General features: G+C 46.8%; 48 protein-coding genes, 4 tRNA genes and 1 pseudogene (1 of these 53 running past the window's edge). 18 read left to right on the top strand and 35 right to left on the bottom strand.

Features of this window, described 5'->3' with window-relative positions:
- On the bottom strand, nucleotides 1-1227 hold the 5' end (the start) of the coding sequence (gene gyrA / locus MHM93_RS10635; RefSeq protein WP_239449126.1) for a DNA gyrase subunit A. The gene continues 1446 nt to the left of window position 1, outside the view; 1227 of the gene's 2673 nt are visible here — the first part of the coding sequence; its start codon is at nucleotides 1225-1227; its stop codon lies off the left edge, out of view.
- A 188-nt stretch (nucleotides 1228-1415) separates the two neighbouring features.
- Between gyrA and ubiG the strand changes: the two genes are divergently transcribed.
- The 4 genes from ubiG (at nucleotide 1416) to yfaE (ending at nucleotide 6435) form a co-directional block, all read left to right on the top strand.
- Nucleotides 1416-2126: a bifunctional 2-polyprenyl-6-hydroxyphenol methylase/3-demethylubiquinol 3-O-methyltransferase UbiG gene (ubiG, locus tag MHM93_RS10630; protein WP_239449125.1), complete on the top strand. Its 711-nt coding sequence runs from the start codon at nucleotides 1416-1418 to the stop codon at nucleotides 2124-2126.
- 518 nt (nucleotides 2127-2644) lie between these two features.
- Complete coding sequence (nrdA, locus tag MHM93_RS10625; RefSeq protein WP_022943829.1) at nucleotides 2645-4930, top strand: class 1a ribonucleoside-diphosphate reductase subunit alpha; 2286 nt, start codon at nucleotides 2645-2647, stop codon at nucleotides 4928-4930.
- 69 nt (nucleotides 4931-4999) lie between these two features.
- On the top strand, nucleotides 5000-6130 hold the full coding sequence (nrdB, locus tag MHM93_RS10620; RefSeq protein WP_022943828.1) for a class Ia ribonucleoside-diphosphate reductase subunit beta: 1131 nt from the start codon (nucleotides 5000-5002) through the stop codon (nucleotides 6128-6130).
- A gap of 56 nt (nucleotides 6131-6186) precedes the next feature.
- Nucleotides 6187-6435, top strand: coding sequence for a class I ribonucleotide reductase maintenance protein YfaE (gene yfaE / locus MHM93_RS10615; protein WP_053911376.1), 249 nt, complete (start codon nucleotides 6187-6189; stop codon nucleotides 6433-6435).
- Here the strand turns inward: yfaE and MHM93_RS10610 are convergent.
- Nucleotides 6432-6956, bottom strand: coding sequence for a YaeQ family protein (locus MHM93_RS10610; protein ID WP_239449124.1), 525 nt, complete (start codon nucleotides 6954-6956; stop codon nucleotides 6432-6434). The two genes, yfaE and MHM93_RS10610, sit on opposite strands and share 4 nt — an antisense overlap.
- Before the next feature lie 151 nt (nucleotides 6957-7107).
- Here MHM93_RS10610 and MHM93_RS10605 point away from each other — a divergent pair, with 151 nt between their 5' ends.
- Nucleotides 7108-9549: a TonB-dependent receptor gene (locus MHM93_RS10605; RefSeq protein WP_239449123.1), complete on the top strand. Its 2442-nt coding sequence runs from the start codon at nucleotides 7108-7110 to the stop codon at nucleotides 9547-9549.
- Between the two features lie 53 nt (nucleotides 9550-9602).
- On the opposite strand, the gene MHM93_RS10600 is transcribed toward MHM93_RS10605, so the two are convergent.
- From MHM93_RS10600 to MHM93_RS10500, 21 genes are all read right to left on the bottom strand, one after another.
- Nucleotides 9603-11354 carry a DUF3466 family protein gene (locus tag MHM93_RS10600; protein WP_239449122.1) on the bottom strand — a complete coding sequence of 584 codons (1752 nt, stop codon included), beginning with the start codon at nucleotides 11352-11354 and terminating at the stop codon, nucleotides 9603-9605.
- An 11-nt stretch (nucleotides 11355-11365) separates the two neighbouring features.
- A complete protein-coding gene (locus MHM93_RS10595; protein WP_239449121.1) occupies nucleotides 11366-13282 on the bottom strand; it encodes an ABC transporter ATP-binding protein in 1917 nt (638 codons plus the stop codon).
- Nucleotides 13269-13535 (bottom strand): glutaredoxin family protein, encoded by a 267-nt coding sequence (locus MHM93_RS10590; RefSeq protein WP_053911331.1) that lies wholly within the window; start codon nucleotides 13533-13535, stop codon nucleotides 13269-13271. Before MHM93_RS10590 ends, MHM93_RS10595 begins: the two co-directional genes overlap by 14 nt.
- On the bottom strand, nucleotides 13510-15630 hold the full coding sequence (gene rlmKL, locus MHM93_RS10585) for a bifunctional 23S rRNA (guanine(2069)-N(7))-methyltransferase RlmK/23S rRNA (guanine(2445)-N(2))-methyltransferase RlmL (RefSeq protein ID WP_239449120.1): 2121 nt from the start codon (nucleotides 15628-15630) through the stop codon (nucleotides 13510-13512). Before rlmKL ends, MHM93_RS10590 begins: the two co-directional genes overlap by 26 nt.
- Nucleotides 15631-15683: 53 nt before the next feature.
- Nucleotides 15684-16211 (bottom strand): cell division protein ZapC domain-containing protein, encoded by a 528-nt coding sequence (locus tag MHM93_RS10580; RefSeq protein WP_022943964.1) that lies wholly within the window; start codon nucleotides 16209-16211, stop codon nucleotides 15684-15686.
- 130 nt (nucleotides 16212-16341) lie between these two features.
- The gene (pyrD, locus tag MHM93_RS10575; RefSeq protein WP_022943965.1) at nucleotides 16342-17352 is read right to left on the bottom strand and encodes a quinone-dependent dihydroorotate dehydrogenase; all 1011 of its coding nucleotides are present in this window, start codon (nucleotides 17350-17352) and stop codon (nucleotides 16342-16344) included.
- A gap of 74 nt (nucleotides 17353-17426) precedes the next feature.
- Entirely contained in the window at nucleotides 17427-22265 is a 4839-nt protein-coding gene (locus tag MHM93_RS10570; RefSeq protein ID WP_239449119.1) for an NAD-glutamate dehydrogenase, read from the bottom strand.
- Nucleotides 22266-22462: 197 nt separating this feature from the next.
- Complete coding sequence (locus MHM93_RS10565) at nucleotides 22463-24781, bottom strand: MMPL family transporter (protein WP_239449118.1); 2319 nt, start codon at nucleotides 24779-24781, stop codon at nucleotides 22463-22465.
- Between the two features lie 2 nt (nucleotides 24782-24783).
- Entirely contained in the window at nucleotides 24784-25782 is a 999-nt protein-coding gene (locus tag MHM93_RS10560; RefSeq protein WP_045978719.1) for a YCF48-related protein, read from the bottom strand.
- 75 nt (nucleotides 25783-25857) lie between these two features.
- Complete coding sequence (locus tag MHM93_RS10555; protein ID WP_022943969.1) at nucleotides 25858-27225, bottom strand: DUF1329 domain-containing protein; 1368 nt, start codon at nucleotides 27223-27225, stop codon at nucleotides 25858-25860.
- Between the two features lie 12 nt (nucleotides 27226-27237).
- Nucleotides 27238-29325, bottom strand: coding sequence for a DUF1302 domain-containing protein (locus MHM93_RS10550; RefSeq protein WP_022943970.1), 2088 nt, complete (start codon nucleotides 29323-29325; stop codon nucleotides 27238-27240).
- 243 nt (nucleotides 29326-29568) lie between these two features.
- Nucleotides 29569-29790 (bottom strand): DUF2835 domain-containing protein, encoded by a 222-nt coding sequence (locus MHM93_RS10545; protein ID WP_026110974.1) that lies wholly within the window; start codon nucleotides 29788-29790, stop codon nucleotides 29569-29571.
- A gap of 1 nt (nucleotide 29791) precedes the next feature.
- Entirely contained in the window at nucleotides 29792-32401 is a 2610-nt protein-coding gene (gene pepN, locus MHM93_RS10540; protein WP_239449117.1) for an aminopeptidase N, read from the bottom strand.
- Nucleotides 32402-32456: 55 nt separating this feature from the next.
- Nucleotides 32457-33932, bottom strand: a complete 1476-nt coding sequence (gene nhaC, locus MHM93_RS10535) for a Na+/H+ antiporter NhaC (RefSeq protein WP_053911344.1) — start codon at nucleotides 33930-33932, stop codon at nucleotides 32457-32459.
- A 142-nt stretch (nucleotides 33933-34074) separates the two neighbouring features.
- Complete coding sequence (gene prc / locus MHM93_RS10530) at nucleotides 34075-36105, bottom strand: carboxy terminal-processing peptidase (protein ID WP_022943974.1); 2031 nt, start codon at nucleotides 36103-36105, stop codon at nucleotides 34075-34077.
- Nucleotides 36106-36121: 16 nt separating this feature from the next.
- Nucleotides 36122-36766, bottom strand: a complete 645-nt coding sequence (proQ, locus tag MHM93_RS10525) for an RNA chaperone ProQ (RefSeq protein ID WP_022943975.1) — start codon at nucleotides 36764-36766, stop codon at nucleotides 36122-36124.
- Between the two features lie 15 nt (nucleotides 36767-36781).
- Nucleotides 36782-37060, bottom strand: coding sequence for a hypothetical protein (locus MHM93_RS10520; RefSeq protein ID WP_022943976.1), 279 nt, complete (start codon nucleotides 37058-37060; stop codon nucleotides 36782-36784).
- Nucleotides 37060-37518, bottom strand: coding sequence for a GAF domain-containing protein (locus MHM93_RS10515; protein ID WP_022943977.1), 459 nt, complete (start codon nucleotides 37516-37518; stop codon nucleotides 37060-37062). The genes MHM93_RS10520 and MHM93_RS10515 overlap by 1 nt, the downstream gene beginning before the upstream one ends.
- A gap of 143 nt (nucleotides 37519-37661) precedes the next feature.
- On the bottom strand, nucleotides 37662-38048 hold the full coding sequence (locus MHM93_RS10510; RefSeq protein ID WP_022943978.1) for a hypothetical protein: 387 nt from the start codon (nucleotides 38046-38048) through the stop codon (nucleotides 37662-37664).
- A 116-nt stretch (nucleotides 38049-38164) separates the two neighbouring features.
- A tRNA-Ser gene (locus MHM93_RS10505) sits at nucleotides 38165-38255 on the bottom strand.
- Between the two features lie 44 nt (nucleotides 38256-38299).
- Nucleotides 38300-38390 (bottom strand) — tRNA-Ser (locus MHM93_RS10500).
- A 226-nt stretch (nucleotides 38391-38616) separates the two neighbouring features.
- Between MHM93_RS10500 and MHM93_RS10495 the strand changes: the two genes are divergently transcribed.
- The 5 genes from MHM93_RS10495 to MHM93_RS10475 are packed head-to-tail and all read left to right on the top strand — an operon-like array spanning nucleotide 38617 to nucleotide 40654.
- Nucleotides 38617-39282 carry a Bax inhibitor-1/YccA family protein gene (locus tag MHM93_RS10495; protein ID WP_022943979.1) on the top strand — a complete coding sequence of 222 codons (666 nt, stop codon included), beginning with the start codon at nucleotides 38617-38619 and terminating at the stop codon, nucleotides 39280-39282.
- A gap of 56 nt (nucleotides 39283-39338) precedes the next feature.
- On the top strand, nucleotides 39339-39692 hold the full coding sequence (tusD, locus tag MHM93_RS10490; RefSeq protein ID WP_130145235.1) for a sulfurtransferase complex subunit TusD: 354 nt from the start codon (nucleotides 39339-39341) through the stop codon (nucleotides 39690-39692).
- Nucleotides 39689-40045, top strand: coding sequence for a sulfurtransferase complex subunit TusC (gene tusC / locus MHM93_RS10485; RefSeq protein WP_239449116.1), 357 nt, complete (start codon nucleotides 39689-39691; stop codon nucleotides 40043-40045). Before tusD ends, tusC begins: the two co-directional genes overlap by 4 nt.
- Nucleotides 40042-40311 (top strand): DsrH/TusB family sulfur metabolism protein, encoded by a 270-nt coding sequence (locus tag MHM93_RS10480; protein WP_239449115.1) that lies wholly within the window; start codon nucleotides 40042-40044, stop codon nucleotides 40309-40311. The genes tusC and MHM93_RS10480 overlap by 4 nt, the downstream gene beginning before the upstream one ends.
- A gap of 13 nt (nucleotides 40312-40324) precedes the next feature.
- Nucleotides 40325-40654, top strand: coding sequence for a TusE/DsrC/DsvC family sulfur relay protein (locus MHM93_RS10475; RefSeq protein ID WP_138508472.1), 330 nt, complete (start codon nucleotides 40325-40327; stop codon nucleotides 40652-40654).
- A 32-nt stretch (nucleotides 40655-40686) separates the two neighbouring features.
- Here the strand turns inward: MHM93_RS10475 and MHM93_RS10470 are convergent, their stop codons facing one another.
- The 4 genes from MHM93_RS10470 to MHM93_RS10455 form a co-directional block, all read right to left on the bottom strand.
- The gene (locus MHM93_RS10470) at nucleotides 40687-41853 is read right to left on the bottom strand and encodes a lipase family protein (RefSeq protein WP_053911359.1); all 1167 of its coding nucleotides are present in this window, start codon (nucleotides 41851-41853) and stop codon (nucleotides 40687-40689) included.
- A 52-nt stretch (nucleotides 41854-41905) separates the two neighbouring features.
- The gene (locus MHM93_RS10465) at nucleotides 41906-42337 is read right to left on the bottom strand and encodes a DUF6795 domain-containing protein (protein ID WP_053911360.1); all 432 of its coding nucleotides are present in this window, start codon (nucleotides 42335-42337) and stop codon (nucleotides 41906-41908) included.
- A gap of 338 nt (nucleotides 42338-42675) precedes the next feature.
- Nucleotides 42676-43896, bottom strand: coding sequence for an amidohydrolase family protein (locus MHM93_RS10460; protein ID WP_239449114.1), 1221 nt, complete (start codon nucleotides 43894-43896; stop codon nucleotides 42676-42678).
- An 8-nt stretch (nucleotides 43897-43904) separates the two neighbouring features.
- Nucleotides 43905-45290: an amidohydrolase gene (locus MHM93_RS10455; protein ID WP_151172850.1), complete on the bottom strand. Its 1386-nt coding sequence runs from the start codon at nucleotides 45288-45290 to the stop codon at nucleotides 43905-43907.
- Nucleotides 45291-45731: 441 nt separating this feature from the next.
- Here MHM93_RS10455 and MHM93_RS10450 point away from each other — a divergent pair, with 441 nt between their 5' ends.
- Nucleotides 45732-46091, top strand: coding sequence for a DUF3718 domain-containing protein (locus tag MHM93_RS10450; RefSeq protein ID WP_022943988.1), 360 nt, complete (start codon nucleotides 45732-45734; stop codon nucleotides 46089-46091).
- Nucleotides 46092-46144: 53 nt separating this feature from the next.
- On the opposite strand, the gene MHM93_RS10445 is transcribed toward MHM93_RS10450, so the two are convergent.
- On the bottom strand, nucleotides 46145-46825 hold the full coding sequence (locus tag MHM93_RS10445; RefSeq protein WP_239449110.1) for a DUF445 domain-containing protein: 681 nt from the start codon (nucleotides 46823-46825) through the stop codon (nucleotides 46145-46147).
- 126 nt (nucleotides 46826-46951) lie between these two features.
- Here MHM93_RS10445 and MHM93_RS10440 point away from each other — a divergent pair, with 126 nt between their 5' ends.
- Both MHM93_RS10440 and MHM93_RS10435 read left to right on the top strand, forming a co-directional pair.
- Nucleotides 46952-47830: a fructosamine kinase family protein gene (locus MHM93_RS10440; RefSeq protein ID WP_239449109.1), complete on the top strand. Its 879-nt coding sequence runs from the start codon at nucleotides 46952-46954 to the stop codon at nucleotides 47828-47830.
- Between the two features lie 100 nt (nucleotides 47831-47930).
- Nucleotides 47931-48134, top strand: coding sequence for a CPXCG motif-containing cysteine-rich protein (locus MHM93_RS10435; protein WP_022943991.1), 204 nt, complete (start codon nucleotides 47931-47933; stop codon nucleotides 48132-48134).
- Between the two features lie 11 nt (nucleotides 48135-48145).
- Here the strand turns inward: MHM93_RS10435 and MHM93_RS10430 are convergent, their stop codons facing one another.
- Nucleotides 48146-48775, bottom strand: a complete 630-nt coding sequence (locus MHM93_RS10430) for a riboflavin synthase subunit alpha (protein ID WP_239449107.1) — start codon at nucleotides 48773-48775, stop codon at nucleotides 48146-48148.
- 70 nt (nucleotides 48776-48845) lie between these two features.
- On the opposite strand from MHM93_RS10430, the gene MHM93_RS10425 reads away from it, so the two are divergent.
- The 4 genes from MHM93_RS10425 (at nucleotide 48846) to MHM93_RS10410 (ending at nucleotide 51493) form a co-directional block, all read left to right on the top strand.
- Nucleotides 48846-50198 carry an MATE family efflux transporter gene (locus MHM93_RS10425; protein ID WP_239449105.1) on the top strand — a complete coding sequence of 451 codons (1353 nt, stop codon included), beginning with the start codon at nucleotides 48846-48848 and terminating at the stop codon, nucleotides 50196-50198.
- On the top strand, nucleotides 50173-51195 hold the full coding sequence (locus MHM93_RS10420) for a DUF3080 family protein (RefSeq protein WP_239449103.1): 1023 nt from the start codon (nucleotides 50173-50175) through the stop codon (nucleotides 51193-51195). The genes MHM93_RS10425 and MHM93_RS10420 overlap by 26 nt, the downstream gene beginning before the upstream one ends.
- Before the next feature lie 115 nt (nucleotides 51196-51310).
- Nucleotides 51311-51387, top strand: a tRNA-Val gene (locus MHM93_RS10415).
- Between the two features lie 29 nt (nucleotides 51388-51416).
- Nucleotides 51417-51493: transfer RNA gene (locus tag MHM93_RS10410), tRNA-Val, on the top strand.
- Nucleotides 51494-51584: 91 nt separating this feature from the next.
- Here the strand turns inward: MHM93_RS10410 and MHM93_RS10405 are convergent.
- The 5 genes from MHM93_RS10405 to MHM93_RS10385 form a co-directional block, all read right to left on the bottom strand.
- Nucleotides 51585-52076: an arsinothricin resistance N-acetyltransferase ArsN1 family B gene (locus MHM93_RS10405; RefSeq protein ID WP_239449102.1), complete on the bottom strand. Its 492-nt coding sequence runs from the start codon at nucleotides 52074-52076 to the stop codon at nucleotides 51585-51587.
- Between the two features lie 50 nt (nucleotides 52077-52126).
- Nucleotides 52127-54154 (bottom strand): methyl-accepting chemotaxis protein, encoded by a 2028-nt coding sequence (locus MHM93_RS10400; RefSeq protein WP_239449100.1) that lies wholly within the window; start codon nucleotides 54152-54154, stop codon nucleotides 52127-52129.
- A gap of 236 nt (nucleotides 54155-54390) precedes the next feature.
- On the bottom strand, nucleotides 54391-54783 hold the full coding sequence (locus tag MHM93_RS10395; protein WP_239449098.1) for a hypothetical protein: 393 nt from the start codon (nucleotides 54781-54783) through the stop codon (nucleotides 54391-54393).
- Between the two features lie 227 nt (nucleotides 54784-55010).
- Nucleotides 55011-55295: a hypothetical protein gene (locus tag MHM93_RS10390; RefSeq protein WP_239449097.1), complete on the bottom strand. Its 285-nt coding sequence runs from the start codon at nucleotides 55293-55295 to the stop codon at nucleotides 55011-55013.
- 381 nt (nucleotides 55296-55676) lie between these two features.
- The gene (locus MHM93_RS10385; RefSeq protein ID WP_239449096.1) at nucleotides 55677-55883 is read right to left on the bottom strand and encodes a hypothetical protein; all 207 of its coding nucleotides are present in this window, start codon (nucleotides 55881-55883) and stop codon (nucleotides 55677-55679) included.
- Nucleotides 55884-56096: 213 nt separating this feature from the next.
- On the opposite strand from MHM93_RS10385, the pseudogene MHM93_RS10380 reads away from it, so the two are divergent.
- Nucleotides 56097-56351 (top strand): annotated as a pseudogene (locus MHM93_RS10380) (transposase); the annotation flags it as partial.
- 28 nt (nucleotides 56352-56379) lie between these two features.
- Here the strand turns inward: MHM93_RS10380 and MHM93_RS10375 are convergent.
- Nucleotides 56380-57384 (bottom strand): hypothetical protein, encoded by a 1005-nt coding sequence (locus MHM93_RS10375; RefSeq protein ID WP_239449094.1) that lies wholly within the window; start codon nucleotides 57382-57384, stop codon nucleotides 56380-56382.
- Nucleotides 57385-57671: the final 287 nt, after the last annotated feature.

Genomic DNA, 57671 nt, shown 5'->3' with positions numbered 1-57671 from the left:
CGCTTCTTTCGCCTCGGCCGGTGTTGGCGACTTACGGATCAGCTCAATGACCGGGTCGATATTCGCCAAAGCAATAGCAAGACCTTCAAGGGTGTGTGCACGGTCACGGGCTTTACGTAAATCGTATACAGTCCGGCGAGTGACCACCTCGCGACGATGCAGAATAAAGGCTTCGAGCATCTCTTTGAGGTTGAAACAACGCGGCTGATTGCCATCTAGGGCAACCATATTCATGCCAAACACTGTTTGCATTTGCGTTTGTGCGTACAGGTTATTGAGGATTACTTCGCCGACTTCGCCGCGTTTTACCTCGATAACAATGCGCATGCCGTCTTTATCAGACTCATCGCGCAGCGCACTGATCCCCTCAATCTTCTTGTCTTTAACCAGTTCGGCGATTTTTTCAATCAAGCGCGCTTTGTTGACCTGGTATGGGATTTCATGGACAACGATGGTTTCGCGACCGGTTTTTTCATCCACTTCGACATCGGCACGAGCGCGGATATAAATCTTACCACGGCCGGTTTTATAGGCCTGCTCAATGCCCTTCTTGCCATTGATAATGGCTGCGGTAGGAAAATCAGGACCAGGAATGTAGTCCATCAATTCTTCAATCGTGGTTTCCGGCTCTTTAATAAGCGCCAAACAACCATTGATCACTTCGGTGAGGTTATGCGGCGGTATGTTAGTGGCCATACCGACGGCAATACCCGAAGAGCCATTGACCAGTAAGTTAGGCACTTTGGTCGGCAACACATCTGGGATTTGCTCGGTGCCGTCGTAGTTCGGCACAAAGTCTACAGTTTCTTTTTCTAAATCAGCCAGTAGCTCTTGTGATAGCTTCGCCATACGCACTTCGGTATAACGCATCGCTGCCGCTGAGTCACCATCTACCGAGCCAAAGTTACCTTGACCATCAACAAGCATGTAACGCAAGGAGAATGGCTGTGCCATACGAACGATGGTGTCGTACACTGCACTGTCGCCATGGGGGTGGTATTTACCGATTACATCACCGACTACACGAGCCGATTTCTTATAGGGTTTATTCCAGTCATTGCGGAGTTCATTCATGGCAAACAACACACGACGGTGAACAGGCTTAAGCCCATCACGCACATCGGGAAGCGCACGCCCTACAATTACACTCATAGCGTAATCGAGGTAGGAATTTTTTAACTCATCTTCAATATTAACCGGAAGGACTTCGTTGGCGAGATCAGTCATTGATTCCACTTTCCTTCTTCATTGACAGCCTCCGTCCCCAACAAAGTGAAGGAGAATCAGCGACTGTCATTTGTCGTTATTATCTGCGTTCATGCTATCACATTATTTTTGATTTTACAGGCGCTAAATCTTTGCGATTTGCGAAAATCCCCCCGTATAATGGCCTCATAAACACGAGGAAGTTTTATATGACCGAACATCAAAATGTAGACCACAGTGAAATAGCTAAATTTGAAGCCATTGCCGAACGTTGGTGGGATTTCGACGGCGAATTCAAACCACTGCACGATATCAACCCTCTGCGACTGGATTTCATCGCCCAGCACGCACAAGGACTGGCGCAGAAGCAGGCCGTGGATATAGGCTGCGGAGGCGGAATTTTAGCTGAGAGCATGGCCAAGCTTGGCGCTCAAGTCACGGGAATTGATATGGGCCAAGAGCCACTCAATGTAGCGAAGCTGCACGCGCTGGAGTCTGGGGTAAAAGTGGATTATCAGTTAAGCACTGCCGAAGCATTTAGCGAACACCACAGTGAACAGTTTGATGTGGTCACTTGTATGGAAATGCTTGAGCATGTGCCTGAACCCGAGTCGGTTATTGCCGCCGCCGCCCGCCTCGCTAAACCAGGAGCAAATGTGTATTTCTCTACGCTCAATAAAACCACTAAAGCCTATTTGCTGGCAATAGTGGGAGCGGAGAAGGTGCTAAAAATGGTTCCTGAAGGTACGCACGACCATAGTAAATTTATTCGCCCCTCGCAACTTATAACGTGGGCTGAGCAACAGGGACTCAAAGTGCGTCACAGCGCCGGCTTAAGTTATAACCCGCTGACAAAACAATTTACCCTTAATAACGACGTTAGCGTTAACTATTTATTACACTTCGAAAAATTGCTGTGATCGAAAATGATCCGCGCATTGTATTGGCAAATTCGCGGATGACGAATACACTATATCTGGTGGCTTGTTAATTTTTGAACACCAGATATAGTGATTTAAAATGATCGTCACGAATACAATTTAAGCGTATTGATGATAAAAAAATCAGTCGCTATCGGTACAAAAATTTCGTTTAAATTGTTTTTTTTGGCGTTGATTTTCATCTAAATACAGCTTTAAAAATGCTATAAGGTTAACGATCACTAACCCCTTGTAGTTATCCACAGATTGTCAAGGTATGCGCCTCTTGCAAAAGCATCGCTACCCCACTATCTTGTGAGTCGCTGTGATGAAAACACCATATATAGTGTTTAAATCTTGGCCAATTAGGCCGTGCTTTAATCTGCTGTACTCATAAATAGGTGATAGCGAAGCACTATCCTGGCAGTAAAGTAACATCCGCTGATGTAAATACGGGCGGCAACACGTATTTCTCAGCCGTGCGCTAAGACAACTAATTATAAATACGGGCAATAACTATGAACCAACAGCTATCTGTTAGTAAACGCGACGGACGTAAGGAAGCGCTGGATTTAGATAAAATCCATCGCGTTATTACTTGGGCGGCAGAAGGTCTGAATAATGTATCTGTCTCACAAGTTGAACTTAAGTCCCATATTCAGTTCTATGACGGTATCCGCACCGAAGACATTCATGAGACAATCATTAAGTCAGCAGCAGATCTGATCTCAAAAGACACTCCTGACTATCAGTTTTTGGCAGCTCGCCTTGCTATCTTCCATCTAAGAAAGAAAGCTTATGGCCAATTTGAGCCACCGAAGCTGTATGATCACGTAGTTAAGCTCGTTGAAGATAAACGCTACGATCAACATTTACTCACTGATTACACTCAGTCTGAGTTCGAGCAAATGGATGCCTTTATTGATCATAGCCGAGACTTAAACTTCAGCTACGCCGCAGTAAAGCAGTTGGAAGGTAAATACCTAGTCCAAAACCGTGTGACTGGCGACATTTACGAGAGCGCGCAATTTTTATATGTATTAGTGGCTGCCAGCTTATTCTCTGAATACCCAAAAGAAACGCGTCTTGACTATGTTAAGCGCTTTTACGATGCCGTTTCTACATTCAAAATTTCGTTGCCAACACCGATTATGTCGGGTGTGCGCACACCGACTCGTCAATTTAGCTCATGCGTACTGATTGAGTGTGACGATAGCCTAGATTCCATTAACGCGACTTCTTCTGCAATCGTTAAATACGTATCACAGCGTGCCGGTATTGGTATTAACGCCGGACGCATTCGTGCCCTAGGCAGCCCAATCCGCAACGGTGAAGCCTACCATACAGGCTGTATCCCATTTTATAAGCACTTCCAAACGGCAGTAAAAAGCTGCTCTCAAGGTGGAGTACGCGGCGGCGCAGCCACACTCTTCTACCCACTGTGGCACTTGGAAGTGGAAAATCTGCTGGTCTTAAAAAATAACCGAGGTGTCGATGACAACCGGGTACGCCATCTAGATTATGGTGTGCAGTTTAATAAGTTGATGTATACCCGACTCATTAAAGACGGCCACATTACCTTATTCAGTCCATCGGATGTGCCAGGCTTGTACGATGCCTTTTTCGAAGACCAAGAAAAGTTCGAACAGCTTTATGTGCAGTACGAACAAGACGACAGTATTCGCAAAAAACGTATCAAGGCCATTGAGCTGTTTTCGATGTTTTTGCAAGAGCGTGCCAGCACTGGGCGCATCTATCTGCAAAACGTGGATCACTGTAATACTCACAGCCCGTTCGATGCTAAAGTCGCGCCTATTCGCCAATCTAATTTATGTTTAGAAATCGCGCTGCCGACTAAACCGATGAATAATGTTATGGACGAAGAAGGCGAAATTGCCTTGTGTACGCTATCGGCATTTAACCTCGGTGCTATTAATTCACTCGACGAGCTCGAAGAGCTGGCCGAACTAGGTGTCCGCGCCCTTGATAGCCTGTTGGATTACCAAGAGTACCCTGTTCCTGCTGCGTATAACGCCACCATGGGCCGTCGTACTTTGGGTATTGGCGTCATTAACTTTGCCTATTACTTAGCTAAAAATGGCAAACGTTATTCCGATGGCAGTGCCAACGCGCTAACACACAAAACTTTTGAGGCGATTCAATATTACTTAATGAAAGCGTCAAATGAGTTAGCGAAAGAAAAAGGCGCTTGTCCTAAGTTTAACGAAACAACCTATGCTCAAGGCATTATGCCTATCGATACTTATAAGAAGGATCTCGATAGTGTATGTGACGAGCCGTTACACCTTGATTGGGATGGACTACGCGAAAGCATTAAAACCCATGGTATGCGTAACTCGACGCTATCAGCGTTAATGCCTTCAGAGACCTCATCGCAGATTTCTAATGCCACGAACGGCATCGAGCCGCCGCGTGGGCACATCAGCGTTAAAGCATCTAAAGACGGTATTTTGAAGCAGGTAGTGCCTGAATATGAGCGTTTGAAAGAGCAGTACGAGTTACTTTGGGATATCCCTTCTAACGATGGCTACCTGCAACTTGTTGGCATTATGCAGAAGTTCGTTGATCAAACGATTTCAGCCAATACCAACTATGATCCAAACAAGTTCGAAGGCGGTAAAGTACCTATGAAGTTACTGCTTAAAGACTTATTGACCGCGTACAAGCTTGGCGTCAAAACGTTGTACTACCATAACACTCGTGATGGTGCAGCTGACTCGCAAGACGAGCTTAAGCCAGAACAAGCCGATGACGGCTGTGAAGGCGGCGCGTGTAAAATATAATTACAGCATGCGGCTGTGTACAGCCGCATTCCTTTGTTGTTCTACCAAGTAGATTGAGACCCCACGACTATGTCATACACCACTTTTAGCCGTAATCATAACGACCAATTAAAAGAACCGATGTTTTTTGGGCAAACGGTGAATGTGTCACGTTACGACCAGCAGAAGTACCCTATTTTTGAGAAGTTAATTGAAAAGCAACTGTCTTTCTTTTGGCGCCCGGAAGAAGTGGATGTCAGCAAAGACCGTGTTGATTTTCAATCATTGCCCGATCATGAACGTCACATTTTCTTGAGTAACCTGAAATACCAAACCCTGCTAGACAGTGTTCAAGGACGCTCACCCAACGTTGCCTTGCTGCCTATCGTGTCGCTACCCGAGTTGGAGACCTGGATAGAAACATGGGCGTTCAGTGAGACTATTCACAGTCGCTCATACACTCATATCATTCGCAATGTAACGCAATCCCCTGAGCTTATTTTTGATGACATTGTCACCAATGACAAAATCAATGAACGTGCCGACGCGGTGACTCGTTACTATGATGACTTAATCCACTTAACATCAATTTATAACCTGTACGGCGAAGGTCAGCACACCGTTAACGGCGATGTCATTGATGTGAGCCTGTACGAGCTTAAAAAACGTTTGTACTTAGCGATGATGTCGGTGAATATTCTTGAAGCCATTCGCTTCTATGTGTCGTTTGCATGCTCGTTTGCGTTTGCAGAGCGTGAGCTGATGGAAGGCAATGCAAAAATCATTAAGCTTATCGCTCGTGATGAAGCCTTGCACCTCTCTGGTACGCAGCACATGCTCAATATTATGCAAGAAGGTAAGGACGACCCGCAAATGGCAGAGGTAGCAGCCGAGTGCCGCGAACAAGCCATTGCGATGTTTGTCGATGCAGCGCAACAAGAAAAAGAGTGGGCTGAATATCTCTTCAAAGATGGCTCTATGATAGGGCTCAACAAAGACATTCTCTGTCAGTACGTTGAGTACATTACCAATGTGCGTATGAGCGCGGTGGGCTTGCCAACTCAATTTGAAACTCAAAGCAATCCGATCCCATGGATCAATGCTTGGTTGGTATCTGATAACGTGCAAGTCGCTCCGCAAGAAGCGGAAATCAGCTCTTACTTAGTTGGCCAAATCGATTCGCAAGTGGATGCTAACGATTTTGGTGACTTTGACCTTTAATATAAGTGGGGCCTCTTTGGCCCCTACTCTTCCTCATCGTGTCTAACAAACCCGCTATCATCACACTTAATGGCCAGGCCTTGCTTCACCCAGAGCAGAGCCCCAGCTTGTTACATAGCCTAGAAAGTCAAGGTGTCGATGCGCCATATCAATGCCGTGAAGGGTTTTGCGGCGCTTGTCGAGCCAAGCTATGTCAAGGCAGCGTGGTGTATCGCCACGAGCCGCTTGCTTTTATTCGTGATGGTGAAATATTGCTGTGTTGCTCCACCCCTGAAGGCGACATTGCAATAAGTTTTGACGACTAAAACCAACTCACCTGCAGAGCTGAACGAACAAATACATCATTGGCAGTAATGCTAATTTCATCACTGTCAACACTCACATGCCATGCCAAAGAGCGCGCCAACATGGCCTCTAGGCGCGTAATAAAAGCGTTTTCGATAGCAATTAGCTCAACTCGCTGATGTGCTAGTAACCAGTGCTGTAGCTCACTATCAACTGGCATTACGGTGATCACATATAATTGTTGAGCCTCGCGATATAGCTTATTTAAGACCTTAATATCACCTGTAAACACTTCGATAACCAGCTCATAATCATCGAAGTCATTTTTGGCATAAACATCACGCTGTGGTTTTTCACGGGCGTCACATAACCTAAGGTCATGGCGATAAGCAAATAAGCAAAATCCAAGCAGTCGTAGAATAAAGTGATGCAGGGATTCGTTATCTCGCCGCGCGGTTGTAAAATGCTCATTCAATTGGCAGTGATGAACGTTATCATTAATTGTAAAGTGTGCTTTAAACACCCTTCCTTTATCGCTCATAAGTCCCGCTTCCTGATCCTTGATACTTAGTAAGTATAGAGCAAGGCGCAGGGTAACAACGAATAAACTGGAGGTTATAGTATAACATTGTTGAGTTTATTGATTTGCTAATGTTATATTATAGCCAATGTCAGTAACTGGAAGTATTCTTATGTTCAAACCTGCGCCTCTTTCTCTCACTATTGCCGCGCTACTGAGTGCGCCCAATGCGCTCGCGGGCACTGTGACCGGAACCGTTATCGACCCTCAACAACAACCCATCGAAAACGTTATTGTCCACTACCATGGTAAACAGCAAAGCGTTCGTACCAATGCCAATGGTGAGTTTTCAATCACCCTAGATGCAGCGGGCGAGCTACATTTCAGTAAAGACGACTATATTGATAAGCGCGTGGCGGTTAATGAGCAAGACCAAACGGTTCAAGTCAACCTCACCCCCTCCGCAATTGAAACCGTTGTTGTTTACGCTTCGGGACTGGATAAAAATAACCTCGACATGGTATCGCCAGTATCTGTACTGAGCGGCGATGCACTGCGTGATAGCGCGCAACCAACATTGGGTGAGACCCTCAAAGGGATCCCGGGCATTAACGCCAGTTATTTCGGCCCTGTTGCATCGAGCCCTATCATTCGCGGTTTAGATGGTCCGCGTGTAAAGATCACTCAAAATGGTTTAGACAGCAGTGATGCCTCTCGCGTCGGCCCAGATCATGCTGTGACCACCGAGTCTATTGCTGCTGAGCAAATAGAAGTACTTCGTGGCCCTGCTACTTTGTTGTATGGCTCTGGTGCTATCGGTGGTGTAGTGAACGTCGTTGATAACCGTATCCCCACCGATCGTATTGAGGGTTACGAAGGAGCGGCTGAATACAGCCATGATACCGTATCGACTACCAACACCTATGCGGGTAAGTTTGCAGCGGGTCACGATGGCTTTAATGTGCATGTCGATGGCACTGACCGTGTTGGTCATGATTATGAGACTCCACGTTTTTATACCCAAGAGCATGAGGGCGAATTAGAGGCTCACGATAAAGTGGATAATACCTTTATCGATAGTGCCACGGTTAATTTAGGCACCAGTTACGTTGCTGATCATTGGACCCTTGGTTTGTCTTATGGCCGTATTGAGAGCGACTACGGAATTCCAGCCCATTCTCATGACCATCACGATCATGAAGAGCACGGACACGATGAACATGGCCATGAAGAGCATGGACACGAAGATGAGCATGACGGTCACGATGAACATGCCGGCGAAGAGCAAGCCCATAATGTATTTGCGCGCGTTGAGCAAGACCGCTGGCAAGCGTTAGCAAGTTATTCATTCCACGACAGTATCATAGAAACACTGAGCGTTCGCGCAGGTTATACAGACTACCGACACGCTGAAGTGGAAGAGCAGACAATCGGTACCCTATTCGAAAATACCACCCATGAAGCACGCATCAATGCCAAGCATCGCGTTGGTCAATGGCACGGTACATTGGGCTATCACTACACTGACTCTGACTATGCAGCTTCGGGTGCCGAAGCCTTTACACCTGCGACAGAAACGCGAGTACACGCCCTGTACTTGCTGGAAGAGCGTGAATTTGGTGACTGGACATTAGAGCTTGGTGCTCGCGTCGAAGATTACAGTTTGTCTAGCGATATAGCTGGTACATCAGAGCATGAAGATGAACATGACAGTCATGACCATGAACAAGAGCATCATGATGAGCACCTCGAAGACCCAGAGCTAATCGCTTACGAGTATGATGAAACAAACATGAGTTTTTCATTAGGTGGGATTTGGCAGTACCAAGAAGGTTACAGTTTAGCTGTCAGTTTATCTCATTCTGAGCGTGCTCCACTCACCGCTGAGCTGCTATCTAATGGTGAGCATATCGCAACATCAACGTACGAGTTAGGTCTTGCTTATGATATAGAAGACGGTGAAGCGCACTTTAACGGCCAAAATGTGCAACAAGAAGTGGCAAACAACATTGACGTCAGCTGGCGTAAATACATCGGTGATTTTGGCGTTAATCTAAGTGTGTTCTATAACGACGTGGAAAACTTCTATTACCAACAAGATACTGGCTTGGTATATGAGCATGATGAAGGCTTCATTGCTGCACAACTTGGCGATGAAGACGCCATGACAGTGTATCAATATCAGTCTCAAGACGCCGAACTATATGGCTTCGAGTTAGATATGCACTACCAAATTAGCCAGCAATGGCGTATCAAGGGCTTTGCCGACTCGGTCAGCGCAAAACTCGATAACGGTGAGTATATTCCTCGTATTCCTGCCGCCAAGCTTGGCACCCAGCTTGATTACACGCTACAAAATTGGGACTTAGCACTTAAGGCCACGCACTATCTTGAACAAGATGATATTGCTGCCTCTGAAACGGTCACCGACGCTTATACCTTAGTTGATTTCACCGTTGACTATAACTTTGCCGTAGGGTCATTTGATGGCGTGGCTTACATGCAATTAAATAACCTGACTGATGAGCTTGGCTTTGTTCATAGCTCCTTTATAAAAGAGCAAGCTCCGTTACCTGGGCGTAATCTGCGTCTCGGTATTCGCGCTTACTTCTAATTCGGTTAGACATAAAAAAGCCCGCATTTGCGGGCTTTTTTATGTTTGTAACCTTAACCGTGTTTACGGCGCCAGCCTAGCAGCGGTAACGCCAATAAGGCAAGCCAACCTAGGCTTCCGCTTTGACGCTCGTAGGTTTCTGCGGCCTCAGGTGGGCACTCTTCAACCTCACCGCCAGCGATAGGAGTGAGTTTCACTGGTTTGGCTACACTCTCATATAGCGTCTCACCATCACTATCGACCTCCACTTCACCGAAAGAATTCAACTTAGGTTCGGTTTTAGTAGCAACACCATAAATGATGTTGTCATCATCAATGGCCGTTGCTTCGGCGAAGGTATACGGATAATTGCTTTCACCATCAACGTCGTAGCATGGCAATAAATCGTTAATATTGGCGATTTTGTCATCACCTAAGGTGTAGATGAAGCCTTCACGACGACGACTGCCTGAGTTAACAACATCTACTTCACCTTCGCCGACAATGACGCCCTGCTCGTTTATGTCACGGCCCACTGAGCTTGAACTGGTAAAGTAGTCTGTCGGGAACACTGTGGTGCCCGTTTCAATGTTATGGTAGAAGAACTTGGTCGTGCGTCGCCCTTCGATGTTTTTGGTGGCGTAGCCGGTGACGATGCCATTATCAGTGATCGCCGTTGCCTTACCAGAGTACCAATCATCTTCTTGGTCGATGATTTCTAGTACTTCACCATCTTTAAACAGGGCTGGCAGGGTATTAATGCGATTATCGTTGTTATTATCACGGATATGTGAATAACCAACGGCAACTCCTTGTGCATTAACGGCCAACGCCGTAGAGACGAATGCACTGTTTTCGTCTTCTTCAATGCTCAACCCTAAACCAAGGTTCTTCGTATCAACCACATTTAAATCTGCATCCAAGGTCCACAACGTGGCTCGGCGGTCATACAAGCCATTGCGGGTATTGCTGGCGCTGCGATTTTCGATTTCCCAAACACACACCGCAACCGGTTCATCTTCACCGTCGCAGCGATCGTCATAGTTATCTTGGCGATCTTCAGGCACGCCAGTTGAGCTGTCACCAACCACATAGTAACCGCCATCAGGGCGCATAACGATATCATTCGCTGTCCCTTGACCGCCGTATAAATCACTGATCACTGGCAAGGTGACTACCGTGCCGTCGACACCGACAACCACCCCGCGAGAGCGAAAATCGCGCACAAAATAGGTTTGCGCCTCATCATCGCCACTCGGCGTGAATTCTATTTGCTCATAGGGTGCTGATGACCACCCTGCGCGCACTCCATCTTCACTAATAGCGTTATATAAGTTAGCGACGCTGCGCGTCAAACCGTCGTAATGATCGCTTTGCTCGTCTAATAACACCTGCTCTGTTGCTGGGCTCGGTGTAAAGTTTACAGCCACGCTATCAGCAATTTTCTGCCAGTTGGCATCGCTGTTAACACTCGACGTTGATAGGAAGCTGAGCATAAAACGATGCGCATCAGCATTGAGGTTACCTGCTTCGATATCGTCCAAAGTAAAGGTAATCTCTTTATCAATGGCTTCGAACTGACTACGCTCCCAATCATCGTATGCGTTGGTGATCTGGCTATCGTTAAAGTCTATGTAACTAACATCGATTGGAAGATTGTATACGCCACGAGCTTGGCCAATAACCTCGCCATTATTATTAGCATCAGTAACGTAATGGTGTTTCGCAATATCTAAGGTACTCAGCTCCTCCACCTGATAAACGGCACCATGGACATGGGCGCTCAAGCCGGTAAGAATGCTCAATGCGACTAAGGATTTTTTCATGTTCTTCCCTACTACTGATTTTGTAATTCTTCGAGTTCTTCCCAACGGGCGAACGCAGCTTCAAGCTTCGACTCAAGCTCGGCCAATTGGTTCAATTTAGCGCTGGTAGTTTCGTTATCTTGCTTAAAAAAGTCACTACTATTGACCTCTTGTTGCAATGTGTCAATAGCTTGCTCAAACTGTTCCACCTGCTCAGGTAAGGTTTCGAGTTCGCGCTTATGCTTATAAGACAGCTTATTACTGGATTTAGGCTTGCTAGTTTTGTTCTGCGCTTGTTGCTGCTCGGCATCGGCACTGGCTTTACGCTGCGCCTCTAGTGCCGCCAACTGCTGGGCGCGATAAGCTTCATAATCGCTGTAACCGCCCACCACTTCGGTGATTTTACCATTGCCGTCAAATCCCCATACGCTGGAACAGGTGTTATCGATAAACTCTCGGTCGTGACTAACAATCAACACCGTGCCTTGATATTGGTTAACAATATCTTCTAATAGCTCGAGTGTTTCAATATCAAGGTCGTTAGTCGGCTCATCGAGTACCAATACATTCGATGGCTGCAAGAAAATTTTCGCTAGTAACAGGCGGTTCTTCTCCCCCCCAGAGAGCGCCTTCACTGGCGTACGAGCGCGCTTAGGGGGGAATAGAAAGTCTTGCAAGTAACCCAGCACATGGCGTGAGCGCCCGCCTACATTGACTTCCTGCTTACCGTCCGCGACGTTGTCTTGCACGCTTGCCTCTTCATCAAGCTTGGCACGGTATTGGTCAAAATAAGCTATTTCTAAATTAACGCCTTGTTTAAGTTGTCCTTTGGTGCTTTGCAACTGCCCAAATAGTAGCTTCAACAAGGTCGTTTTGCCGACCCCATTAGGGCCGACGAGACCAACACGGTCACCACGCATCAATAACGTTGAAAAGTCATCAACTATCACTTTGTCACCAAAGGCATGGCATAAATGCTTGGCCTCGGCAACTAACTTGCCTGAACGTGCTGCGGTTTCGATATTTAAATCAACTTTGCCGACTTGCTCTACCCGTTGTTTACGCTCTTGTCGCAGCGCTTTCAGTGCGCGTACGCGGCCTTCGTTACGGGTGCGTCGCGCCTTAATGCCTTGGCGGATCCACGCTTCTTCTTCTGCCAGCTTTTTATCAAACTCGGCGTTTTGCTGTTCTTGCACCTTTAAATCGTGGGCTTTGCGCTCTAGGTAAGTTGCATAATCCCCTGGGTAAGAAACCAACTGGCCACGATCAAGATCGAGAATGCGGGTTGCTAAGGCGCGGATAAAGGCACGGTCATGCGAGATAAAGATAATCGCGCCTTTAAACTCTTTCAAAAATTGCTCTAACCATTTAACCGATGCGACATCCAGGTGGTTGGTGGGTTCATCCAATAGCAGTAAATCGGGTTCACCAACCAGGGCCTTCGCCAGTGCCACTTTACGCAACCACCCTCCTGAAAGAGTGGCTAATTGCGCGTCTGCATCTAATTCTAATTGCCCCAGTACGAGCTTAATTTTGGAATCAAATCGCCAGCCATCTTGGGCTTCAATATCGGCAGAAATACTTGCCAGACGCGACAATGCTTTTTCATCATCGGCATGCTCAGCAAGCTGTGCGTTTAAGGCATGAAACTCTTTAAGTAATTTAGCTACGGTGGGCAGGCCATCGGCCACATAGTCGAATACGCTGCCCTCACTATCACGGGGCGGATCTTGCTCTAGGCGCGCGATTTTAAGCTCACCGACCTGATTAATGTCACCATCATCAAGGATTACATCACCGCTAAGGACTTTTAAAAAAGTCGATTTCCCCGCGCCGTTACGGCCAACGACACACACACGCTCGCCCTGCTCAATAACGGCATTGGCACCGTCAAGTAACGGGTGGGTTCCATAGGCCAACTGGCCGTTTGTTATTCTAATAAGGTCCATACTGCTCTATTAATTGATTGATTGCCTGCTGGTCAAAAGGCCACCCCAGCTCGGCCTCGGGTCGATGTGCCAACGCCATAACGGGAATACGCACTTGGTAGGCGCTCAGCCATTCGGGATCATCGATGATGTCACGCAATTCAATAGCACTCACTTGTGGATGCTGCGCCAACATTGCTTGCGCCTGCTCACACAGGTGACACCCCTCGGTGTGATATAACACCACCTTAGCCACGGCGAATAACCCAGGCATTGTGAATATGTTTGTTACGGGCAAAATCTGCAGACTGCGTCTGCTCAGTGATATTTTCAACACGCAAGCCTTGTAAAGCCAGGGCGTCTTCGTCCATCTTAAAACCACGTTTATTGTTCGAAAACACTAAGGTGCCATTTTTTGCCAATAACTTAGCTGTGTCTACCAATAGGCTGACATGGTCACGCTGTACATCAAAACTTTCCTTCATGCGTTTTGAGTTTGAAAAGGTTGGCGGGTCGAGAAAAATCACATCGTACTCACCGCGCGTACGTTTTATCCACTCTAAACAATTGCCATGCTCAAAACGATAGCGCGGGCTCTTTAATTTATTCAATGCGAAGTTACGCTGCGCCCATTGTAGATAGGTTTTCGACATATCCACAGTGGTCACTGATTTAGCTCCACCCAGCGCCGCTTGCACCGAGGCAGTGCCTGTATAGGCAAATAGGTTCAGTACCCGTTGATCTTTGGCGATATCGCGAATGTACTTACGTGCTAAACGATGATCGAGGAAAATACCGGTATCAAGATAGTCATATAAATTCACCTCAAATAGCGCGCCATACTCGCTAATCACTTGGGTGCGACCTTGATTCGCTTGCGCTTGGTATTGACTGTCACCTTTTTGCCGCTGTCGCACTTTCAAGGCAACATTAGCTGGCGCCAGCGACAGCGTCTCACAGGTTAACATCAATACATCCTGTAGACGTTTCTGGGCGACACCCTCATCGATGTTCTTCGGCGCAGCATACTCGTAGATCACCGCGCTGTCTGGATAGACGTCCACGGCAACATTGTATTCAGGAATATCTGCATCATAAATACGATACGCGCTGATTTGCTCTTGCTTGAGCCACTTTTTCAGACTTTGGCGGTTCTTTTTCAGGCGATTGGCAAAGGCCACCGACTGCTCAAAATGTAGCGGTGTTTTATCGCCTTTGTGCCCTTGGGTCTGTTCTTCGGTAATGTCGTACAGTGCCAATACCGTATCGATGGGGCCGTTTTTAAACTTGTATTGCTTGAGCTTGACTAATTTAAACAGCTTTAATAGTTCTGCATCACTCACTAGCAAAGCGCTGCGCCAGTGGCAAAAGCCCTGTTTGAGTTGATGACCCAGCTGGCGATACAGGGCCAAAATTTCGGCCATCGATCCCAAGCGTTCACCGTAAGGTAAGTTCGCAATGACCACACCAGGGCGTTTACACGGCGCCTTCATATTGGCCAAATCACCGGTGTCAAAATCGATATACTCAGCGACTTCGGCGCGCGCAGCATTGTCTTTAGCCTTAGCAATGACCTTGGAATTAATATCATGACCAATCAGCCAAGGTTTAGCGCTGTCGTTAATCTCATCGCGCAGGGACTGCTTTAATTCTTTAAATTTGACCGCTCGGTGACTGGGTAAACGTTCAAAGGCAAACTGCTCACGTTGCAAACCCGGAGCAATGTTTTTTGCCATTAGCGCCGCTTCAATGAGTAAGGTGCCAGAGCCACAGGTGGGATCAAACAGCGGTTGCGTGGTGTCATCTAGCCAGCCACTGCGCATAATCAACGCGGCCGCTAGGTTTTCCTTTAAGGGAGCTTTACCCTGAGCGCTACGGTATCCACGCTGTGAAAGACGAGGACCTGAATAATCAATGTACAAAGTCAGCTTATCATGATTAAGCTTTGCCACCACGCGCACGTCAGGGTGCTCTTTGCTGACATTTGGGCGGCGCTCATATAAATCATGGAAGTAATCACAAATTGCGTCTTTAATAACAAGGCCACCAAACTGGCTGTTTTTCAGCTGGCGGTTAGTGCCATTAAACTCCACGGCAAAAGACTGATCCGGCCCAAAATACTCTTGCCAAGGCTGAAAGCGGGCAAAATTATATAACGCGGTTTTGTCTTCAACACCACTGCCCTGTTGCAATTGCAGCATGACCCGAGTAGCAAGGCGCGTCGTTAAACAAATGCGTTGAGCAGTAAGGCTATCAGCACTGAACTCCACCGCGCCAACACGCTGTTTTTGTACTTCGGCGCCAAGCGCGCTGAGCTCTTGCTCGAGTAACTGTTCAATGCCTATGGAAGTAAGGGCAACAAATTGCAAAGTGACTATCCTATCTCGTAAATTCGCCGAGATTGTATCATAGCCGAGGAAGGTTAAGCGCGCTTTTGTTGGTTCTGAGCGGATAAAATAGGATGAATTCGGTTGTTCAGTACCTTGATAACCTCAAACTGTTTTAGGCTAAGATTTTCATCAAGTGCGAAGTGTGGTTCCAAGCACAGACAAACACTGGCGCCATCGGCACAATCAACAATGAGAAACTGGCCGCTTTGGCACTGTGAAGTCAGGCTAACAATGGCTTCTTGATTGATATCTCGCCCAGTGTATGGCGCAAAAAACCAACTTTTAGCGAGCACAGGCTTGAGGTAGTGTTTTACCGCTGTGGCGTTAAGTGCTATCTGACAAATCTGCGCATCGCTCCACAGATTAAAAGTACTCAAATACTCACCCACTTGCTTATAAAAGTCGGCGTCAAGGAGGTTAAATTGGGGCTCACTCAAGGCTTCATCTGTCAGTTGGCGCAGCTTATAGGGCGTGCAAAACTGCATCTCTCCCATATCGAGCACTAAGCGATTTTGCTCACTCGAAATTTGCCACTGCCAATGTCGTTGTGCCTGTAACATGTTGCCCTCTAAATCCGTAAAAGCCTTTGTACACCTACCTTATAACTTTGGATTATAGCGTTAGTTGATCCCATGTAAAATAGATTCTAAGAATATTTTATGAGGGATCAAACACTAACATAACTGATCCTTATAAGGCGCGAACGATCCTTTTCACTAAAGCCGGGCCTTCATAGATAAAGCCAGTATACACTTGCAGTAGATCAGCACCGCCATCAAGCTTTTCCTTGGCGGCTTCGGCACTGTCAATGCCACCGACACCGATAATAGGTAAACGCCCTTGCGATAACCGTTTGATCTCTTTAATAACCTCTAGAGACTTAGCCCGCACCGGACGTCCTGATAGTCCGCCAGCCTCATCGGCGTATTGCAAACCCGCAACAGCGCTGCGCTCTAAGGTGGTATTGGTCGCAATCACCCCGTCAATGTGGTTGTTCAATAACGATTGGGTGACCTGCTCGACTTGAACACTGTCTAAATCCGGCGCAACTTTGACCAGCATCGGGACTTGTTTATGGTGTTTGGCCGCTAAGTCTAGCTGTTCATTTTTCAAACTCGATAACAAGTCATCGAGCGCTTCGCCGTATTGTAAGTCACGCAGCCCTGGGGTATTTGGCGAAGAAATGTTAACGGTTATGTACGAGGCATGTTCAAAGACTTTACGCATGCAATGGATATAGTCGTCCTTGCCCTGCTCATTAGGCGTGTCTTTGTTTTTACCTATGTTGATCCCTAAGATGCCATCATAATTGGCGGCTTTGACATTCGCCACTAAGTTATCAACGCCTTTGTTGTTGAACCCCATACGGTTGATCACCGCATGTTGCTCTGGCAAACGGAAAATACGCGGCTTGTCATTTCCTTGCTGAGGTCGCGGAGTTACCGTCCCCACCTCAATAAAACCAAATCCCATCTGGGCGAAGGCTTCAATGCATTCGGCATTTTTATCTAATCCAGCCGCCAACCCCACGGGGTTTTTAAATTCAAGGCCAAGGAAATTAACCGGTTTGTCTGGAACTGACTGGGACCACGCCATGGATAAGGGCGTGTTGGCATAGCGGCTTAAATTAGACAATGCGAAGTCATGCGCCCACTCAGCATCTTTAGTGAACATAAACCGACGCGCTAAATCATAAAACATGGAACCCCCAAAAAAATACCCCAGACAAAAGCTGGGGTATTCTACAGAGTTTTACTGCTTTTTAACAGCGGCGCTTACGCCCGTTGATCACAGTTGTGTGCAAGCAACATCAATTCCCGTAGTGCTACTGAGAACTTAGCAAAGTCATGGCTTTGCGACGTTTTAAATTCGCTAAGCATTTGCTGCCAGCGATGCAATACAGCATTATTTGCTTCCATCCACGCGTCAATTTGCGCATCCACATCTTGCTCTTTGTCATCGAAACTACGCAGTACCACATCGGTTAATGTGCGTTGCTGCCAATCGAGCTCTTCGCGATAAGAAGCACGCGCCAAGGCTTGCCAATGGTTTTGCACTGGCTGATGAGTGATTTGCGTTAAGAACCAGTGCAAGCCCATGCGCGCACCCAGTTTGAAGTAGGTGTTTGACACCAAGGCTGTGTTGCGCTCGGTTTGCGCGGCCACTTCGGCCAAGTCCATGGTGGAGAACAAGCTCGATAGTGACACAATACGCATCGCCAATTGAGCGGGAACGCCTTGATCGGCCAGGCTCTTGGCGTTTTCGCGGATTTGCTCGCTCTCATCACTTACCATGTAGCTGTGTAAGTTATCCGTCAAGTCTTTAAAACAAGGCGCAAAATGAGCGATGGTTTGCTCAATAGTCCATGCTTTATTACGGTGACGTAAGAACCAACGTGTTACTCGACGTACAGTACGACGTAGCTGATACAGCATTTCTGTTTGCACTTCAGCATCTATCTTATTGTCGAGCGCTTCGATTTCCGACCAGGTCTGCGGCATATCGAAAATCTCGCGAGCAATGGAGTAACATAAGGCGATTTCAGCGTCTGATGCGCCCGTTTCTTCGTGCATACGCACCATGAAGTTTAAGCCCATGTCGTTGACGATGTTATTGGCCAACTTAGTAGCAATAATTTCGCCACGCAACGGGTGGTTATCCATGGCTGAATTGAACCGCTCACGCAGTGGTACAGGGAACGACTGGACCAGCAGCTGACGGTAGTACGGGTTCTCAGTGATCTCGTCGGTGACTAAGGTTTCTTTGAGCACCATTTTCGCATAAGACACCAACACTGACAGCTCTGGACGAGTCAAATCTTTACCCGCAGCAGCGCGCTCAGCAAGTTCTTCGTCAGTAGGTAAGAACTCAATAGCACGATCGAGCTTACCGTCTTTCTCAAGCGCGTGGATAAAGCGGATCTTCTCTTTTAATGTCGATGCGCCCTTAGATTGCGTTACGGAGATAGTGTGAGTCTGACGATAACAATCTTGTAGTACTAGCTCTGACACCTCATCGGTCATCGCGTACAACAGCTCGTCACGTTGCTTTTTAGTGAGCTCACCTTCACCCACTAAGGAGTTCAGTAAGATCTTAATGTTCACTTCATTATCAGAACACGCCACACCGCCTACGTTATCGATAAAGTCGGTATTAATACGCCCACCTTTGGCCGCGAATTCAATACGACCAAGTTGAGTAGCGCCTAAGTTGCCGCCCTCACCGAAGATTTTCGCGCCCAGTTCACCACCGTTGATACGCAATGCATCATTTGCACGGTCGCCAACATCTGAGTCTGTCTCAGACTTAGCCTTCACATAGGTGCCAATACCGCCATTCCACAACAAGTCGACTGGCATCTTCAGGAGCGCTTTGATTAGCTCATTAGGCGTCATCGCCGCTTTCTTAGTACCCACCATCTTCTTGATTTCAGGCGTTAAGGTAATCGACTTAGCACTGCGGGCAAAGATACCACCGCCTTTGGAGATGAGTTCACTGTTATAGTCTTCCCAGCTCGAGCGCGGTAATTCAAACAAGCGCTTACGCTCGTCCCAAGATGTTGCAGCATCAGGGTTCGGGTCGATGAAAATATGCATGTGGTTAAAAGCCGCCTGCAGACGGGTATGCTTCGAGAGCAACATGCCGTTGCCGAATACGTCACCGGCCATGTCACCGATGGCAACCGCTGTGAAATCGTTGTTCTGGCAATCAATACCAATTTCGCGGAAATGACGTTTAACAGACTCCCACGCGCCTTTTGCGGTAATCCCCATCTTCTTGTGGTCATAACCAATCGAGCCGCCGGAAGCAAAGGCATCACCTAGCCAGAAGTTATATTCGCCAGCGATCCCGTTGGCAATATCAGAGAAAGTGGCAGTGCCTTTATCGGCGGCAACCACTAAGTACGGATCATCTTCGTCATGACGTGTGACATTCTCTGGCGGAACAATGTCGCCATGCACGATGTTATCAGTGATATCAAGCAAACCACGGATAAAGATTTTGTAGCACTCTTGCCCTTCTTTAAAGAAGGCTTCACGCTCACTAGGCAGTTGCTTACAAACAAAACCACCTTTTGAGCCAACAGGCACAATAACGGTGTTCTTAACCTGCTGCGCTTTTACAAGGCCCAAAACCTCGGTACGGAAGTCTTCACGGCGGTCTGACCAACGCAATCCGCCCCGCGCTACTTTACCGCCGCGAAGGTGAACACCTTCAACGCGTGGTGAGTAGACGAAAATTTCAAACGCCGGCAGTGGCAATGGCATCTCTGGAATCAAGCTTGGCTTGACCTTGAAAGAGATATACGACTTGAATACGCCGGTGTCGTCTTTCTGATAATAGTTAGTGCGCAGCGTGGCATTGATCATATCAACGTATAAGCGAATGATGCGGTCATCATCAAGGTTGGCAACATTCTCAAGCGATTCATACACCTGAGCAACGAGCTTCTCCAAGGCTTTTTCGCTGCCTGGTGCTTTCACTGAGAACTTTTTCGCAAACAGCTTCACGATTTGTGTCGCAATATCTGGGTAGTTAGCGAAAGTGCTTTCAATGTAAGTCTGCGAGAACGTCACTCCGATTTGGCGCATGTACTTGGCATAAGCACGCAAAATCGACGCTTCGCGGCCCGTTAAGCCACCATTGAGCACTAAACGGTTAAAGCCGTCGTTCTCTAGGCGGTTATTCCAAACATCGGTAAGCGCTTTTTGGAAACGCGCAGATACTTTATCAAAGTCCGCGATCTCTTTGTTGTCGAGCAACATTGAGAAGTCCATAATCCAATTCACTTGGCCGTCTGAGGTTTTTACTGCATACGGTGTTTCACCGATAACGCGTAAGCCAAAGTTTTCTAACATCGGCATCACGTCAGACAAATGAATCGGCTCGTCTTTGTGGAACAACGACAAACGAACAATATTCGAGCTCACTTCTTCTTGTGGGCGGTAGAACAACATCTCTAGTTTGTTGTCGTCATTGAGCAGCTCAAGCTTTTCAATATCAACCACAGCGGCACTTGGCAACACTTGGTCTTTATACGAGCTGGCGAAGGCATTGGCATATTTACGGTTTAATTCATTACCGCGCGCTTCGCCATTGCTGCCTAATAGCGCTGATTGTAGTTTGTCTTCCCAAGTACGGGCTGCTTCTACTAAATTATTTTCGATTTCTTTCACGTCGTAATCTACGTCACTGTTGTTAACTCGCACAATATAGTGGGTACGAGCAAGGCTGGACTCGGAGAAATAGGTGGTAAAGCTGACTTTCTCATCGGAGCCAAAGGCATCAGCAAGAATTTGCTGCGTTTCACGGCGCAGTGCAGTGTTATAACGCTCACGTGGCACATACACCATGCACGAGAAAAAGCGTCCGTAAGTGTCTTTGCGCACAAACAGGCGACACATGTCGCGCTCTTGAATATGTAAAACCCCCATGGCCACATCCAGTAGCTCTTGTTCACGGGCTTGTACTAGCTCATCACGAGGATAGGTTTCGAGAATATTAAGGACCGCTTTGTAGGCGTGGGTGCCCTCGGCAAAGTCGCTCATCTCTAGAACACGACGAATTTTCGACTTTAACACGGGCACATCGGCCGCACTGTTGTTGTAGAAACTGGATGAGAACAAGCCAATAAAGCGGTCCTCGCCAATAACGTTGCCGTCTTTATCAAAGCGCTTCACACCGATGTAATCAATGTGTGCAGGGCGATGTACTCGCGATACCGAATTGGTTTTCGTTAATACCAATAAATTATTGCTGCGTGCTTCTTTGCGTGCGATTTCTGGCATGTTAGAGAGTAACCGCACTTGCTCTTCGTCAGAGTTCTTCATTAACCCTAAGCTTGTGCCTTTCACACCGCTGAGCTGATGATCACCTTTTACCGGCTTAAGTTCGTATTGACGATAGCCCATCAAGGTAAAGTTATCGCTGGCCAGCCACTCTAGAAATTCAACCGTTTCGTTTAATTCGGTTTTATCGACATTGTGTGGACGCTTAGGGAGATCGTTAATCACATCCAGCAACTGCTGACGAATGGGTTGCCAGTCTTCAACAGCCACCGACACATCATTAAGCACAGAATCAAGCTCTTCTTTAAACGCTTTAATTTCCGCGTCATCGGTCTGGCGATCGATTTCAATAAAGAACACGGTTTTGGTCGAGCTCGACTCTTGTTCCGCTTTTAAGTTTGAGAGATTAGTAATCGTGCCATCTTTATCGCGCTGAATTTTCAATGGCGTATGCAGTAATAAGTGAGAAGCGATGTTCGCGCGGTTAAGTGCCATGCGAACTGAGTCAACGAGAAACGGCATATCTTTAGCAATGATCTCGACAATGGTATGCGAGGACTGCCAGCCGTGCTTAGCAACTTCGGGATTGAATACGCGGATAACAGCATCATCGCCTTTTTTACTCTCTAACGAGTTCCAAAGGCTCAACGCTGCGCCGTAGAGGTCACTGTCGTTTCGGTGTGTCAGATCTTCATTCGACATGTTGCGATAAAGCGCCTTGGCGAATTTGTCGACCAGTGACACTTTGTCTGCGTGAACTTTGCTTTGAATAAGCTTGCTGACGTTATTAAGAATAACGGAAGCGTGACCATCATTTTGTGTCATTGTGTGTTCCTTAATCTATACCGCCTTGTGAACGGGTGACTGAATAGCGTGGAGTCAGTTAAATTCTAACGCTTTTGCAGCTAATAAAAAGCCTTTTCGATGAAATCAGACCAATGATTTCAGCATGTTGGCATTCTATTCACAAAATATAGATAGAAATGGCCGGTTAAGGCCATTTCTGCACACAAGTATTCACATTATTTTTTCTGGTCAGACCAGAGAAAAGCGCCGATTGCTGGCAAAATGAGCACTGCACCGAGCATATTCACCAAGAACATGAAGGTCAGCAAGATGCCCATATCAACTTGGAACTTCAACGCAGAGAAGATCCATGTGCTCACTCCCACTGCCAAGGTGATACCAGTAAAGAGCACGGCACTGCCCCGCTCTGCTAGGGCATTTCGATACGCTTCACTTAAGTGCACGCCTTGTTTGAGCTGAGTCATCATTGACGAGAGTATGTAAATACCATAGTCGACACCGATACCCACTCCCAATGCAATGACGGGTAAGGTCGACACCGTTAGGCCAATTTCCAGCCCCACCATCAGTGCCTGCGCCAACGTTGAAACAATGTATAGCGGCAACACCACGGCGATAGTGGCGCGCAGCGAGCGGAAGCTCAATAAACACAATATGATCACCGCACCGTAGACGTACAGCATCATCGGCGTTTGCGCTTTAGATACCGACTCATTCGTAGCCGCCATCACCCCAATTGGTCCGGATGCCAGTCGGAATGACACTTTGTCTGTGCCAAATTCAGCACCGTATTCTTTCACTGCGGCCACTACGCGCTCTATGCTCTCAGCCTTGTGATCTTCCATAAAGATGATCACTGGCATCACCGAGCAATCGCCATTGAGAAGACCTGAACTGGTTTCCACCCGTGAAGTTGCTTGCACGAGAGAAGCGCTATTGCGTGGTAGCGTTTGCCACTTCAAATTGCCTTCGTTGTAACCGGCATTCACGGCTTTAGCGACACTGGCTAAAGAAACACTGCTTTGCACCCCAGGAATATTATCCATACGCCATTGGAATTGGCTGATACGGTCCATCACTTCGTGCTCGGTACAAGCTGCTGGGTAGGCTTCTACAATCACTTTTAAGATATCGACAGATATACTGTAGCGATCGGAGATGAGGAAGGTGTCTTGGTTGTAACGCGCCTCCTCATGTAGCGCCGGTGCCCCAGCGTGTAAATCGCCTATGCGCATGTTTTGTGACTGCCAGTAGCCAAATGCAAACAACACAGCGGTGCAAATTAAAATAGCCGTCGCATTTTTCTTGTTAGTAGTGGCAACCAACAATTCACGGAGCTTAAATAGCGCGTTCTTATTGGCATTATCGGCTTCTAGTACCGCGAGCTTCGAAAAGGTCAGATAAGACGCTATCACAGGCAACAGAAGCAGGTTAGTGAAGATGATCACCGCCACACCCAAACTGGCTGTAATCGCCAACTCGCGAATAATACCGATGTCTATCGCCAACAAGGTTAAGAAGCCCACCGTATCCGATAGCAAAGCAATGCCACCGGGGATCAGTAAGGCTTTAAAGCTTGATTGTGCAGCGGTTTTGGCATCGCTGCCCAACTGAACTTTCTTGGCAATGCCATTGATCATCTGCACACCGTGGCTCACGCCAATAGCAAATACCAAGAACGGCACTAAAATCGACATTGGATCTAGGCCAAAGCCAAGTGTTGATAATAGCCCCATTTGCCAAACCACAGCAATAATCGAGCAGCCTATTGGCAGCAGAGTGAGCTTAAAGCTTTTACAAAACAGCCATACCATCACCAAGGTAATAGCGATGGCAATAGCGAAGAAAAGCACCACGTCTTTGGCACCTTCAGCAATATCACCGGCCATTTTCGCAAAGCCGATAATATGGATGCTGACGTTGTCAGTGCTTAAAGGTGTGCGAATCTTACTCTCTAATTGCTCTGCAATATCAAGAGTGTCGAGCTTTTCACCAGTTTGTGGGTCAAACTCCATAAGCTGAGCGCTGACCATGGCACAGGAGTAGTCCGAGGCCACCATGCGCCCTACAACTTTGGCCTTTTCAATATTTTCTTTTACTCGTGCAAGGCCTGCTTTGTCGGCACTGAAGTTTGCAGGAATAATAGGGCCACCGCTGAATCCATCTTCAACCACCTCAACAAAGCGCGCGCTTGGAGAGTAAATTGAATTAACCAGTGGGCGGTTAACCCCGGGAATGAAATACAGTTGGTCGTGGACTGCTTTTAATTGGGTAAAAAATTCCGGGTTAAAAATATCACCGCGCGCATCACACACGGAAATGAGGATGCCGTTGGCACCACCAAACTGCTTCTCGTGTTTGGTATACACCTTCATGTATTGGTGATTAAGCGGGATATTCTTATTGAACGACGCATCTAATTGCAGTTTAGTTGCCTGCCACGCCAAGGCCACGGTGGCGATAATAAAGGCCAAGATCACCCACATGCGATGGCGGAATAAACTGCGCTCTAATAATTCCACTAAAGTTTGCATGATTAGTTTAACTCCTTGGTTTGAATGCCCGCTTCCGTTGCTAGAATCAACTTACCAGCAAACTCCGCACCATCCATCACGGCTTTACCATCAGCGCGTTGACGCGCCTTGAGCTGGTTCTGTTGCATGTTTTCTAAGCGGTAAATCACAGCGGAGTTACCAAAAATATACACCCCACCCTTGTTGCTCTCGACGATGCTGTTCATGGTTGCTTGCTCTTGCGTGCGCAGTGCTTGCCACTGGCCGCTATCGCCTTGTTTAAATGCATTACCGCGTAAACCGGCAACCAGTATTTCGCCTTCGACCTCAGCAATATCGAAAAAGGAGCCATGATATATCTCCTGTTCCCGTTGCCAGCTTTGACCCTGGCTGGTGCTGTGCGCTATCAGTCCCATTTCACCTGCAATGTAGAGCCCTTTGGAAGTCTCAGCAATGCGGTTAAAGTGCGGCAAGATGGAGCTAGTTTCTATCTCATAACCTTCTGGATCGTTGACCTTCAAATCATTGAGGTAGTCCCTATCTTCGGGGTAAAGAAGGCTATCTAAAAAGCGTTTAGTCCAGTTTTGGCCACCATCTTTGGTCTCGAAGTACATTCCATAGGCACCCACAGCAACGCCGTTTTGCTTATCGAAAAAGTGAATATCCAAGCAGGGTTTATCAAGATCAGGACGATACTGCAGTAACTGCCAGCTGGCGCCGCCATCGGTGGTGCCTAAGATGCTGGCATCGTGACCACATGCCCAGCCTTGTTGATTATCAATAAAGAACACCGCTGTCAGCAGGGTATCAATAGGACTTGTGGCCTGCTGCCATTGCTCGCCATCATCGCTGTATACAATGGTGCCATGTTGGCCAACGGCGATAACGCGTGATTCTGTGGTGGTGATATCGGTAAATAACGTGCGCGTGGCACTGTCAGCCTGATAAGCCGGTTGTGGTGTCTCTTGTTGCGCGCTGACGCCAAGGGGCAAAAGCAACACCGCCCAAAGCAAGTACTTCATATCTAATTGAGCCTATAGAGGGTTAACGTGAGAGCCTCAGGCCTGCAGCAGCAGACCTGAGGAGTTCCGAGGAGATTAACGGCGCCCTTCGCGACGAAGTGCATTAGATGTAAACTCATTGTCTTGGAACGACTCAGAGAAGTCGTACATTTTCTCTTGGTTATCTAAGCCAATAGCCAAGTAACGACGTGAGTTTAGGTCGTGATAAACATCCAACGTACTCCAGTGCGTTGGTACTTCGTAATAGTTCACACCGTGGGCCATGGCTACACGATACATTTGGTCGCGGTTATCGTATAAATCGGCGACCGAAATCTGCCAGCTATCCTCATCGATGTAAAACACGCGTTTCTTGTAAATGTGGCGAGTGCCTTCTTTAAGCGTCGCTTCAACCACCCAAACGCGGTGTTTTTCATAACGCACATGTTCTGGATTAACGTGGCCAGGCTTAAGAATGTCATCGTACTCTAGCTCATCGCTATGCAATTTATAGCTGTTATACGGAATGTACATTTCTTTTTTACCTTTGAGTTCCCAGTTATAACGGTTCGGTGAGCCGTTAAACATGTCGAAGTCATCGGTAGTACGCAAGTTATCAGACGCTGTTCCCGGTGCATCGTATGCAACATTAGGGGCACGGCGAACACGGCGCTGACCGGTGTTATACGTCCATGCTTGGCGTGGCGTGAGGATTTGGTCCATGGTTTCGTGCACTAACAATGCGGTGCCTGCAAGGCGCGCTGGCTCGGTGACACGCTGTTTAAATTTAAACAGAATATTCGACTCTTGCAGCTGCTCCGGTGTGGCCTCTGGATCCGAGTACTTCACTAACAACTGCTCATCAAAACCAATCAGGTTGTACGAACCCGAGGCTGTTGGCATGGCTTGACCACCATAACGGGCAATCGATAAACCACGGTAGCGCAACAAGTGGTTCCACACGGCCTCTAAGCCGTTTTCCGGAATTGGAAATGGCACACCGATAGCAGTGTTTTTGATGCCATTACCGCCTTCGATCAACTCCGCTTCAGTGGCGTACTTCTTCGTTGCATCGTAATAAAACTGCGGGAAAGAGGCACTACGGCGAGTCGGATAAATATGCATTTTGAAGGTGTCAGGGTACGCCTCAAATAAGGCTATCTGACCCGGGCTCAAGAATTCCTTGTGCTGTTCCAAGTTTGACTTATCAATGGTGACAAGGACCTGATCATCTGCATAAGGGTCAGGGTGATGCATCCCTTGCTCATAATTCTCGGGTGCTTTAGTAATACCACCATCCCAAGCAGGAATAGAGCCATCTTCATTACCTGCTTTAAGTGCACCAATAGGTGTCAAATCCGCGCCCAGGCGTTCAGCCTGCTCGGGTGTTATTTTTGCCTGTACTGCAGAAGTGGCAAAGATGCCACAAAAGGCTGCTGCAATGAGGGTAGGTTTAGTTAACATGCGTGTACCCTTTTAAATTGAATATTTAATATTAAACGACACAAAGTCTCGGTCTGAGAAGTTATTCGTCGCACCACCGCCCCAGAAAGAGCTATAGCCTACGTCGAAAGACCAAGTATTTTGATAATTAAAGTTCAGGTTAATTCCCAACGATTTTCTATCTTCAATAAACAAGTACATTGGGTCAGGTGTAATGCCATTGACGTCGTGGGAGAATACGAACTTAGGTGAAAAGTTTACGCCTGAGAAGAGATTGAAGTAATCCCCCTTGGCAATAAGACGATATCCCCACGCCGAAGCCGTTGGGAATGGATTGGTTTCTGGGCCATTGGAAAGCGCCATTTGCAACGCGGTATAGTCGGCCGCAGGTCCTTGAATGACGCCACTGCGTCCGGTCCCCGCCACATTCAAACGCAGCTCATCGTACTCTGGCATGTTATTAACCCGCACCCCGCCGACTTCACCAACAACGGCCCAGCTGTCAGCACCTAGATAAGGGCCAAACAGGTGCGTGGCGGTGAATTGTAGCTGTGCCGTGTTGCGCAAGATATAACCTTGTGCCGTTTCACCTGGGCCTACAACCGAGGTCGCATCGCCTGGGCTCAACTGTGAAATACCCGCAAATTCTGGACGTAACCCGGCAACAGCGAGCTGCTCAGGCATACCAGCATACAGAAGCTCTACGTCATCCACTTGCAGTGGTTCATCCTGACGAAACGCAAATTCGCCAGAGAACGCGGTCTCGCCTAACGCCGTGTTAAAGCTCAAGCCATACAGTTTAATGTCTTCTGGATAAGCTAATACCGCTTTGGTAAACGCTTGCAGATCGGTGACGTTGTCTTCTGTGATTTCCGTCGTCGCCAGCATCGCTAAATCATCGCCAATGGCGGTAAAGTCCGATACTTGTCCAGAGATAACTGGGCGGCGGCTATGATAATTGATGTAGTAAAGCGCTACTTCAGTATCATTAAAGTCAGGCATAAACATACCTAGGCGCAAACCATACTGGCCGCCATCATCGGGCTCAGTCTTACCTTTGTGACCTTTGCCTTTAAGTGCCACCTTAGTGGGGTATGCCAAGTACATATTAGCCAGTAACTGTTGCCCCGCTGCTGAATTAGGGTCAATACCCTGCGCCGCTGCGGCCATCTGCCAATCACTGCCAAGGTTGTTGAGGCTTTCGGTTAAAAAGGCAAGGTCAATATCTGGGTTGGAGGTAAAGCCTAACTGTACGTTTTGGTTAAAACCGTTTTCCGAGGCAAAATCGTTGGTCGAGAAATAACTTCCCGATGCTGGTAGACGAGTTTCATGCCACTCGTACTGATAGAAACCTTCAAGATAGATGTTATCGGTAATACCTAGTGAGGCCCATAACATGCCGACGGGAATAAAGGCTTCTTTTACTTCAGCACCCGGCGCCTTCAGGCGGTCGATATCTACAGGGTTAACATTGATACCATGTGATATCAGGGTACTTTCACCCCAGTTTACAACTTGTTGACCTAAACGCACAGAGAGCGGGTTGCGACCTTCATTGAAATCGAAATCGGCCCAAATAAAGGCATCAAGCAAACGAAAATCAGCACAGACTTGCTCTTTGGTTTCGTCATAGTCACAGGGATCAACCTGCTCCCCTGAGGTAGGATTGGTGTAAGCAAAGTCACCATCCATCAAAGCGAAATCATAAAAATACATGAAGCGCGAGAAGAAACCGTACATGTCGCCATTGATGGCTAACTCATGTGTGCCTTTTAGCTGCTGTGAAAAGGTATCGCCACTATCAAAGTTTAAGTTACCCGCATCACCATTATTAGAGTAAGCGCCAGGTTGGGCCCACACATCTGCAGATGAATAGATTGGATTCAAAGCGGCGTTATAACCGGTCCAGTCAAAGCGTGGATGGTTACTTTTACCTATGTTGGCGTCGAAGTTTCTATCTTCCGTACGAATGCTTTGTCCGTATGAAAATGTCGAGTCGAAGTTAACATCGAAGTCCCCGACTGTAAAACTGGCACTGTGTGCGGCGCTACTCATGCCGAGCATCGCTCCCCCTACACAGAGCGCTAAACGATGCTTAGCAAATAGTGGCTGTCTTATCATTGTTGCTTCCCCCCTTTGCGCGGGTAATTAAGATCAAGTTATTGTTTTTAGTGTAGTCTTATACATTAGAAAGGATACGCGAAATTTACAAACAATCTAGATTAATGGCCTGTAATAAGCGTTAATTTTCCTTTATCTGCGCTAATGGTATGACATCCTACCACTATTTTTATACATGACAATAACGTTAACGACAAATGCAATTTACAACTGTTTAAAAATAGCGCACATAAGCAGGTTGAATTAGTGAACGCGCTCTAAGCGAATAAACTTATTATTCGCATCCAATAACAAGCGAAAACGCCCACGGATGCCTATTTGTGACATATAGGGAAGCAGTTTGTTAGCCGGGAAACGAATTTTTCGCCCGGCGTCGTCAATGACTTGCACAGCAGAAATCCGGCCTTTGTAATAGGCCAGACACTGGCTGTAACTCATAGAAAGCGTGAAATAAAATTCTTTAATCTCATTCACTGAGGGCTTTATCTACCTTTTCAAATAAATCTTTGCTGAGTTTTGGTAATACCTTTAAACGCTCTAGTTGCTCTTTCATCAACTGCTGACGCGTACTATCAAAACGTCGCCATGCCAACAACGGCGTGATCAGGCGCGAGGCGTTCTGTGGATTGATATCATTGAGTTTCACTAAGGCATCACCCAATAGCGCATAGCCCTGCCCGTCTTTGGCATGAAATTGCGTTGGGTTACTCATCGCAAAGGCACCAATAAGAGCACGCACTCGATTGGGGTTACGCCAACTAAAGTGAGGATGTTGGTATAAACGAGTCAGATTGGCGAAGCTGTCCGAGCCTTTGCGCAGGGCCTGAAGATTAAACCATTTATCCATCACAAGAGTATCATGCTGCCAACGCGCCGCGAACTCGTCTAACATAGCGCCACTGCGAGGGTGTTGAGCAAGGATCAACGCTTTTATCGCCGCCAAAGATAAAGTCATTGAGCCCTGATGTGCCTGAGTCTCAATAAATTCAAGCTGCGTATCTACGCGCGCTAAATACCCCATGCAGGTCGCGAGTAACGCTCGCTTGGCAACGCTTTGTTGCGATTGCTGCTTATCGTCGCTGAGTTGGGTCACTACTTCGCTCAGCAGCACTTGCAAGTGCTCGGCAATTTGTTGCGCAAATGCCTCGGTCACCGCCGTGATGGCATCAACAGGAACTTGCTCAAAATGAGCACTCAAGGTATCAAAGCTGGGTAGCTGTAATAGCTCTGCGACTAAGGCCAGATCATGTTCTTGACCGACTAATGCGCCATTAAGTAAGTCACTCAACGTGGCTAAAACTGCCTCATCAAGCTGGGCTTTTTCGCCCCGCCCAAGCTCGTCTAGGATACACCCGCTTAATGCACTTTGCTGCGCATCCCAGCGGGAGAAGTCGCTGCTAGCATGGCGCACTATATGCAATTGATCGTTAAGGCTCTGCTCAAACTGAACCTTAACCGGCGCGGAGAAGTCCTCAAACAGCACCGCGACAGGTCGCTCGGTGATATTGTCAAACACAAACTGCTGTTCACTTTGGTGTAACTGCAATACGTTATCAGCGACGCCATGCGCATTTAAGCTCAATGCCTTACCTTGGCTATCAAGCAGTTCAATCGCCACAGGGATGAGCAAATTATCTTTGCTTGGTTGATCTGCTGTCGGGCTATGATGCTGACTCAGGGTGAGTACATATTGCTGCTGTTGCGCGTCGAACTGTTCCTGAACATGCACTTGTGGGGTACCCGATTGGCTGTACCAGCGTTTAAACTGAGAGGCATCAAAGCCATTCGCATCACTCATAGCGCTAATGAAATCATCACAAGTCACCGCTTGGCCGTCATGACGCTCGATGTAGCACTGCATGCCTTTTTGGAAGCCTTGCTCACCCAGCAATGTATGCAGCATACGGATCACTTCGGCGCCCTTATCATACACTGTCACGGTATAAAAATTATTCATTTCTAATACCTTCTCAGGGCGAATAGGATGAGCCATTGGCCCCGCATCTTCAGCGAACTGATGTGTGCGCATCACCTTAACCGCATCAATTCGGTTGAGGGCTCGTGAGCCTAGATCACTGCTAAACTCCTGATCTCGAAACACCGTCAATCCCTCTTTCAAAGAGAGCTGAAACCAATCCCGACAAGTCACCCGGTTACCCGTCCAATTATGAAAATATTCGTGACCGACAATAGATTCAATCAAATGGAAATCGCGGTCCGTTGAGGTTTCTGCATTGGCGAGCACACATTTCGAGTTAAAGACATTTAACCCTTTGTTTTCCATCGCTCCCATATTGAAAAAGTCGACCGCCACTATCATGTACACATCGAGGTCGTATTCAAGATTAAAGCGTTGTTCATCCCAATGCATTGCCCGCTTAAGCGACGCCATCGCATGCGGGGCTTTACTTAAATTCCCCTTATCTACATAGAGCTCTAATGCTATTTCACGACCAGAGACGGTTGTGTAGCTATCACGTAATACGTCGAAGTCCCCGGCTACCAAGGCAAATAAGTAGCTTGGCTTTTTAAAGGGGTCTTGCCAAGTTGCAAAGTGGCGCCCATCGGCTAAGTCACCGCTGGCAATCTTGTTGCCATTTGACAGTAGATAGGGGAACTGGGCTTTATCCGCTTTGATGGTGACCTCATACTCGGCCATAACATCGGGTCTATCAAGGAAGTAGGTGATTTTACGAAACCCCTCAGCTTCACACTGAGTGCAATAAGCACCGTCTGATAAATACAGACCTTCTAATGAGCTATTAGTTTGTGGCGAACAGGCCGTTGTTATCTCTAGTACGAAGTGTTGTGGCACATCGCGAAGCAGTAATTGCTCGTCGTTAATGTCGTAGTTGGTGAACGTATGGCCATCAACTTTTACCTCTTTTAGAGTTAAATCTATACCATCTAACACTAAGTCATTTGCCGGGTTTGCCTCATTGCGACGCACCTCGGAGCGGGCATACACTGTGGTTTGCGTCGGCTGTAAATCAACGTCTAAGGTAAGGGTATCAATAAAAAAATGAGGGGGTTGGTAGTCTTTTAAATACTTCGCATTGCCATGCTGGGAGGTCATATAGGACAGTCCTCTGTTGCTCAGAGTGGGCATCAGGTGATGCCCACATTATAGGTTATTCGCTACGTTGCGCTTGTGTTTCAGGCTGTAAGTGTTTTGGCTCTAGCTTTAAAATCTTAATACCGAAATAAGCATAGATCACTGCTAACACTGGATTAATCAAATTAAAGAAGGCGTATAGAGCGTAATCAAATGGGTTAATTAGCAGTACACTCTGCATGTAGGCACCACAGGTATTCCAAGGGATAAGTGGGCTGGTTATAGTGCCGCCATCTTCTAACGTACGAGACAAATTCACTGGGCGTAAGCCCCGTTTTTTGTATTCTTCTTTAAACATTCGACCCGGCACGACAATAGCAATGTACTGATCAGCAGCGACTAAATTGGTGCCGATACATGTGGCGATAGTGGATGCGATAAGCGAACCTGTGGATTTAGCTATTTTTAAGATGCTGCGCACAAACACATCTAGCAGGCCGGTCTTTTCCATGATAGCGCCGAACATCAACGCCATCATAATGAGCCAAGTAGTGGTCAACATCCCTGACATGCCGCCGCCTGAGAGCAAGCTATCCATTTTCGCATTGCCAGTTTGAATAGCAAAACCGTCAAAAAAGGTTGCCCAAACTAGCTTAAAATAGCCAACTAATTGGCCTTGGGAAACATCAACTTGGCTGGCTAATAATTCGCCTTGGAACAACAGCGCCCACACCGCGCCTAATACTGCCCCAATAGAAATTGCCGGGAATGCCGGCATTTTGCGAATAGCCAGTGCCAACAACACCACTAAAGGCACCAAGTTGACGATGCTAATGTTAAAGTTGTCCTGCAACAGAGCGACCATGTTATCTATGCCTGCGGTATCACTGCTCACATCGGCGTTAAAGCCCATAAAGATGAAAATAATCACGGCTATCACAAAACTCGGGACCGTGGTCCAGAGCATGTGATGGATATGAGTAAATAAGTCGGCCCCTGCCACTGCTGGCGCTAAGTTAGTGGTTTCCGACAGTGGGCTGAGCTTGTCACCAAAGTAAGCACCGGATATAACCGCACCGGCGGTAACCACAGGATCTAAGTCTAACCCATTGGCGACCCCGAGTAAGGCCACACCTATGGTGGCTGCGGTAGTCCAAGAGCTACCGATACTCATCGCCACAATTCCGCATATAACGCAGCTTGCGGCATAAAACCAATGCGGGTTAATAATTTGTAGGCCGTAATAAATGAGCGTCGGCACGGTGCCCGATAGCAGCCAGGTGCCAATCAAGGCACCGACCATCAACAGTATTAATATAGCGCCCAAGGAGATGGTGATGCCTTTAATCATCGCCTCTTCAAGGGTTTTCCAGGTATAGCCGTTTTTTAAACCGATCAATGCTGCGGTGAACGTCGCAAACAGTAAGGCTATTTGGTTGGGGCCTGACGACGAGCTGTCACCATAGAGATACACCGCTGCGCCGAGCAAACAAATAAGCACGACGATGGGGATCAATGCATCAAGAAACTTGGCTTCTTTGGTGGTTGTCACAATGATTCTCCTGCCCTCGCCTTAAGCACGACACACGAGGGTTATTGTTATTATCAGCGCAAAGAGTACCAGAGGAAAACATTTTTAACACCGTCTAAACGACAAAAAGGGCGCTCAAAGCGCCCTTTTTCGTGGTTTTTGGTTACTTATTGTTCTTCGCCAATCGCCCTTGTTTAATATAATCTTGGGTGATCAACGCCGCCTCTTCCAAGAATGGGTCGAATTCATCTAATACCTCAGGGGCATCATCAACGTCTTCCACTTTTTCCAAACCTAGACGCGCAAGCCGCTCGTTGGTGCGCTTCAAAGCAAGCTCTTTGCGCTCATCACGTTGGTCAAGACGCTCTTTCTCGTTCAAAGAGATGAATTTACGATCTTTCTCTTCTTTGTACTTTTTGATGTCTTGCATCACATAATTGAACTCAGGCTCACTGGCAACACGCTTATCGTGCTCCTTCGCCAAATAATTGATGGTACCATCAAGGGTATCGACCATCGCGTAATTAGCACGGACAATGCTATCCCATGGCAACGCGTTGTCTTCTTGGCTCTCTCCCCACTCTGCGGGGTCTATCGGAGAAGGCAACTCAATATCAGGGACCACGCCTTTGTGCTGGGTACTACCACCATCAATACGGTAGAACTTAGCAATGGTGTACTGCACGCTACCTAGTGGGTTGTCGTACAAGTCGTAGTTGCGTCCCAGGCCTCGGTGTTGCTGTACCGTGCCCTTACCAAAGGTTTGCTCACCAATGATCACCGCACGACCGTAATCTTGCATAGCCGCCGCGAAAATTTCCGATGCCGATGCACTGTAACGGTCCACTAATACAGTCAATGGACCATCATAATAGGTCACACCATCTCGGTCTTTTTGCTGCTCAATTCGCCCGTTAAGAGTATGAATTTGCACCACAGGCCCTTGATCGATAAACAAGCCTGTCAGCTTGGTGGCTTCGTACAAGGAGCCGCCACCATTTTGGCGTAAATCAATAACCACGCCATCTACTTTTTGCTCTTTTAACTTGACCAGCTCGCCTTTAACATCCTCAGAGAGGTTGTTATAGAAGCCTGGAATTTCAATCACGCCAATTTTGCTGGTCAGCTCAGAATAGCTGGCTTCGAACACACTCGATTTCGCTGCACGATCTTCAAGACGCACTTTATCACGTGTGATCTCTACTACTTTGGGCATGCCGTGGTCGTCTTTACCCTCTAGGTACTGCAACCGCACCACAGTGCCTTTAGGGCCTTTAATGAGATCAACGACATCATCTAAACGCCAACCGATCACATCAACAAAATCGTCTTCCCCTTGAGCAACACCAACAATGCGGTCTTCGGGGCTGATTTCACCAGTTTTATCCGCTGGGCCGCCGGGCACTAGAGAGCGAATAACGGTGTAATCTTCATCGTAACTGAGGACCGCGCCAATGCCTTCGAGTTCAAGATCCATGTCCATCTTGAACTGCTCAGCACGTCGTGGTGATAAATAGGAAGTATGAGCTTCAATAGAACGCGCAAACGCGTTCATAATAATTTGGAAAGCGTCTTCGCTTTTTGTTTGCACTAGGCGTTTCAACGTGTAGGTATAGCGTTTTTCCAATACCTCTTTAATGCCTTCCCAGTCTTTACCGGTCAGCTTCAAACGCAGCGCATCGTATTTGACCTTTTGTCGCCATAACTCATTGAGTTCTTCCTGCGTTTTCGCATAGGGCGCCTGTTCACGGTCAAAGTAATATTTGTCGTCCTTAGTGAAGTCAAATTCATTCTCAAGTAAAGACAATGAATAGTCGTAGCGCTCGAAACGCCGCTTCATACTAAGGTTAAATAAATCATAGGCAAAATCGAGTTTGCCGGATTTCAATGCATTATCAAACTTATCACGATATTGCTCGTATTTAGCAATGTCCTGCTCTAGGAAGATAGTGCGATTGAAATCCAACGATTCAATGTAACGGTCGTACATTTGCTCCGACAGTTCATCATTGAATCGTATTGGCTTGTAGTGTGCACGTGTGAAGAGATTCGTCACTCGTTTACTTGCTGTACTGTGTTGCGACTCCTGCTGTAGGGTCGGCAAATCAGCCATGGTGACCTTATCCAGTGAGGCTAAGGCCGGTGCTGCTACAAGGGCAGCGACCAGTGGGATGAGTGAAAACGACTTACTCATGCACAACTCCTTCTTTTTATACTAGGTATAAGCTATCTGCTTTAGTTTTTACCTGCATGCCGGTGACTAATTCAACGTGGATATCATCTTTGTTGACTTCAGTGATAGTGCCGTTGACTAGCGCCTGACCTAGTTTAACTTTAACTTTGGTATTAGCCTTGACCTTGTCGCTTGGCAAAGGTTCAACTTTGTTACTACGACGCGGTGCAGGTTCTGCATTCTTTTTGACTTTAGCGCCTTTAGGGTGAGGCTTACCAGGTCCACTTGGACGTTTTTTGTAACCCTTTGTATCACCGTCTTTAGCACCACGAGCAGGCTTTTTACGTTTAGCCATTTTTGCGCGGCTTTGCTCAAGCGCAGTTTTTGCATGCTCAACGTGCTCTTGCTCTACTTTTTCTGCTTGGTTGCCATCTAAATCAACGCGGTATTCGTTGTTAACAACCGCTTCAAGGTAGCGCCAGTGTGAAGTGTACTTTCTCAACGCTTGACGAACTTGCGTTTTGCTGACCTTTTCACTGCCTTCAATACGTTCGGCAATGTCTTTAAAAATACCGACTTTGAGTGGCTTAATGCCTTCTTTTTGTTTAAAACAATTGGGAAATTCCTGGTATAGGAATTCCAATACTTCGTTTATATCTTTTAGCTTGTTTGTGGTTTCCATTTCTAAACCTTAAATTTACATCTGCTCGTCTTGCGCCGAGTCGACATAGTGTTCAACCCAGTCCATTAATTCTTCGTGTTCAGCATCGAGAAGCGCGGTGTCTCCGCGTAATTGCTCCCAAATACCGTTAATTATTTCATCTATGCGTTCGCAGCTTAGATCATCATCCAAGCGTTCCCATGCATGGTGGATTAGTTCGTTGTAACGCTCAGTAACGAATTCCTCTTCCCCCTCCCAGTCGCCAATATCGGACTGTGCGAAAAGGTAGTCATGTACACTAAGTAAGTCTTTCATTACAGGTATTTTTCGATGCTGTGAACTAGCTTCTCAAGGCCCTGCTTATCTTGCTCATCGAACCGTCCCACTGTAGGGCTGTCGATGTCAAGAACGGCAATGGCATTTCCTTGCTTTTTCACCACCACCACAACCTCAGAGTTTGACGCCGCATCGCAAGCGATATGCCCGGGAAATTGATGAACGTCAGTTACCAGTTGAGTGGTGTCTTCAGCAACAGCAGTACCACACACACCTTTTCCAACTTCAATGCGCACACACGCTGGCTTTCCTTGGAACGGCCCTAACACCATTTGTTGTGGCGACTCCAAAATGTAAAACCCTGCCCAGTTTATATCCTCTAAAGACATAAATAACAGCGCACTAATGTTCGCCATATTAGCAATTTGATTGGTTTCATCACTGACCAGCGCGAGTGCTTGCTGTGTCAGGGATTCATAAAAGGCTTCTTTACTCATTCACACTACTACTTCACATAGAATACGCAGTGTTTAAGGTACTCTTTGTGGCGCGCAAATGAAACCTTTTATCATGAAAAAAGTGATGCAGTCGCTTGAAAAAACGCTGATTGATTATTTTTACGCCATGAAGATAGGTAAGATTAAGCTTCGCGGGCACTGCCCCGGCGCAGGGCAAACAAGAACAGTCCACTTCCAAGTGCCGCCATCAGTGCGTTGACAATGAGTAAAAACCCCGCCTGCGCGCCAAAAGCATAACTGAACAACGCCCCTCCTAGTAGACCTAATGTGAGTACGCCGCTGTAATGCACTTTATTGTACTTATACATCAGCAAATAGCCCGGGACCACGAACACAGCCATCGCCAATCCCAAGATATGGGCGTTAGCAATAGCAGATAGTAATACGGCAAAAAATAGTTGCGCACCGTTTTGCTGTGCCCCTAAGGCGTAATAAATGCCTAACACCACACCAATCAATACCGGTGCTAATAAGGAATATAAAACTGCTTTTGCGAGGGTGTGTTTCATAATGGTGACTGCTGAACATGATTTATAAAAGCATTGCAGATCTGCAAAACCCTGCCAATAGCGACGTTAGTCGTAGAAAGCAAAAAGGCCTCAGCATATGCTGAGGCCTTTAATAGTGGCGGAGAGATAGGGATTCGAACCCTAGATGGGCTATTAACCCATGCCGGTTTTCAAGACCGGTGCATTCAACCGCTCTGCCATCTCTCCTAAAGCGGTACTTAGATAACTGCGTCACCTAAATAAAAATTAAGTGGCGGAGAGATAGGGATTCGAACCCTAGATGGGCTATTAACCCATGCCGGTTTTCAAGACCGGTGCATTCAACCGCTCTGCCATCTCTCCGCAGCGGCGTGCATATTAGTGAAATGCCTGACGTTTGTGAAGTGTTATTTTAAAATAATGTTCTAAATGGCTATTTTTTATCATAATAGCACAGCAATCGAACAATTCGCGAATTTTGCAGTCTATTGAAAGGTAAAGGTTTGCCCATATATAGAAGACTTGGTAATCTTTAACTCAGGTGCCCTCGGGTACTTCGAGGATCGATTTCAATTTAAGGAGTTTCACAATGGCGTTTAATAACTCGTACAGCTCGGCTAAGCCGGTGATGTCGACCATTGAGACAAATAAGGTTTTAAAAAACACTTACTTTTTACTCGCGATGACGTTGGCATTTAGTGCTGTGACAGCGGGTATTTCAATGGCGCTTAACCCACCGTTCTTTACCGGTATCGTTTGTTCACTGATTGCCCTCGGCATGTTGTTCATTATCAACAAAAAAGCAGACTCTTCAGCGGGTGTGCTACTGACCTTTGCCTTTACCGGTATTCTTGGTTTCGGCCTCGGTCCGATGTTGAACCACTATGCTGCGATGGCAAACGGCCCAATGTTGATCATGCAAGCACTTGGCTCAACGGCACTGATCTTCTTTGGTCTTTCTGCTTATGCACTCACGACTAAGAAAGACTTCTCATTTATGGGCGGTTTTTTGATGGTTGGCTTGGTTGTTGTGATTATCACCAGCATCGTTAATATCTTTATCGGTAGCTCGATGGTATTCATGGTCACTAATGCAGCCGTTGTGCTTATCATGTCAGGCCTCATCCTGTTTGATACCAGCCGCATCATTAACGGTGGTGAAACTAACTACGTGCGTGCAACTGTGGCGTTGTACCTAAACGTATATAACTTATTCACTTCGTTACTGCACCTACTTGGCGCAGCTGATGACTAATTAGCAATATTTGCTAAAATGAGCCCCATTCATTGGGGCTTTTTTGTGGATGTAATTTGGCCAGCTTCGTATTATCACTGCATAGCGCACCGAGTGATGCCATCACTTTGGTGGCGCTCAAACGCTTTGTTGACAATGCCCTCTCGCTTGGGCACCAAATAAAAACGATTTTTCTCTATCAAGATGGGGTTTATCATGCGCTGGATCAGTTCGATGTCAGTAGCGATGAATTCGATGTCGCTGCGCTGTGGCAGCAGCTCTTTGATAGCGGAATTGAATTGAGCCTGTGTATCACCGCAGCCAACAAGCGCGGCATTGACACCGAGCAGGTTAAACTATTTACCGTCTCGGGACTTGCAGAGTTTGCCATGCTCGCCACTGACGCCGACAGGTGGGTACAATTCAAATGAATAACATCTTAGTCATCTCTAAACACGGGCCCTATCATCAGCAAAGTCTGCGCGAGTCCTTAGATATGGTCCTTATTTTCGCCGCTATTGATCAGCAGGTTACCTGGTTACTAGAAGGTGCAGCGGTACTCTCACTAGTGAAAAATCAACGCCCCAGCGCGCAGCAACAAAAAGACTTTACTAAAGCCATCGGCATGTTGGAAATCTATGATATTGAATCTGTCTATGTGTGCGCCGATGCGCTGAACAAGCATGGCTTGAGCACAGATGACTTGGCGATAGAGGTGCAAATCGCCTATGACAATGACAAGCGTGCATTAATCAAGCAAGTGGATAAGGTAGTGACTTTATGAGCAAGGGTACATTATTCATCGTGCGTAGTGCACTTAGCGAGCACCCTACTCTGGGCAGCATCATTAGCAAGGAAGACGGCGTGTTACTGCGCGCTGAGGCCTGTTACAATGCGTCGGCTTTTGTAGGGCTGGGTGTGGCCACTTATGCCCTTGAGCAAGATGTGAATGCCTGTGGCGGGCACCATCGCACAACAGGTGTCACCGTGATTAACGATGCGCAATGGGTCGAATTGACCTTACAATACCAACGAACAATCAGTGAGTAAATCAGTGAGTAACATGATTGAATTCAACGGCCAAGAAATAGCAACAGACAAACAAGGCTATCTGCTCGATAGTAGCCAGTGGCAGAAAGAGTTAGCTCCGGTTATCGCCGCGCAAGAGAATATTGAACTCACAGAGGCGCATTGGGAAGTGGTGATGTTTGTCCGTGACTTTTATCAGGAATTTGATACCAGCCCAGCGATTCGTATGCTGGTAAAGGCCATGGCAAAGAAGTTGGGTGAGGACAAGGGTAATAGCAAATACTTGTATAAGCTCTTTCCCAAGGGGCCGGCAAAACAAGCAACTAAAATAGCCGGTTTACCCAAACCGGCTCGGTGTATTTAATAAAAACGCTCGCAGTTGCGAGCGTTTTTATTTTAATCTAAGCCATTAAGGGCGCCACGCACACTGCGATACAGGGCTCCCATGGTCGAGTCAAAGACCCACTTAATCATTTTATAAGTAAGCTCAAACGCTTTGCCCACAACCTTGCCCGCGAAAACCAGCATATGCCCTAATAAACCCAAGGTTTGCTCGGCAAAACGCGCAGACGCCTTCGCTACTTGTTCTAAGGTACGCGCGACCATATCGTAAAATGTCAACGAGCTGCTGATCGCCGCTTGCGTTACCACTGCCGTGTAATAGCCGGAGTCTTTCAACAAGGTGATCAATGCTGAGCTTATTTTATCCGCCCAATGGCTTGAGAATGACGCCTGAGCTCTGTCTTCAAAACGAAGGCGCACAGGCTGGCTCAAGAAATTATCTGAGCGCTGCTTTAAGGTGGACCAGTCGCTGGCACTAGCGGTATTTAAGTAACCTGGAGTGCCATCGAGCTTATGGGCCGACACGTTAAGGCCTTGGCCATCGTCGAGGCGGAATTCACTGCCATTAAACGGCGCGTGAATAAAAGGCCAAAGCGGCACTTTAGGAACCGGATCGGCACCATGAGTAGAGCGGTATATATTCTCTAGCTTCGTAGTGGTTGAGCGGGCAAAATCGGTCTTACCTACACGCGGTGCGCCAAAGGTATATAGTTTAGTTGGCAGAGAATACTCGGTATTCACCCAATCAGCGGTCAATTGTGCCAACGCCCCGCCTAAGCTGTGGCCAACGCAATGCACAACACCTGTGTTGCCGGCTTTGCGGTTACTATCAACAAACTGAGCAAACGCCTGCTTCATGGAGTTGAAGGTTTTATTAAATCCGGCATGCACCATTTTATTACTGCTGCTGGCGCTAAGACCACAGTTTAAGTCTGTCAGTCCATCACGTAATGAGGCAGTACCACGAATCGCAATAACGCTATCGCCGGCAAACTCGTTGATGCCTTTACCAACAAAAGCAAAGCCCGTGCTTAAGCCGAACAGATGAGAGAAAAAACCACCTGAGACACCGTCAACAACACTGTCACCGGTGACAAACTCAAACGAGTTACGTAGATTAGGGCCAACGATAGAGCGCACATCTAGTACCTTACTTGCACCTTTAGCACGGTACGCCATGGCGGCGAGTTCAGAGGCCTGACGCGGGGAAAGAGTGTTCATAATTACTTAATTCCTTGTATGAGTATTTTTTTGCGTCGCTAAACCGCAGCGATCAGTCTAAGTTGCAGACACCATAAATAGTTTGATATCTGCCCGGTACATCTTTAAATTCAAAGTCGTATATTTTTTCTTCACGCCCTATATCGCAGTGCAAATCTTTAAGTTTGGCGGCAACAATGTCATTTCCTTCAACTTGACCAATCAACGTGCCCCAGAGCGTGTATTTTTTATCGTCAACAATGACATAAATTGCTTGCGCGATGCCTTCGTTATCGAACATATTGCCCGGCTTTGACGATTCAATATTCTTTTCTTCAAAGTGAAAACGGCCCTGCTCGTCAGTGGTCACACTGTCACTGTAAACGTCGCCATAACTAATATCGCGGTGAATGGTCATGTGCGCCAGCGCGTCGCCGTTGTGTTGCACTTGGCCATACACTTCGGGTGATAACTGTACGGTGTGTTTTTTAAAAATTCCGAACATAGCGAATACCTTTATAGAAAGTACTAACAGTGATATACCAACGAGTACAGTGACCGAGAGCTTAAGCTGTCGGTACCACGACCCAGATTCAACATTGGAATTGTCTATCAAAGCGAAGCTCCACATAGTGAAGCGCAACGAGGAAGGGGGACATACCTAAGCAGTATAGCGATTCTTCCCTGAGCGCGATTCATTCCTTGGCTAAATGCAAACTACGCACATAACCTGTTTGAGTATGTTCACATATTGTAAACAACACTGTGAGCAAAACTCAATCACTATTTGGCATAAAAAAAGGCGCTCTTATAGCGCCTTTCAATACTTTTCATACTAATGACTTATTTGCTGTAAGCCCTTGGCATCTCACTATCCGTGGTATAACGCTCACGTAATTTATCATGGCGCGACTGAGTTGAGACCTCAGTACCGTTTATCCACACTTTTTCAATGCGAGTACTGAACTCGAACGGATCAGCACTCCAAAGTACCAAATCAGCGGGTTTACCCGGCGCAATTTGCCCTACATCTAAATTAAATGCCGAGGCAACATTACTGGTGATCGCTGCCAATGCCCCTTGCGCTGTCATGCCATATGACACGGCATTGCCCGCATCAAAGCGCAATTGATACAAGTTGTGCGCGCTATCTCCAGCAATGGTCAAGATCACGGTGACGCCTGCTTGCTCTAACTTCGCAGCGTTCTCTAAATGAGCGTGCATCGAGTCAAAACTACCTGGCAGGTTATCCATGGCACTGATCACCACAGGTGTATCACTGTCAGCTAGCTGCTCGCTAATTAATACGGCATCTTGCGCCCCCGCAAAAACCATGTCGACATCAAAGCGTGCTTTTACTTTGAGCAGCTCTAACATATCCGATGCCCGCGACACATCGATCACTAGCGGGATCTCTTTGGCAAAGACAGCATCGAGGATTTCTACCTCTTTGCCTTTGGATTTATCGTCGTCTTCATCACGTTCACTGTGCTTTTCTAGCGTATCAATCAGTGTTTGCAGCGACAGCGCACGTGAGCCTTCATGTTTAGCTCCAAGCTTTACGTATAAAGCCACGCCTTGGCGGGTCACACTGTCAAATTCGCCTGATAACGACACCAATGACGCCAGGCCGGCAAAAATATCATCGCCACCGTAGGGTGCAATCACATTGCTGGTGATACCGCCTTTGCGTGCATAAGGGATTAAGCTTGAGCGCGGATTGAACGCTAAGCTTGGGTCAAAAGTCATTGTCGCTTTTTTATCGCCACCATCGCGCGAGTCTGCAACGGCACTGACCTCCACAAGACCTAAGCCATTCAGCGAGCCAATAAAGCCCGGTGTGAGGATTTTATCCTCAGCATCAATAATGGTATCGGCGCTCACTTCACTGGGGTTCACAGCAACAATGTTACCGTTTTCTATTACCACTGTTGCGTCTTTTAATACGCCCTGCTGTGCTGCGGTATAGACCGTAGCATTGGTAATCGCCAGGCTTTCAGCGTAAGTTTGCGTGCTCATTACGAAGGCGGCGCTAATTGCTGTCAATTTAAATAAGTTCATCATACAACTCCTTAGCGTTGGCCTAACATAAAGTCACTTTGTGCTTGGTATTTTTCATCGTTACGGTCATACACTTTGGCACCGTCGATAAACACCTGCTCTGCTTTGGCATACACACTGAATGGGTTTTGATTCCAAAGTACCACATCGGCTTGCTTGCCTGCACTTAAGGTACCCGTTTTATCTGCTACGCCCAGTGATTTTGCAGCATTTGAGGTGATCCACTTAATCGCATGCGCTTCATCAATGTCGAAGCCATTATCATTGGCGCGATACATCACTTTCGCCGCTTCTTGGTTTAGGCGCTGAATAGTGGTGTCAGAGTCTGAATGCACAATAGCGCAGGAATTTTTAACCGCATCTACGATGGCAACATTCTCTTGTACCATGTCATAGGCTTCCATTTTGAATCCCCACCAATCTGGCCACAATGCGGCACAGTTGCCATTTTCAGCGAGTAAATCAGCGATTTTGTACGCCTCGATACCATGGTGGAACGTGCCTGAGTGGTAGCCAAACTCTTTACCTAAGTCGATCATCATCGCCATTTCTTCAGCTTTATAGCAATGATTGTGAATGAGGATGTCACCGTCCAATACCGCACTGAGCGTGTCTAACGTAATATCACGCTCAGGCGCTTCTACGTTCTTACCCGCATCGTAATCCGCTTCATACTTCTCCCAAGCACGCTTGTACTCAGTTGCGTCAATCCACGCCTTACGGTAACCCGCCATGTTGCCCATTCGCGTTGATGGCAACACACCTTTACTGCCATAAACGCGCTTAGGGTTCTCACCACAAGCCATTTTTAAGCCATAGGGTGCCTCAGGAAACTTCATTCCCTGCATAGTGTGTGCCGGTACATTCTTTAGCGTCACGCTGCGCCCACCGAATAAGTTCGCTGAGCCTGGTAAAATCTGCAAAGTGGTGATCCCGCCTTCACGGGCACGGTTAAATCCAGGGTCTTGCGGCCACACTGAATGCTCTACCCACACCGCTGCGGTGTTAGGGCTGGTCATTTCATTACCATCTTGGTGTGATTCTACCGCTGGACTTGGATAAGCACCTAGGTGGGAGTGGACATCAATGATACCAGGTGTCACCCATTTGCCTTGTGCGTTGATGGTGACATCGGCTTGCACGTCCAGGTCTTTGCCTACCTGCTTAATTTGCCCGTCAACCATGTACACATCGCCGGCATCGATGCGCTGACCATCACCCGTTAATACTGTGGCATTGGTGATCAACGTCGATTGACGTGGCATAGGCTGATAAGTACTTGGATAGGGGTTCTTTTCGATAGATATTTTTTCGCCTTGCGGACCGTCACTTTGCTGGCAACCGGCTACTGCCAGCGCCACGGCAACAGCACTTAGGCTTGCTGTGTATTTACGCATTGTTTTCATCACTCCGTTTTTTGCGTAACTTTAACCAATCATTGCGCAAAATGCGAAAATTTAAGGTTAATGAACAGTAAACTGAGATAAAAAAGAGAGGGTTATGGGTACATACCTGGCAAAAATGATTAAATAAAAAACAACAGTGCCGACGCCTTGAAGTGGGTTATCCTGACACCCGCAGTTACATCTGTGGTGACACAATCCCAGCGGCTGATGGGGGTGAGCCATTAAACTCGAAGAGGCGTCACCCTTTTCAACAAAAAAAGTGAAAAGAAGTGTGTCCAAATAGGGTCGCCAATACCTTGAAAAATCGTGCGCTTTGCGCCCTTCGACACACTTGACACAGATGCTTACATTCGGAGACACCTTATTCATGCTATGAACAATTATGTGGCGCATACTTACATTGCACCCGACGAATGTACTAAGGAGAATACAATGAAACGCACCGCATTATTAACCAGCGCTTTGGCCCTTGGCCTACTTTCAACTACAGCCTCTGCAGATAGCTCAAAATTTGTAGCTGCCGATAACAGCGCTGGCACCGAGTTGTGTATGGCAATTACTAAAAACAGCCCACTGAAGCTGCGCCGCTCCATGAAAGAGCATTACGTTAATACCTACACCATGGAAAACAAATTAGCGTGTAATGATTTAACTGTTCGCCAATTTGCTAGCCTCTATGGCTTCGATCGCAGCCTCAAAGTACTCAATATAGAGCGCCTAACTGAAACCTCTATTCGCGATTTAGCAGCCAAAAACGACACCGATTCTTTTATGGTGTACGGCTCAAAGTAATATCACCTTTGATTCCATCCCTGGAAGTAAAGCCCGCCAATGCGGGCTTTTTTTTACAGCCAATAAGCGAGCGCACCGAACGCACCGCCAAAGACCCCTCCCCATACGACTAACCAGCCTAAGTGAGCGCGGATCATCGTTTGAATAATCTCTTTGACCATTGCTGGGGTTAACTCATCTAAGCGCTGGCTTACCAGTTGCTTAACCTGAGCCTGCAAATCGCTACCACCGCCTATTTGCGCAATAATTTGCTCGCGTGTTTGTTCATCTTGTAGCATTTCTGTGATGGCCTCACGCATTTTATCAGCAAACGGCTCACGCATCGGCTCGAGCGCTGCTCGGCCACCAAACATCCCTAGCATGGAGCCAAACTGTGACTGCTCTATCACCTGTACTAACTTATCAAAAGCCAGCGACATATCCAGATGGTTAATTAGTGCATCCATTTGCGGCGCTGGCATCTGCGCTGAGGCCTTTTTAAGGTTCTCAGGAGATAGAAACTGCTCTTCAATGAGCTCATGTATTACTTGCTTAAACGCATTAAATTTAATCTGCACCACACCTGAGCCGTACAATAATGGCACTTTTTCGAACAGCATATGCACGGCAAGCCAATTGGTTAGTGCGCCTGATAACGCAAATAACCCCATGCTCAACAACAATGGCTGCGCTAGGTGCCAACCGACTAATGTAACAATGAGGGCAATTATTGACGTTACACTGCTTTTATTCACGCGTTCACTCCTTCTAAAATCGCTGCACACTATTTTAACGTGGGATTAGACTTTGCGGAAAATTTTTGCATCAATCAACAACTTTGCCATACTCATATCACCGCACTCTAAATTTGCTAACTTGCCATGTGGAACGCCGTCGCCCAAGTAATTAGTGATACCTTAGCTACTCCTTTCGAAATCACTCAAAAACAGCAATTAAGTAATTCCTCGGCCGATATGCTATTTCGTATCAGCGATGGGCAACATACATTTTTTGTTAAAGTTGCCCCGCTCAGTGCGCTGGAACGTCTTGAGTGCGAAGCGCAAAGCTTGTCGCTATTAACACAAGAATCGTTGTTTTTGGTGCCGGATTGCTTAGCCACAGACACCACTCTGGAGTTTGCTTTTAATATTATAGAGTGGCTGGACTTTAGTGACCCTACCCCTCCCAACTGGGCAAAAATGGGTGAATATCTGGCGATGATGCATCAAAAGCACGAACAGGCCATGTTTGGCAATGAGCAAGACAATTTCATTGGCGTTACTGCGCAGCCCAATCGATGGCACAAAAAGTGGGATGTATTCTTTAGTGAAGAACGTATCGGCTGGCAAATGCAGTTACTGGCGGAAAAAGGGTTTCACTTTTGTGATATCGATACGTTAGTGGATTGTGTTAAAGCGCGCTTACACAGCCACAACGTGCAACCGTCGTTATTACATGGGGATCTGTGGCGTGGTAATGTCGGCTTTGTTAACTCCGTCCCATGTCTATACGATCCCGCCTGTTATTACGGTGATAGAGAAGCGGATATTGCCATGACACGGTTATTTGGCCCTTTCCCAGACGCCTTCTATACCGCTTATAACGCACACTACCCGTTGGCGCACGATCACTGCTCCCGCGAAGGAATATACAACCTCTATCACCTGCTCAATCATGCCAATATCTTTGCCGGTCATTATTTGACGCAGGCGCGTGACAGTATCGAAACCATTATTCATCAACGAAACGGGGGCAATTAGTAGCGCAATTGCGCCTTTTGACTGCGTCAAATTAGTCGGAATTCGTAGCAAAAACGCACTATACTCAAAGTATGTCATCAGACTGTCATACGAGGCGGCTATGAAAGACTACAGCCTACAGCGCATTCGCTGTCCCCATTGCGGCAATCATATTTTTGTTGATGTCGATACATCTTCAGGGGATCAAGACTACTACGAGGATTGCTCAGCCTGCTGTAACCCTATTCACCTTAATATGCACATCGACTACGCCTTAAACAAAGTGCAGTTAAGGGTCGACGCCGACGACGAGCAAATTTTTTAACCTTTGCTTTGTTAGGGTTTGTGTTGCTGTAGGTAACGCTGCACCGTATTGACTATGGTGTACGTCTGCTGGTCTACCTCAATATTGAAGACACTGCCAGTGACTGCCTCGCCAATATTGGTAATGCTTAAGGTTTCAGGAATCAGATGCAGCCAAAAGCCCTGTTCACTGAGCTCGCCCACGGTAAGGCTTGCGCCATTAACGCACACAAACCCTTTATATAAGACATAGTCGCGCCACTTCTGATCCAAGGATAAATGCAAGCGGCAGTTATCTTCACTGTCTATACGCTCAAGTACCTCACTGGTCGTGTGAATGTGCCCAGAGACAATATGCCCGCCTAACTCAGTGCCAAAGGTGACTGACCGTTCAAAATTAACCGCGTGACCTGGTCGCAACTGGCCTAAGTTGGTAAGAGCCAAAGTTTCATCAATTACATCGAAATGCACTTGGCCGACAACATCACCGGCGGGGCTTTCCACTTTTACAACAGTAAGACAACAGCCGTTGATGGCAATACTTGCACCTAAGTCTAGATGCTGTAAGTAATTTTTATTCACAGAAAGTACTAACCGCAGAACCGCGCCTTCGAGCTTTGCAGCAACGACATGAGCTTGGCACTGCACTATTCCGGTAAACATCGCTATTCCTTTTTTTCATATCACACACAGGATACACTTACCTTTTATCTTATCTGATGTTTTCTCTCTTATGAAGTTTTGTACGTGGGAGGCTGGGCGTTTGTTGCGTTTGGCCGCACCGGTGTTTTTTGCACAAGTTACTTTGGTATTAATGTCGGTCGTCGACACCATTATGGCTGGCCAAGTAAGTGCCGTTGACCTAGCCGCTCTTTCAATTGCGACCGGATTGTGGAACCCCATGGTACTAGCACTGTTAGGCGTCTTATTGGCACTCACTTCGTTAGTTGCGCATAGCTTTGGGGCAAATGACGAGCCGGCAATTCGTAGCCATTTTCAGCAAGGCTGTTACTTAGCCGTGTTGCTCTGTTTAGCCGGCGTCGCAATTGCGCAATTGGCTCCGGTGCTCATTGCACAACTCGATACTCAAGCCAGCGTAAAAGTACTGGCTCAAGATTATATCGACTATATCCAATGGGGCCTACCTGGGTTCTTTGTTTACTCGCTGTTTCGCAATGTGGCTGAGGGGAAGGCCTACACCGCACCTGCATTTTATATTTCAATTATCGGTTTGCTGGTGAATATTCCCGCCAATTATATATTTATACACGGCCACTTCGGCGCACCTGCGCTCGGAGGTGCTGGCTGTGGCGTCGCTACGGCCCTCGTCTTTGCGGCCATGGGCAGTGCTCAGTTTATTTATAGTTTAATAAGTAAGCGTATTGACGGACCGGGTTTGTTTCTTCATTTTGCCAAGCCTGACGGCAGTGCTATTTGGGCGATGTTTAAGCTCGGCGTGCCGCTGTCGTTGGCGACCTTTTTCGAGGTGACGTTATTTGCTTGTATTCCTTTATTTATTGCCTCGCTGGGGGCTATCGCCGTCGCCGGTCATCAGGTCGCCGCTTCGGTCACTACCTTGTTGTTTATGCTGCCGATGAGCCTATCGATGGCAGTGGCCATTCGCTTTGGCAATCTATACGGACAGCAGGACTTTGTTGCACTTAAACGCTGCATGAGTACAAGTTTTGTGTTGTCTATCGCCATCGCGGCATTAGTTGCCTTAGTCACTTACCTGCTGCGTTTTGATATCAGCGCCATATACAGTGATAACCCCGAGGTAATAGCACTTGCAGCAAGCATTATGGTGCTCGCCTGTTTTTATCAACTACCGGACGCACTGCAAGTGGTTAGCAGCGGTATGCTCAGAGGGATCAAGCATACCAGCCCAATTTCATACATTACCTTCATCTCTTACTGGCTGATCGGCTTTGCTCTAGGCTACGTACTAGGTCGTACTGATTACATCGTGCCAGCGATGGGACCGCAAGGGTTCTGGTTAGGGATCATTGTCGGCTTATCTTGCGCTGCGGTACTGCTTATTTGGACTCTCAGGAGGCGACTTGCTCAGGCTCCTTTTAATTTTTAGTTTGGTTGTACTCACTGGCTGCGCCGAGGGGCCCGAGCAGGTCCACGAAGAATATCGCGCGCGACTCGCTAAATTTTTACCAATTAATGAAGCACATACCCTAGCCGTTGAACGCTGGCCCGAGTTTAGCGCAGAGCCTCTGGACAGCGGCGTGCGCATGGGCATTTTGGAGCTTGGCCAACTGGGCCATTGTCAACTTGCCACTGACATTGCCGGGCGCAACAACCAACTAGGTAAAGTTGCTACGGCCAGTGAACGTTTTAAGTATCACCTGCGCTTTTTACAACAAGTGGACGCCTGCCTAAATCACCCCGATAGCGAGACATTAAGTCCATCGCTTATCGCTGCTCTTGAGCAGGAAAAACAATTTAAAACACGCACCCTGAGCCAAGCGTTCAATAACTTGCTAGCCCAAGAAAAAGAGCTTAAACACCTCTTTACCTTTTCGCGCAACGCGCTCGACTTTGACGAGCAAGCGGGTCGCGTAAATAGCCAAAGTGCGCTGACCCAACTTGCCAATATTGCCGATAACCTTGCCCAGCACAATGTTGAAGATATTGATACCGCGCAACTGACGCAGGCGCTTGAGCAGCTAAACCGCAGTGATTATATAGCCAAGTTACTGCGCGCAACGCGCGAGCAAATTGCCCTAAACAATGCCCTGAGCGCTGAGCTTGAGCGCATCAAGTTACCTGGGGATATTTGCGCTGCCCATAAGAACAACCGTAACAGCATGATAGTGCATAATATCTTTAACAAGTTCTACATAGGCCAGTTGCAAGGTTTTCAAAGCCACCTCGCCGGCAGGTTACAGCAATTACAGCCCATTTTTACTCGCATACTGCAATTTCAGCCAGACGACAACCATATCAAGGCACAGTTGCTAGGCACTGATGGGGAGCCGAGCTTGCTTGCGGAGCTTAAAACATCGAGCCGCCACCATGTAACCTGGTGGCAAGCGTTTTACAAACACTGCGATTTAACACCAGGTGAGTAAAATAACAGCAAACAAACAATAATTCCTTGAAAGTTGCTTGATTAGCTTCGTCTCTCGCTATATATTACACCGCGTTGTCAACGCCGTAACGTTTTGCCTTGATAACAAAAATTGTACGACCGTAGCTCAGTTGGTTAGAGCACTACCTTGACATGGTAGGGGTCGGTGGTTCGAATCCACTCGGTCGTACCAATTCTCAAAAAAGACATCTCGTATTCTGTACGACCGTAGCTCAGTTGGTTAGAGCACTACCTTGACATGGTAGGGGTCGGTGGTTCGAATCCACTCGGTCGTACCAATTTATTTTTCAGCCTTTATTAATAGATTCAGAAAAATTTATTTCTGATATTGCATATTCCAGTGCCTATACACAGTAACACGAATAGAGCTTAAGCCTGTAGGTGAATTTGCCAATAGCCCACATCCAGCCATTGCTCAAATTTGTACCCTACTTTTTCAAAATGCGCGACCTTATGCATGCCTAACGCCTGATGCAAAGCAATACTCGGGGGATTAGGTAAGGTGATGCCACCGATAGCGGTATGCACACCCTGCGCGGTGAGTGTCTCGAGCAGTGCGCTATAGAGCTGGCGCCCTATTCCTTGGCCCTGATGTTGATGCGCCACATACACGCTCGTCTCAACAGCAAAACGATAGGCGCTGCGCTCTTTCCATTTACTCGCATAGGCGTACCCTTTGAGTTCACCGTCTTGTACATATACCAGCCAGGGTAAGTTCACCGCTTTAATGCTTGCTATCCGCTGACTCATAAGCGGAGTGTCAACAAGCGACTCTTCAAAAGTAAAGGTGGTGTGGCGAATATAATAGTTATATAGCTCGGCGATGGCCTTAGCATCTTCAGGCGTGACGTGTCGTAACAAAAGTACCTCGAAAGAAGTAAAGGAGCCCGAAGGCTCCCATAAAACTAGGCTTACAGCTTAAACTGATTCACCGTGGCATTTAAAGAGCTCGCTAAAGCGTTCAAGTCTTTCGCCTCATTCGCTAAGGTGTCGGCATGGTGCGCGGTATTATTAACAAGGTCGTTAATAGCACTCAAACTGGTGTTGATATCTTCAGCAACAATACTTTGCTCTTCAGTGCTGGTGGCTATTTGGTGACTCTGATCAAGCACATGCGCCACCGACTCCCCTATTTGCTCTAGTGACTGCAATACGGCTTGGGTTTGTGTGACCGAGCCCTGAGCCCGCTCTTGGCCCTGCGCCATCATATTTGAGGCCTTATCAGCAATGCTTTGCAGTTTATCAATCATAGTGCGAATATCATCGGTCGACTCTTGTGTGCGACTTGCAAGCGATCGCACCTCATCCGCCACCACGGCGAAACCGCGACCTTGCTCGCCAGCTCGTGCGGCTTCAATTGCAGCATTGAGTGCCAGCAGATTCGTTTGTTCGGCAATGCCGTTAATCACATCGATCACCGCACCAATATTATTGGTTTCCTGCGCCAAGCCTGTAACCACTTGTGCGGCCTCGCCAATGTGTTCAGCTAGCTCATGCATCACCTGCTGTGACTGATTTGATTGCGAACGCCCTTGCTCACTAACCTGTTGCACCGATGCAGCGGCATCATTGGTTTGATTGGCGTTACGCGAAATTTCATTGACCGTCGTGGCCATTTCGGTCACCGCCGCACTGACACTATCGACTTGTTGCTTCTCTTTTTGGATTTCACTGTTGGTTTGCCCAGAGACTTGTTGCAACTGGCTGGCGGCGGCACTTAATTGCTCTGCCTGCGCAGCAGTATTCAGCATCATCGCCCGCAGCTTATCGATAAAGGTATTCATGTGATGGGCTAGCTGGCCCACCTCATCTTTACTCGAGATATCAATGCGCCGCGTTAAGTCGCCCTCACCGGAGGCAATATCACGCATAATATGGGTTAAGGTGGTGATAGGCTTGGCAACTAAATGAGTCACCCAGAAAATCATCGCGACAATAATGGCTAGAATCACCACCACGACGATGGAGGCTGACATCACCGCATCGTTAACGGGCTCTTCAATTAAGCTCACCGGAATAAGCACCCCTAGGTGCCAATCGATCACCGGCTTATCGAGCTTTAAGCGATTGAATAAAGCATAAAACTCTTGGCCTTTAAGGGTGACTTTAACAATGCCACTGTCGTTATTGGCTATGGCGCTATTAAGCGTATCAAACCCTTGGGTTTGCTTGAATTGTTGCTCAAGAGCACTCAAGTTATCTTTCCCTTCACCGGTATCTGTTATCGACAATGAATGCCCGGTACGCTGCGATAAATGCACCACATTTAAATCACTGTCGAGTAAAAAGCCAAACCCCTCACCTTGAAAGGTAATGTCTTCGACAATATCGCGGATAGCATTAATTTGTAGGTCAACCCCACCTACACCAACCAGCTCTTTGGCGTCATTGTAAACCGGCTGCTGCACCACAGCAGATGCGTCTCCCGTGTTGATGTCGACAGAGATAGCGCCAACATAAAGTTGGCCTTTATTCAGCGCATCTTGCCACCATGGCCGCTTATACGCATAGTAAGGGCGACCATCGCCATACGCTGAGGTACGCTCATTTTCTTTGAAGTATTCACCAGTGTGAGCCGAGGCAAAAAACGCAGACAAAATATTACTGTCGCGGCTGCTAATACGGATAAAATTATCGTTCAGTAGTGGATAATCAGGTAAAGAGGATAACGCCACACCACGCTCACGGTAGTTATCGAAAAAGTCGACCATATGCGGGCTGGTCACATAGGTTTCAACTACCTTGCCGTATTGCGCAAAAAACGACTGCATCGACAAACGCTCAGCATCTAAGTAATTTTGTACTTCGCGCTCAACACTATTTCGAGATAAAGACGCGATATGGTTAATGAAGAACACGGCCACGGCAACCATTAAAACGCTCAAGGTGCCACCGATCAGCAATAAAATCTTCTGTCGTAAGGAGAGGTTGTTTAACATAAGAATAATTATTATTTTGTTAAGCTAAGCTTCTATAAAAACACATCCTTACGCCCTTGACTACGTTATCATGACCAAAAAGTGAATAACTGCACAAAGTTTAGCCAACCACTTTATGCAAATTCACTCCCTTAACCCCAGTACTCAAAGATGAATGTTAGACAAAATGCGTGTTCTTATATTTTTTAAGGGTTATATAATCGTTCCGTTAAACCATTTTATTAGTATTCACTGTTTTAATTGTGCATTTCATCCAGCTGTAAAACGTTATCTTTTAATTGGGCAAGTTGAATATGCTCGCCTTTGTACGTATTCAAAGCTTTCTGGAAATTTGCTTTCGCTTTCGAATCATTGCCCGCCCTTTCGTGCAATAATCCGATTCTTAGGTAAGTAAATGATAAATTATTAGGCCCTAACTCACAGTGTAATGAAGTGGATTTATCTGACTCGAGTAGCCTAGCTAAAGCTTGAAGTGCATACAGGCCACTATCAGAGGAACCGCTCAAGTATTCGGTTTGAGCTGACGTTATTTCTTTTTTAAGAAAGTCAGGCGATATCTCATTCGCGACCGAAAGGTTAGAAGCCAAGGTGCCTAAAGATAATAACCCTAACAAAACTAAACTCTTCATATTCAACTCCTTGTAACAAGATTTATTGTGAAGCCTAGTTACCCATTTGGCACTTTGTGAACGCACAGCGGCCTCTCTACTCTAGTTATTTAGAACTCGTATTTCGCGATTGTTTTACGCTCAATACAGCTCTCATTACGATTGTGATAATGCGTGTAAATAGCTCAAATCAAAATGGGTAAGTAACCTATTCAGATAATTGAAATTGATCTGATTGGGTTTAAAACTCAACCCTTTTTGATATTAGCCATATGCTTTTTTAACATAGTCTTGTCTCTAGACCAAAAAGCGATATTCCCTAAAACAAAATCGTTGCAATACATAGGGGAAGTATTTAAATCTTCATTTGGGTTTAACACCGTCTTGGCATGAACAATCGCTTGTTGATAATTACCCGCTAGCGCTTGCATTTGAGCTAGGTGCCACGTCAATGAGCTTTCTGTAGAATTATTATGCGCGATATATCTCTTTATTAGAATGGCTGCTTCGCCATAACAACCTGACTTTTCCAACAATCTAAATCCCGCATCATTTTTTGATCAAACTGTCGGTAAGTGAGGTCTAAATCCTCTTTTAGCCGTTTTTGTAAGGCAATTTCACAATCAGCAAAGGCCAAACTCGTTGTAAATAAAAAGCGATTGATAAAAGCCCTATTTTTATAGTAATTCCTTAATAACTCTGCCGTGAGTGGCCTTAATGGTTGACTAACGTTGTCGCGGGGCGAGACTGAGCCAAGAGTTACGGATAACTTTATGGCTTGTTATATTTTCGTTTACTGCGCAAATAGGTGAGAAAAACCAACCGGCCTAATTTGGGCTTTATCACTCCCTGATTAAACGGGGTAGCTAAGTGGACCGCATCTAGAATTAGCCGTCGCACTTGGGATATGAATACTACTGCGTAGGTTCTTTTGGTTGCATTAAATTCATAATGGCAAGGTATATCCAACCGCCAACCCAAGTAAACCCTAAAACAAAAGTAACCACGGCACTGGTAAACCGCGAGCGATTTTGTTTTGCTGCTAACCTAATTGCCAAAATGGCGGGTGCGACCGCTGTTAACAGAAGAACATAAACCAATACATCACCACCGATGCTCATATAATTCCCTTATATTTATAATGATTACCCTAACCAATAGGCCCTGTAACGCCGAGCTAGAGATTGACAACTTTGTTCCTATATTAAAACATTGCGCTGTAAACACCAAATCCAACCCTAAACCAACAATAGTTTAGAGTGCCAACCACTATTGCATCAGGTATTATGCCAGCGTCGAAAATGTCGGGCTTATTGATATACCGAGCTTTTTTGCCCATAAATCAGGAAAGCGGTCGCTATAAGGGCCTCAGAACCATCCAGGGCTGAAGACCCCAGGTGAGGACTGTGCTGTACATAGCAATGATGTCTGCGATGCAGTGTAATCCGGTGTTCAAAACTACATATCAGCGCCTGATTGCAGCCGGGAAACCGAAAAAAGTAGCCATTATTGCGTGTGTCAGGAAGATGGTGGTTATCTTAAATTCGATGCTAAGAGGTGAGGTAATGTGGGAAACGCCGAAAGCTTAAAAAGAGCTATTGACGCCATAGTCTCTTGTTAGGTGGCCTTTGCACAATTCATCTCATTTAGCTTTTTTAAAGCAAACTGTCCTCTTTCAGATACTGCTTTGGATTTATCTAATGCAAACTTTTCAGCATAACCCCTAGCAATGTCTCCAATACTCGATAAATCACGAATCAGAATCTCTGCTGATATGCGTCTTACAATTGAAGATCTATCTTCAGAAGAAAGCTTCAGCAAAGTGAGTAACGATGCTTGAACGGCGATCTCTCTCTCTGAAACGATCGGCTTTAGCTTACCTTCGCAATATCTTATATCAGTCCATTCCCATTTTCTTCCTTCAATCCATGAAACCTTACCTTCAAATAAGCTACGGAAAGCTTTTGCTCGAACCGTTGGTTGAGCTGCTTCACTCGCTATATTTTCAATACTTTCATCAAGAATAGATGTGCGGCCAAGTTGAGAAAATAACGAAGGCATTGGACCAGAAGTTGATGAAATTAACTTTAACCTTAGTGATTCAGCTACTTTTTCTTCACAAATTATTTGTACGAGAACCGCCTTATCAGCATCCTCAATTCTTCCCCATGAATTCCAATTAGATAGGGCGATACAAAGCGCTTTAACAACAAATTCTGGGTTGGTAGATTTTGCAATCTCAGGAAGATTATCCCTTGCGGCTTCACGAACTTGGGGCACCCAATCATTAAGCCTACGAATAGCTAGTGAAAAGAAGAAAGTATTTGGAGCCGCACCTGATAGTGTTCGTAGAGTTTTCTCTCGCTTGTAACCATCCCAGCTTATTAAATCTAACCAAGTCAGAAGTTCACTAGGTTTAGACCAGACTTTCCACTTTGGGGGAGTTGACTCTCTTAATGCCAAGGAAAACTCTGATCGAATTAGGCGCTCCCAATAGTCAAAGCTACTGAGAGGTAGTTGAGAAGTAGCATCAATAAGAGGAGATATATCAGCCACCACTTTACCTCCCGAATTTATCGAGCTAGCAAAGTCTTTAACTGCTGAAATAATTTTATTTTCCATAACCTATGATTCTTACACTTACTATCTGGGCCACTTAATGCCCGCATAATGCGGCGGATTAAGCTTGGCTAAAATTAGCGACGAAGGAGCGCAAGCCAAGCATTTATGCGTCCTTTTAAGTAGCCGATTTCCACACGGCTACAATGTTTTCATATTTTTCGTCGACGAGTTCATCATCGTCTGGACATGCAAACAAAACAACTTGAAGCGCGTTATAAGATTTAGGAAACGCTGAAAGTTTTTCCATTATATCGAGTGCTTCGGAGTCTGTTATCTCAGTTTTGTTG

Origin of the sequence: Pseudoalteromonas sp. MM17-2, assembly GCF_022347945.1 — a bacterium.
Classification (GTDB): Bacteria; Pseudomonadota; Gammaproteobacteria; order Enterobacterales; family Alteromonadaceae; genus Pseudoalteromonas; species Pseudoalteromonas ruthenica.
Note: the sequence above shows the minus strand (reverse complement) of the source record. Positions and strands in the feature narration are given on the sequence as shown.

What these genes read in the sequence shown, in the direction of transcription:
- ubiG (WP_239449125.1), top strand. Translation starts at nt 1,416, where the DNA reads ATGACCGAACATCAAAATGTAGACCACAGTGAAATAGCTAAATTTGAA.
- MHM93_RS10600 (WP_239449122.1), bottom strand. Translation starts at nt 11,354, where the DNA reads ATGAAAAAATCCTTAGTCGCATTGAGCATTCTTACCGGCTTGAGCGCC.
- pepN (WP_239449117.1), bottom strand. Translation starts at nt 32,401, where the DNA reads ATGACCTCCCAGCATGGCAATGCGAAGTATTTAAAAGACTACCAACCC.
- pyrD (WP_022943965.1), bottom strand. Translation starts at nt 17,352, where the DNA reads ATGTTTTATGATTTAGCGCGTCGGTTTATGTTCACTAAAGATGCTGAG.
- MHM93_RS10510 (WP_022943978.1), bottom strand. Translation starts at nt 38,048, where the DNA reads ATGAAACACACCCTCGCAAAAGCAGTTTTATATTCCTTATTAGCACCG.
- MHM93_RS10385 (WP_239449096.1), bottom strand. Translation starts at nt 55,883, where the DNA reads ATGAGCATCGGTGGTGATGTATTGGTTTATGTTCTTCTGTTAACAGCG.
- tusC (WP_239449116.1), top strand. Translation starts at nt 39,689, where the DNA reads ATGAATAACATCTTAGTCATCTCTAAACACGGGCCCTATCATCAGCAA.
- MHM93_RS10465 (WP_053911360.1), bottom strand. Translation starts at nt 42,337, where the DNA reads ATGTTCGGAATTTTTAAAAAACACACCGTACAGTTATCACCCGAAGTG.
- MHM93_RS10550 (WP_022943970.1), bottom strand. Translation starts at nt 29,325, where the DNA reads ATGATAAGACAGCCACTATTTGCTAAGCATCGTTTAGCGCTCTGTGTA.
- MHM93_RS10590 (WP_053911331.1), bottom strand. Translation starts at nt 13,535, where the DNA reads ATGCCTGGGTTATTCGCCGTGGCTAAGGTGGTGTTATATCACACCGAG.
- MHM93_RS10430 (WP_239449107.1), bottom strand. Translation starts at nt 48,775, where the DNA reads ATGTTTACCGGAATAGTGCAGTGCCAAGCTCATGTCGTTGCTGCAAAG.
- proQ (WP_022943975.1), bottom strand. Translation starts at nt 36,766, where the DNA reads ATGGAAACCACAAACAAGCTAAAAGATATAAACGAAGTATTGGAATTC.
- prc (WP_022943974.1), bottom strand. Translation starts at nt 36,105, where the DNA reads ATGAGTAAGTCGTTTTCACTCATCCCACTGGTCGCTGCCCTTGTAGCA.
- MHM93_RS10480 (WP_239449115.1), top strand. Translation starts at nt 40,042, where the DNA reads ATGAGCAAGGGTACATTATTCATCGTGCGTAGTGCACTTAGCGAGCAC.
- MHM93_RS10610 (WP_239449124.1), bottom strand. Translation starts at nt 6,956, where the DNA reads ATGAGCGATAAAGGAAGGGTGTTTAAAGCACACTTTACAATTAATGAT.
- MHM93_RS10470 (WP_053911359.1), bottom strand. Translation starts at nt 41,853, where the DNA reads ATGAACACTCTTTCCCCGCGTCAGGCCTCTGAACTCGCCGCCATGGCG.
- MHM93_RS10595 (WP_239449121.1), bottom strand. Translation starts at nt 13,282, where the DNA reads ATGGACCTTATTAGAATAACAAACGGCCAGTTGGCCTATGGAACCCAC.
- MHM93_RS10460 (WP_239449114.1), bottom strand. Translation starts at nt 43,896, where the DNA reads ATGATGAACTTATTTAAATTGACAGCAATTAGCGCCGCCTTCGTAATG.
- MHM93_RS10375 (WP_239449094.1), bottom strand. Translation starts at nt 57,384, where the DNA reads ATGGAAAATAAAATTATTTCAGCAGTTAAAGACTTTGCTAGCTCGATA.
- MHM93_RS10560 (WP_045978719.1), bottom strand. Translation starts at nt 25,782, where the DNA reads ATGAAGTACTTGCTTTGGGCGGTGTTGCTTTTGCCCCTTGGCGTCAGC.
- nrdA (WP_022943829.1), top strand. Translation starts at nt 2,645, where the DNA reads ATGAACCAACAGCTATCTGTTAGTAAACGCGACGGACGTAAGGAAGCG.
- MHM93_RS10555 (WP_022943969.1), bottom strand. Translation starts at nt 27,225, where the DNA reads ATGTTAACTAAACCTACCCTCATTGCAGCAGCCTTTTGTGGCATCTTT.
- MHM93_RS10565 (WP_239449118.1), bottom strand. Translation starts at nt 24,781, where the DNA reads ATGCAAACTTTAGTGGAATTATTAGAGCGCAGTTTATTCCGCCATCGC.
- MHM93_RS10435 (WP_022943991.1), top strand. Translation starts at nt 47,931, where the DNA reads ATGAAAGACTACAGCCTACAGCGCATTCGCTGTCCCCATTGCGGCAAT.
- MHM93_RS10570 (WP_239449119.1), bottom strand. Translation starts at nt 22,265, where the DNA reads ATGACACAAAATGATGGTCACGCTTCCGTTATTCTTAATAACGTCAGC.
- MHM93_RS10520 (WP_022943976.1), bottom strand. Translation starts at nt 37,060, where the DNA reads ATGAAAGACTTACTTAGTGTACATGACTACCTTTTCGCACAGTCCGAT.
- MHM93_RS10425 (WP_239449105.1), top strand. Translation starts at nt 48,846, where the DNA reads ATGAAGTTTTGTACGTGGGAGGCTGGGCGTTTGTTGCGTTTGGCCGCA.
- MHM93_RS10605 (WP_239449123.1), top strand. Translation starts at nt 7,108, where the DNA reads ATGTTCAAACCTGCGCCTCTTTCTCTCACTATTGCCGCGCTACTGAGT.
- MHM93_RS10455 (WP_151172850.1), bottom strand. Translation starts at nt 45,290, where the DNA reads ATGCGTAAATACACAGCAAGCCTAAGTGCTGTTGCCGTGGCGCTGGCA.
- MHM93_RS10450 (WP_022943988.1), top strand. Translation starts at nt 45,732, where the DNA reads ATGAAACGCACCGCATTATTAACCAGCGCTTTGGCCCTTGGCCTACTT.
- MHM93_RS10440 (WP_239449109.1), top strand. Translation starts at nt 46,952, where the DNA reads ATGTGGAACGCCGTCGCCCAAGTAATTAGTGATACCTTAGCTACTCCT.
- MHM93_RS10395 (WP_239449098.1), bottom strand. Translation starts at nt 54,783, where the DNA reads ATGAAGAGTTTAGTTTTGTTAGGGTTATTATCTTTAGGCACCTTGGCT.
- MHM93_RS10495 (WP_022943979.1), top strand. Translation starts at nt 38,617, where the DNA reads ATGGCGTTTAATAACTCGTACAGCTCGGCTAAGCCGGTGATGTCGACC.
- MHM93_RS10580 (WP_022943964.1), bottom strand. Translation starts at nt 16,211, where the DNA reads ATGTTACAGGCACAACGACATTGGCAGTGGCAAATTTCGAGTGAGCAA.
- MHM93_RS10515 (WP_022943977.1), bottom strand. Translation starts at nt 37,518, where the DNA reads ATGAGTAAAGAAGCCTTTTATGAATCCCTGACACAGCAAGCACTCGCG.
- nrdB (WP_022943828.1), top strand. Translation starts at nt 5,000, where the DNA reads ATGTCATACACCACTTTTAGCCGTAATCATAACGACCAATTAAAAGAA.
- MHM93_RS10400 (WP_239449100.1), bottom strand. Translation starts at nt 54,154, where the DNA reads ATGTTAAACAACCTCTCCTTACGACAGAAGATTTTATTGCTGATCGGT.
- MHM93_RS10475 (WP_138508472.1), top strand. Translation starts at nt 40,325, where the DNA reads ATGATTGAATTCAACGGCCAAGAAATAGCAACAGACAAACAAGGCTAT.